At 63.2% G+C, this 57,435-nt stretch carries 54 protein-coding genes, 2 tRNA genes and 3 pseudogenes (2 of these 59 only partly in view); 42 read left to right on the forward strand and 17 right to left on the reverse strand.

All coding sequences use genetic code 11. From position 1 onward, the window contains the following. From EDD25_RS16420 to EDD25_RS16435, 4 genes are all read left to right on the forward strand, one after another. Nucleotides 1–1,526 carry the 3' portion of a dipeptide ABC transporter ATP-binding protein gene (locus EDD25_RS16420; RefSeq protein ID WP_241986376.1) on the forward strand. The gene continues 178 nt to the left of window position 1, outside the view, so the window shows 1,526 of its 1,704 coding nt (coding positions 179–1,704); its start codon lies off the left edge, out of view; its stop codon occupies nt 1,524–1,526. A gap of 5 nt (nt 1,527–1,531) precedes the next feature. Further along, entirely contained in the window at nt 1,532–2,398 is an 867-nt protein-coding gene (locus EDD25_RS16425; protein WP_134174865.1) for an ATP-binding cassette domain-containing protein, read from the forward strand. 187 nt (nt 2,399–2,585) lie between these two features. Then, a tRNA-Asn gene (locus EDD25_RS16430) sits at nt 2,586–2,658 on the forward strand. Nucleotides 2,659–2,711: 53 nt separating this feature from the next. Next, complete coding sequence (locus EDD25_RS16435; protein ID WP_166671330.1) at nt 2,712–3,329, forward strand: AzlC family ABC transporter permease; 618 nt, start codon at nt 2,712–2,714, stop codon at nt 3,327–3,329. Between the two features lie 117 nt (nt 3,330–3,446). Here EDD25_RS16435 and istB read toward each other — a convergent pair whose 3' ends face one another. Together istB and istA are read right to left on the reverse strand one after the other, a co-directional pair. Beyond that, a complete protein-coding gene (istB, locus tag EDD25_RS16440; RefSeq protein ID WP_175183030.1) occupies nt 3,447–4,178 on the reverse strand; it encodes an IS21-like element helper ATPase IstB in 732 nt (243 codons plus the stop codon). Continuing rightward, a complete protein-coding gene (gene istA / locus EDD25_RS16445; protein WP_134175076.1) occupies nt 4,175–5,656 on the reverse strand; it encodes an IS21 family transposase in 1,482 nt (493 codons plus the stop codon). The genes istB and istA overlap by 4 nt, the downstream gene beginning before the upstream one ends. 303 nt (nt 5,657–5,959) lie before the next feature. On the opposite strand from istA, the gene EDD25_RS16450 reads away from it, so the two are divergent. Beyond that, nucleotides 5,960–6,154: a hypothetical protein gene (locus EDD25_RS16450; RefSeq protein ID WP_422386811.1), complete on the forward strand. Its 195-nt coding sequence runs from the start codon at nt 5,960–5,962 to the stop codon at nt 6,152–6,154. Then, complete coding sequence (locus tag EDD25_RS16455) at nt 6,151–6,456, forward strand: AzlD domain-containing protein (RefSeq protein ID WP_134174869.1); 306 nt, start codon at nt 6,151–6,153, stop codon at nt 6,454–6,456. Before EDD25_RS16450 ends, EDD25_RS16455 begins: the two co-directional genes overlap by 4 nt. Before the next feature lie 8 nt (nt 6,457–6,464). On the opposite strand, the gene def is transcribed toward EDD25_RS16455, so the two are convergent. Continuing rightward, complete coding sequence (gene def, locus EDD25_RS16460; RefSeq protein ID WP_134174871.1) at nt 6,465–7,049, reverse strand: peptide deformylase; 585 nt, start codon at nt 7,047–7,049, stop codon at nt 6,465–6,467. 40 nt (nt 7,050–7,089) lie between these two features. Here def and EDD25_RS16465 point away from each other — a divergent pair, with 40 nt between their 5' ends. From EDD25_RS16465 to EDD25_RS16480, 4 genes are all read left to right on the forward strand, one after another. Next, complete coding sequence (locus EDD25_RS16465; RefSeq protein ID WP_134174873.1) at nt 7,090–8,004, forward strand: DMT family transporter; 915 nt, start codon at nt 7,090–7,092, stop codon at nt 8,002–8,004. A 153-nt stretch (nt 8,005–8,157) separates the two neighbouring features. Further along, entirely contained in the window at nt 8,158–9,420 is a 1,263-nt protein-coding gene (locus tag EDD25_RS16470; protein WP_241986622.1) for a glycosyltransferase, read from the forward strand. 24 nt (nt 9,421–9,444) lie between these two features. Beyond that, nucleotides 9,445–9,518, forward strand: a tRNA-Ile gene (locus EDD25_RS16475). 1,002 nt (nt 9,519–10,520) lie between these two features. Next, nucleotides 10,521–12,239, forward strand: a complete 1,719-nt coding sequence (locus EDD25_RS16480) for a CHASE2 domain-containing protein (protein WP_166671331.1) — start codon at nt 10,521–10,523, stop codon at nt 12,237–12,239. Nucleotides 12,240–12,577: 338 nt separating this feature from the next. Here EDD25_RS16480 and EDD25_RS16485 read toward each other — a convergent pair whose 3' ends face one another. After that, entirely contained in the window at nt 12,578–13,384 is an 807-nt protein-coding gene (locus EDD25_RS16485) for a S8 family serine peptidase (RefSeq protein ID WP_134174876.1), read from the reverse strand. Beyond that, complete coding sequence (locus EDD25_RS16490) at nt 13,381–14,121, reverse strand: GAF domain-containing protein (protein WP_134174878.1); 741 nt, start codon at nt 14,119–14,121, stop codon at nt 13,381–13,383. The genes EDD25_RS16485 and EDD25_RS16490 overlap by 4 nt, the downstream gene beginning before the upstream one ends. Nucleotides 14,122–14,365: 244 nt before the next feature. Between EDD25_RS16490 and EDD25_RS16495 the strand changes: the two genes are divergently transcribed. Next, nucleotides 14,366–16,135, forward strand: coding sequence for an MFS transporter (locus tag EDD25_RS16495; protein ID WP_134174880.1), 1,770 nt, complete (start codon nt 14,366–14,368; stop codon nt 16,133–16,135). On the opposite strand, the gene EDD25_RS16500 is transcribed toward EDD25_RS16495, so the two are convergent. Next, nucleotides 16,075–16,473 carry a hypothetical protein gene (locus EDD25_RS16500; protein WP_134174882.1) on the reverse strand — a complete coding sequence of 133 codons (399 nt, stop codon included), beginning with the start codon at nt 16,471–16,473 and terminating at the stop codon, nt 16,075–16,077. The genes EDD25_RS16495 and EDD25_RS16500 overlap by 61 nt on opposite strands. Nucleotides 16,474–16,481: 8 nt before the next feature. Between EDD25_RS16500 and EDD25_RS16505 the strand changes: the two genes are divergently transcribed. Beyond that, the gene (locus tag EDD25_RS16505) at nt 16,482–16,724 is read left to right on the forward strand and encodes a hypothetical protein (RefSeq protein WP_134174884.1); all 243 of its coding nucleotides are present in this window, start codon (nt 16,482–16,484) and stop codon (nt 16,722–16,724) included. Nucleotides 16,725–16,862: 138 nt separating this feature from the next. Beyond that, nucleotides 16,863–17,903, forward strand: coding sequence for a FecR family protein (locus EDD25_RS16510; protein WP_166671332.1), 1,041 nt, complete (start codon nt 16,863–16,865; stop codon nt 17,901–17,903). 358 nt (nt 17,904–18,261) lie between these two features. On the opposite strand, the gene EDD25_RS16515 is transcribed toward EDD25_RS16510, so the two are convergent. Further along, the gene (locus EDD25_RS16515; protein WP_134174888.1) at nt 18,262–18,909 is read right to left on the reverse strand and encodes a Crp/Fnr family transcriptional regulator; all 648 of its coding nucleotides are present in this window, start codon (nt 18,907–18,909) and stop codon (nt 18,262–18,264) included. A gap of 413 nt (nt 18,910–19,322) precedes the next feature. On the opposite strand from EDD25_RS16515, the gene EDD25_RS16520 reads away from it, so the two are divergent. From EDD25_RS16520 to EDD25_RS16545, 6 genes and pseudogenes are all read left to right on the forward strand, one after another. Next, nucleotides 19,323–19,760 (forward strand): hypothetical protein, encoded by a 438-nt coding sequence (locus EDD25_RS16520; protein WP_134174890.1) that lies wholly within the window; start codon nt 19,323–19,325, stop codon nt 19,758–19,760. A gap of 215 nt (nt 19,761–19,975) precedes the next feature. Beyond that, a complete protein-coding gene (locus EDD25_RS16525) occupies nt 19,976–20,215 on the forward strand; it encodes a hypothetical protein (protein WP_134174892.1) in 240 nt (79 codons plus the stop codon). Between the two features lie 86 nt (nt 20,216–20,301). Further along, a complete protein-coding gene (locus tag EDD25_RS16530; RefSeq protein WP_134174894.1) occupies nt 20,302–21,522 on the forward strand; it encodes a tyrosine-type recombinase/integrase in 1,221 nt (406 codons plus the stop codon). Beyond that, nucleotides 21,519–22,460 (forward strand): tyrosine-type recombinase/integrase, encoded by a 942-nt coding sequence (locus tag EDD25_RS16535; RefSeq protein ID WP_134174896.1) that lies wholly within the window; start codon nt 21,519–21,521, stop codon nt 22,458–22,460. Before EDD25_RS16530 ends, EDD25_RS16535 begins: the two co-directional genes overlap by 4 nt. After that, the gene (locus EDD25_RS16540) at nt 22,457–23,449 is read left to right on the forward strand and encodes a tyrosine-type recombinase/integrase (protein ID WP_134174898.1); all 993 of its coding nucleotides are present in this window, start codon (nt 22,457–22,459) and stop codon (nt 23,447–23,449) included. Before EDD25_RS16535 ends, EDD25_RS16540 begins: the two co-directional genes overlap by 4 nt. A 109-nt stretch (nt 23,450–23,558) precedes the next feature. After that, a pseudogene (locus EDD25_RS16545) lies at nt 23,559–23,864 on the forward strand (transposase); the annotation flags it as partial. A gap of 93 nt (nt 23,865–23,957) precedes the next feature. Here EDD25_RS16545 and EDD25_RS16550 read toward each other — a convergent pair. The 4 genes from EDD25_RS16550 to EDD25_RS16565 all read right to left on the reverse strand — a co-directional run bounded on the left by EDD25_RS16550 (nt 23,958) and on the right by EDD25_RS16565 (nt 27,587). Continuing rightward, nucleotides 23,958–24,947 (reverse strand): tyrosine-type recombinase/integrase, encoded by a 990-nt coding sequence (locus EDD25_RS16550; protein WP_134174900.1) that lies wholly within the window; start codon nt 24,945–24,947, stop codon nt 23,958–23,960. Next, nucleotides 24,944–25,867 carry a tyrosine-type recombinase/integrase gene (locus EDD25_RS16555; protein WP_166671333.1) on the reverse strand — a complete coding sequence of 308 codons (924 nt, stop codon included), beginning with the start codon at nt 25,865–25,867 and terminating at the stop codon, nt 24,944–24,946. The genes EDD25_RS16550 and EDD25_RS16555 overlap by 4 nt, the downstream gene beginning before the upstream one ends. Further along, on the reverse strand, nt 25,864–26,871 hold the full coding sequence (locus EDD25_RS16560; RefSeq protein ID WP_166671334.1) for a tyrosine-type recombinase/integrase: 1,008 nt from the start codon (nt 26,869–26,871) through the stop codon (nt 25,864–25,866). The genes EDD25_RS16555 and EDD25_RS16560 overlap by 4 nt, the downstream gene beginning before the upstream one ends. Before the next feature lie 353 nt (nt 26,872–27,224). Beyond that, nucleotides 27,225–27,587, reverse strand: a complete 363-nt coding sequence (locus EDD25_RS16565) for a hypothetical protein (protein WP_134174905.1) — start codon at nt 27,585–27,587, stop codon at nt 27,225–27,227. Between the two features lie 430 nt (nt 27,588–28,017). On the opposite strand from EDD25_RS16565, the pseudogene EDD25_RS18400 reads away from it, so the two are divergent. Continuing rightward, nucleotides 28,018–28,242, forward strand: a pseudogene (locus EDD25_RS18400) (DUF1016 N-terminal domain-containing protein); the annotation flags it as partial. Nucleotides 28,243–28,302: 60 nt separating this feature from the next. Here EDD25_RS18400 and EDD25_RS16580 read toward each other — a convergent pair. Beyond that, nucleotides 28,303–28,797, reverse strand: a complete 495-nt coding sequence (locus EDD25_RS16580) for a Dps family protein (protein ID WP_134174911.1) — start codon at nt 28,795–28,797, stop codon at nt 28,303–28,305. A 515-nt stretch (nt 28,798–29,312) separates the two neighbouring features. On the opposite strand from EDD25_RS16580, the gene EDD25_RS16585 reads away from it, so the two are divergent. From EDD25_RS16585 to EDD25_RS16635, 11 genes are all read left to right on the forward strand, one after another. After that, nucleotides 29,313–31,679 (forward strand): FdhF/YdeP family oxidoreductase, encoded by a 2,367-nt coding sequence (locus EDD25_RS16585; protein WP_134174913.1) that lies wholly within the window; start codon nt 29,313–29,315, stop codon nt 31,677–31,679. 447 nt (nt 31,680–32,126) lie between these two features. After that, entirely contained in the window at nt 32,127–32,369 is a 243-nt protein-coding gene (locus EDD25_RS16590; RefSeq protein WP_134174915.1) for a hypothetical protein, read from the forward strand. A gap of 673 nt (nt 32,370–33,042) precedes the next feature. Continuing rightward, entirely contained in the window at nt 33,043–33,873 is an 831-nt protein-coding gene (locus tag EDD25_RS16595; protein WP_134174917.1) for an IclR family transcriptional regulator, read from the forward strand. A gap of 93 nt (nt 33,874–33,966) precedes the next feature. Next, entirely contained in the window at nt 33,967–35,334 is a 1,368-nt protein-coding gene (locus EDD25_RS16600) for a cytochrome P450 (RefSeq protein ID WP_241986620.1), read from the forward strand. Continuing rightward, nucleotides 35,331–36,407 (forward strand): PEP/pyruvate-binding domain-containing protein, encoded by a 1,077-nt coding sequence (locus tag EDD25_RS16605; RefSeq protein ID WP_134174919.1) that lies wholly within the window; start codon nt 35,331–35,333, stop codon nt 36,405–36,407. Before EDD25_RS16600 ends, EDD25_RS16605 begins: the two co-directional genes overlap by 4 nt. 82 nt (nt 36,408–36,489) lie before the next feature. After that, nucleotides 36,490–38,391: a PEP-utilizing enzyme gene (locus EDD25_RS16610; RefSeq protein ID WP_134174921.1), complete on the forward strand. Its 1,902-nt coding sequence runs from the start codon at nt 36,490–36,492 to the stop codon at nt 38,389–38,391. Continuing rightward, the gene (locus EDD25_RS16615; RefSeq protein ID WP_134174923.1) at nt 38,384–39,196 is read left to right on the forward strand and encodes an SDR family NAD(P)-dependent oxidoreductase; all 813 of its coding nucleotides are present in this window, start codon (nt 38,384–38,386) and stop codon (nt 39,194–39,196) included. Before EDD25_RS16610 ends, EDD25_RS16615 begins: the two co-directional genes overlap by 8 nt. 54 nt (nt 39,197–39,250) lie before the next feature. Next, entirely contained in the window at nt 39,251–39,565 is a 315-nt protein-coding gene (locus tag EDD25_RS16620; protein ID WP_134174925.1) for a 2Fe-2S iron-sulfur cluster-binding protein, read from the forward strand. A gap of 2 nt (nt 39,566–39,567) precedes the next feature. After that, a complete protein-coding gene (locus EDD25_RS16625; RefSeq protein ID WP_134174927.1) occupies nt 39,568–40,908 on the forward strand; it encodes an NAD(P)/FAD-dependent oxidoreductase in 1,341 nt (446 codons plus the stop codon). A 90-nt stretch (nt 40,909–40,998) separates the two neighbouring features. Continuing rightward, nucleotides 40,999–41,646 carry an HD domain-containing protein gene (locus EDD25_RS16630; RefSeq protein WP_134174929.1) on the forward strand — a complete coding sequence of 216 codons (648 nt, stop codon included), beginning with the start codon at nt 40,999–41,001 and terminating at the stop codon, nt 41,644–41,646. Further along, nucleotides 41,643–43,118 carry an aldehyde dehydrogenase family protein gene (locus tag EDD25_RS16635; protein ID WP_198418915.1) on the forward strand — a complete coding sequence of 492 codons (1,476 nt, stop codon included), beginning with the start codon at nt 41,643–41,645 and terminating at the stop codon, nt 43,116–43,118. The genes EDD25_RS16630 and EDD25_RS16635 overlap by 4 nt, the downstream gene beginning before the upstream one ends. Before the next feature lie 95 nt (nt 43,119–43,213). On the opposite strand, the gene EDD25_RS16640 is transcribed toward EDD25_RS16635, so the two are convergent. After that, nucleotides 43,214–43,696 (reverse strand): IS110 family transposase, encoded by a 483-nt coding sequence (locus EDD25_RS16640; RefSeq protein ID WP_166671335.1) that lies wholly within the window; start codon nt 43,694–43,696, stop codon nt 43,214–43,216. Between the two features lie 262 nt (nt 43,697–43,958). Between EDD25_RS16640 and EDD25_RS16645 the strand changes: the two are divergent. Further along, nucleotides 43,959–44,804 (forward strand): annotated as a pseudogene (locus EDD25_RS16645) (Rieske 2Fe-2S domain-containing protein); the annotation flags it as partial. 22 nt (nt 44,805–44,826) lie between these two features. After that, nucleotides 44,827–45,576, forward strand: a complete 750-nt coding sequence (locus EDD25_RS16650) for a flavin reductase family protein (protein WP_338419605.1) — start codon at nt 44,827–44,829, stop codon at nt 45,574–45,576. Nucleotides 45,577–45,644: 68 nt separating this feature from the next. On the opposite strand, the gene EDD25_RS16655 is transcribed toward EDD25_RS16650, so the two are convergent. From EDD25_RS16655 to EDD25_RS16670, 4 genes are read right to left on the reverse strand one after another with little or no spacing between them, the layout of a single operon-like run. Continuing rightward, on the reverse strand, nt 45,645–46,505 hold the full coding sequence (locus tag EDD25_RS16655) for an ABC transporter ATP-binding protein (RefSeq protein WP_241986254.1): 861 nt from the start codon (nt 46,503–46,505) through the stop codon (nt 45,645–45,647). Beyond that, complete coding sequence (locus tag EDD25_RS16660) at nt 46,495–47,268, reverse strand: ABC transporter permease (RefSeq protein ID WP_134174935.1); 774 nt, start codon at nt 47,266–47,268, stop codon at nt 46,495–46,497. Before EDD25_RS16660 ends, EDD25_RS16655 begins: the two co-directional genes overlap by 11 nt. Further along, nucleotides 47,265–48,068, reverse strand: a complete 804-nt coding sequence (locus EDD25_RS16665; protein ID WP_134174937.1) for an ABC transporter permease — start codon at nt 48,066–48,068, stop codon at nt 47,265–47,267. Before EDD25_RS16665 ends, EDD25_RS16660 begins: the two co-directional genes overlap by 4 nt. Before the next feature lie 52 nt (nt 48,069–48,120). Then, complete coding sequence (locus tag EDD25_RS16670; RefSeq protein WP_134174938.1) at nt 48,121–49,083, reverse strand: ABC transporter substrate-binding protein; 963 nt, start codon at nt 49,081–49,083, stop codon at nt 48,121–48,123. Between the two features lie 197 nt (nt 49,084–49,280). On the opposite strand from EDD25_RS16670, the gene EDD25_RS16675 reads away from it, so the two are divergent. The 9 genes from EDD25_RS16675 to EDD25_RS16715 form a co-directional block, all read left to right on the forward strand. Then, entirely contained in the window at nt 49,281–50,111 is an 831-nt protein-coding gene (locus tag EDD25_RS16675; RefSeq protein ID WP_134174940.1) for an IclR family transcriptional regulator, read from the forward strand. A gap of 102 nt (nt 50,112–50,213) precedes the next feature. After that, the gene (locus EDD25_RS16680; RefSeq protein WP_134174942.1) at nt 50,214–51,395 is read left to right on the forward strand and encodes a 4-hydroxybenzoate 3-monooxygenase; all 1,182 of its coding nucleotides are present in this window, start codon (nt 50,214–50,216) and stop codon (nt 51,393–51,395) included. Between the two features lie 22 nt (nt 51,396–51,417). Next, a complete protein-coding gene (gene pcaH, locus EDD25_RS16685; protein WP_134174944.1) occupies nt 51,418–52,221 on the forward strand; it encodes a protocatechuate 3,4-dioxygenase subunit beta in 804 nt (267 codons plus the stop codon). Next, the gene (gene pcaG, locus EDD25_RS16690; RefSeq protein ID WP_134174946.1) at nt 52,214–52,792 is read left to right on the forward strand and encodes a protocatechuate 3,4-dioxygenase subunit alpha; all 579 of its coding nucleotides are present in this window, start codon (nt 52,214–52,216) and stop codon (nt 52,790–52,792) included. Before pcaH ends, pcaG begins: the two co-directional genes overlap by 8 nt. Further along, nucleotides 52,785–54,251: a lyase family protein gene (locus EDD25_RS16695; protein ID WP_134174948.1), complete on the forward strand. Its 1,467-nt coding sequence runs from the start codon at nt 52,785–52,787 to the stop codon at nt 54,249–54,251. Before pcaG ends, EDD25_RS16695 begins: the two co-directional genes overlap by 8 nt. A gap of 7 nt (nt 54,252–54,258) precedes the next feature. Then, the gene (gene pcaDC / locus EDD25_RS18270) at nt 54,259–55,530 is read left to right on the forward strand and encodes a bifunctional 3-oxoadipate enol-lactonase/4-carboxymuconolactone decarboxylase PcaDC (RefSeq protein ID WP_134174950.1); all 1,272 of its coding nucleotides are present in this window, start codon (nt 54,259–54,261) and stop codon (nt 55,528–55,530) included. A gap of 13 nt (nt 55,531–55,543) precedes the next feature. After that, complete coding sequence (locus EDD25_RS16705) at nt 55,544–56,347, forward strand: CoA transferase subunit A (protein ID WP_134174952.1); 804 nt, start codon at nt 55,544–55,546, stop codon at nt 56,345–56,347. Further along, nucleotides 56,347–57,027 carry a 3-oxoacid CoA-transferase subunit B gene (locus EDD25_RS16710; protein ID WP_134174954.1) on the forward strand — a complete coding sequence of 227 codons (681 nt, stop codon included), beginning with the start codon at nt 56,347–56,349 and terminating at the stop codon, nt 57,025–57,027. Before EDD25_RS16705 ends, EDD25_RS16710 begins: the two co-directional genes overlap by 1 nt. After that, nucleotides 57,024–57,435, forward strand: partial view of an acetyl-CoA C-acetyltransferase gene (locus EDD25_RS16715; protein WP_175182972.1) — the start only. Its footprint extends 806 nt past the window's final position; only the first 412 of its 1,218 coding nucleotides appear in the window; it begins with the start codon at nt 57,024–57,026; the stop codon falls past the right edge of the window. Before EDD25_RS16710 ends, EDD25_RS16715 begins: the two co-directional genes overlap by 4 nt.

Here is a 57,435-nt window from a genome sequence, read left to right on the forward strand (position 1 = left end):
TCGGTCTCCTTCCCGATACGGCAACGGCGCGCGGCGCCGTGATCCTTGGGAGCAAGGACGGCGGGCACTCGAACGACGTGCTGTCGGTCAGCAAGCAGGCGCTGCGCCAGATGCGCGGCACCGACGTGTCAATGGTGTTCCAGGAGCCGTCAACGGCACTCAACCCGGTCTACACCGTCGGGTGGCAGATCGCCGAGGGCATTCGCTCGCACGGCAAATTCACCAGGGCGGAGGCCAGGGTCAAGGCCATTGAGATCCTGGGTCGCGTCGGCATCCCTGAGCCGGAAACGCGTGTGAACTACTTTCCGCACCAGTTCTCCGGCGGGCAGAAGCAGCGCGTCGTCATCGCTATGGCCCTCGTGCTCGACCCGGGACTCATCGTGGCCGATGAGCCGACCACGGCTCTCGATGTGACGGTACAGGCCGAGATTCTCGACCTGCTGCGTCGATGCCGCGATGAATTCGGAACGGCCATTGTGCTCATCACCCACAACATGGGCGTTGTCGCCGACCTGGCCGACCGCGTGGTGGTGATGTTCGAGGGCAAGGTCGTGGAGGAGGCCGGAGCGCGCGAACTGTTCAGTAACCCCCAGCACGAATACACGAAAAAGCTGCTGGCGGCCGTACCCCACGTGGGCCAGGGCACGGTGCGAGCGCAGGAACGCGCGGTCGCACGTGCACCGGGGTGGGCCGAGTCGACGCCCGTCGTCGTGGCGGCGAACCTGAAGATCCAGTACCCCGGTCGGCTGGGCCGGCCGGGATTCACGGCCGTCGATGGTGTGAGTTTCCTGATTCGCCCCGGCGAGGTCCTCGGACTTGTCGGCGAGAGCGGGTCGGGCAAGACCACGATCGGTCGAGCGATTGCCGGACTCACCAGGGTGACGGATGGCTCCCTGCGCGTGCTCGGGCATGAGATGCTCGGCTTCAAGGAACGCCGATTCAAACCACTCCGCAGCGACATCGGCTTCGTGTTCCAGGACCCGGCGTCGAGCTTCAATCCGCTGCTGACCATCGCCGAATGCGTCGCCGAACCGCTGCTGGTTCACGGCCGCGCGGCGAATGCCAAGGCCGCGCGTCGACGCGTGGACGAACTGCTTGAGGCTGTGCAGCTGCCCAAGAACTACGGTGACCGGTACCCGCATGAGCTCAGTGGGGGACAGCGGCAGCGGGCGAGCCTCGCGCGGTCACTGGCGCTTGAGCCGACGCTGCTCATCGCCGACGAGCCGACCAGTGCGCTTGATGTCTCGGTGCAGGCGCGGGTGCTTGAACTCTTCGCGGAGCTGCAACGCGAATTCGGTTTCGCCGCCCTGTTCATCAGTCATGACCTCGCCGTCGTTGACATTCTCGCCGACCGGATCGCCGTGCTGTACAAGGGCAAACTTGTCGAGGAGGGCACCGGGGCTGAGGTGCTTGGTGCGCCGAAGGATCCCTACACACAGAGACTGCTCGCATCACTGCCCGTGCCGGATCCGATTGAGCAGGCCGAACGTCGGGAGGGGCTTCGCCGTTTGCGTGCGGCAGGATAGAAGGCATGAAACCTGGCGCGGCACCCTTGTTCCCGATCGTGACGAGTGACCTGACCATCGAGTACGCGCCCCATGGGGCCAGCCCCGCCTTCGTGGCGGTGCACGGTCTCAACATGCGCATTGAGGCGGGCGAGGTCATCGGGCTGTTGGGAGAAAGCGGCTCGGGAAAGAGCACGATTGCCCGGGTGCTCTCCGGCAGGACCGCGTCAAGCGACAGCAGCGGCGTGCGACCGCAGATCACCGGAGGGGAAGCGACCGTTCTCGGTTTTCCCCTGCGCCGGATCAGTCGGCGGCGGCAACGCCGACTGACCTTCGGGGTCGGGATGCTGGCGCAGGACGCGGCTGAGACCCTGCCGTCTACGCTGACCGTTGCCGAAATCGTTGCCGAACCTGTGCTCGAGCGCGACCGGCGCTACAACCACCGCGCCCTGGAAACCCGAGTGGCGACGATGGTGGATGCGGTGCGGCTTCCGCTCAATGTGCTCGGGAAGTACCCGTACGAGCTTCCCAGCGGCCAGCGGCAACGCGTCGCGCTCGCGCGCTCCCTCGTGTTCGGTCCGAGCCTGCTGATCGCCGATGAGCCCACTGCCGGTGTTGACGTTATCGTGCGAAACGCCGTTATCGACCTGATCGGGGAGTTGCAGCGTGAACGCGCCTTTTCGGCCCTCGTGATCAGTCACGACCTCGCTGTGCTGCGCCGTGTCGCGAATCGAATCGGCGTCATGCACCAGGGCGTACTCGTGGCACTCGGCACCATCGACGAGGTATTTGATGATCCGTGGCATCCGTACGTTGCGGGGTTGGCCGCGGCGTTCGCCGCAGACGATGCCGGCGTGGACCATGATCTCGCCCTGGATGACGATCCCGTCTAGGTTCAACAGCCAACCGGGGCGACACGCCCGAGTTGACGCTCGCGGATGGACCGAAAGAAGCCCGGAAAGCGCGTGTTTTCGGGCCACGGGGGTCTTTTTGGGGGGCAGTGGGCACTCAATTGGCTTTGGGGAGGTTCTGTGGCTTGGTAGAGTAGTACAGCTGCGCCGGTTGGTAAAGCACATGTATTCCCCGATAGCTCAATTGGCAGAGCAGCGCACTGTTAATGCGCAGGTTCTTGGTTCGAGTCCAAGTCGGGGAGCGAAAGGTCACTCAGGGCTCCACCCCGGGTGGCCTTTTTTGTTGAACGGTTTTGTGAGAGCGGACAGCGTGAATTCCTCCGGTGATTCCCCCGACGAGACCATTGAGCGTGGGAACCAACGTCTCGCGAGACGAAGCGGACTGGCCGTGGGGCTCGCAACCGCGGCCTACGGGATCTCGTTCGGCGCACTCTCGGTCGCCGCCGGTCTGTCCATCGCGCAAACGTGCTTCCTGAGCATCGTGATGTTCTCCGGTGGTTCCCAATTCGCACTCGTTGGCGTACTTGCCACGGGCGGCGCGGCGTCCGGGCCCGCCGCTATCGCCGGAGCCGCTCTTCTGGGAGTGCGGAATGGAATCTACGGAATCAGGACCTCACCGATGATCGGTCGCGGGTGGTGGAAACGAACGGCCGCGGCGTGGCTGACCATTGACGAGTCCACCGCCGTTGGACTGGCTCAGCCCACACCGCGCAGTCGCCGCACCGGCTTCTGGGTGACGGGCCTTGCCGTCTTCATCGGTTGGAACCTCACCACGCTCCTCGGTGCGCTGATTGGCGACGCCATGGGTGACACTCGCGCATACGGTCTCGACGCCGCTGTGTTTTGTCAACTTGAAGCCGGCCATTTCAGCGCTAAGAAACCTGCCAGTTCAGCACCGTTTCCGGCCAGTTGAGCACCGCGGCCTCATCGGCCGGTTTTCGGGGTTAACTCCGTCGCCACGAGCCTTGGAGCAGGGCGTTGCGGTGGCCCGGTCGGCGTCAGGTTCGAGGTCGGCCGGGCCGGTCCAGGGCTATTTCATGAGCGCGTGCTTCACGCGGTAGGACTCGCCGCGAAACTGGAGGAGGCGGCCGTGGTGGACGATGCGGTCGATGACGGCTGCGGCCATGTTGTCGTCGCCGAACACCGTTCCCCAGCGCGAAAATTCTAGATTTGTTGTGATGATCAGGCTTCTTTTTTCATAACCATCCGCGATGACTTGGAACAAGAGCCGAGCTCCCTCAGTATCAATCGGGAGGTAGCCAAATTCGTCAATTGCGATGAGCCGGTTCTTCGCTATGTTGGCTAGTTCCCGGTCGAGGCGGCCTTCGTCTTTGGCGCGGCGCAGCTGCATCACTAGCGACGAGGTCGTGTAGAAGCGGCCTGGGATTCCTTGCTGGCAGGCGGCGGCGATGAGCGCGCTGGCGAGGTGGGTTTTGCCGGTGCCAACGTCGCCGTAGAGGACCAGGTCTTCGGCCCGGTTGATGAAATCCAACGACGTCAGCTCCTCCCGGCCGTAGTCCTCGGGGAATTTCACGCTTGAGTAGTCGAAACCTGTGAGCGATTTCAGCGCCGGCAGCCGAGCGGCCGTCAACAGTCGTTGACGGCGTGATGCTTGTCGGGATTCGTGCTCGGCCAGGAGCACTCCGTGAAGGTATTCGCGTTGTTTCGGGGTGCCTTTCTCGGCCCATTCGACCAGCACGGCGTGGGTCAGCGATGCTTGCCGGCCGGTCGCGATGATGTCCTGCGCAGTGATCAGGGTCATGCGATTTCTCCCGTCAGCGTGTTGACGGTAGTGAAGGCGTCGGCGGTGAAGATGTCATAAACGCTCAAGTCCACGTTCTCCACTGCCGGGCTGGTCCCGCCGGCCAGGCGCCGGGCGAGCATGCCCAACGCAGCGATCTCCGGGGTGTCTCCGCGCTGGATCAGCATGTCAGCAGCAGTGATGGCAGCATCGAACCCGGCCGATCCTGATGCGGCATCAACGGCACTGAGAAGTCGGCGCCGGTTGGTTGCGGTGGCCTTGTCGAGCCAGTCGCGCACGGGCCCTGGGACCAACGGCCGCAGCTGGGAATGGCTCCAGGCGCCGGGCTTGGTCACTAGCAACGGCAGGAGCGCGGCCGGTCCGAAGATCGTCTCGGTCTGTCGTCCGAAGGCCCGCGGGAAGGAGCGGACGGGCGTCGACTGTTCGTCGAGGATCTCGATGACGTCGTGGCGTAATCCGACCGTGAGGGTGCGGCTGTGGAAGGAGGAACCGGCCGCGTAGGTGTTCCCGTCGATGAGGAGGTTGCCCTTCTTGTCGGCGGTGCGGGACTCGTAACGCACCGGGTCAAAGCCGACGCCGGGCAACGCCAGGCTGGCAGCGACGTCCTGGGCGAAGAGCTCGCTGATGGGCAGGCCTTTCCGGTAGTGCGTGGCCTCAGCCAGCGCCAGGCACCGCGTCATCAGCACCTCGTTCAGGCCCTGCAAGGTGGCTGCTTCGGGCTCGGGGACCATCAGGTTCCGGCGGAGGAACCCGACGGCGTTTTCCACGTTGCCTTTCTCGTTGCCGGAGTATGGATTGCAGTATCTGGATTCGGATCGGTAGTGCAGTTTGAACGCGCCAAACAGCTTGGTCTCGACGACCTTGGTGCCGACGCGTCGTCCGATGCCAGTGGCATTGTCAAAGACCAAGTGCCGCGGCGCAGCACCGATGTGATCAAACACAGTGCGCAGCCCGTGGCAGACGCACTCGGCGGTTTCGCCGCGGTAGGCCTGCACGAAGCGCATGTTCGAGAACGGAAACGTGACAACGAAGATATGCAGGACCTGCCGGAGCCCGCCGATGATGGCCTCGGCCTGGCCGAAGTCGACCTGCGCGGTGCCGGCCGGCCAGACCAATTCGGTGAAGCCCTCCCCGGCCTGGCGATGAAGGTCGTTCCACTTCTTCACGAAGCGTTGCACCGGAGAGTAACTGCCGGTGAAACCCCTCTCGGCGACCAACCGGTCAAAGACCCGCTTGGCCGTGTGGCGTTGCTTCCGGGGTCGGCGCTGGTCCTCGCTCAACCACTCTTCCACGGTCGTTTCAAACCCAGTCATCGCCGAGCCCGCGGGCCGGGCCATCGGCGCCGGAGGCTGGGGTGAGTAGTCACGTTGACCGGTGTATTTGACCACCGCGTCGCGGCTGACTCCCAACCGGCGGGCGATTTCACGGCCCGCAATTCCGTGGGAGTCGAGAGTTCTGATATTTTCTTGCACGGACATGGGTACCGTCATCTGCTTCCTGGTTCCTTCCGGCGCGACCGCTTGGCAGTAGACACGCCTTTAGGAACCTATCGGGGGGTGGCGGGCCCATGTCTCCATCGCTTGGGAGAGGGCCACGGCCACCGGTGATCTCAATCTCTACGCATCCCCGGATCCAAGGTTTTGGAGGGGAATCTGCTGGCCTGATTCTTAGCGCTTTTTTGGCAGGAAACCAGCCGCTAACTTGGCAGGAATCCAGCGCCGAAACGGCCTACAAAGAGTTGATCACACACAGCCGCGGCTGCCGCCGCGTTTGTTGGACTGTTGTGGCCGAGACTGAAGCGCCGTCAACCCCTCACTGTCGCAGCCCTGGCTGCCGTCGTCGCGGCATCCGTCACTCCCATACTCACGCCCGGTCTTCCGGTGCTTGTGGCTGCCCTCGTGGCCGTGCTCGTGGGCTGGTTCAACTGGTTCGACCGACCAGCTGATGGGGCACCCGTTCCGGAGCTGGGCTCGTGACGATCTGGCAGATCGTCATTGCTGGATCGATAGCCGTGCTCGCGATCAAATTTGCCGGCTATCTCGTTCCGATTTCCGTGCTGAGTCGGCAGGCGCCCGCCCGCATCGCAGATCTGCTCACGGTGGCGCTGCTCGCCGCGCTCATTGCGGTGCAGACCCTCGGCAACGGGCAGGCGATTGTGCTCGATGCGCGCGTGCCGGCCGTGCTCGTGGCCGCCGTTCTGTTCTGGCTCAAGGTGCCGTTCATCGTGGTCGTGATGGCCGCGGCCATCGTAGCCGCGGCCATCCGCGCGCTCTCGTAGCTACACGGTCACCCTTCGAGGTTGTCGATTCCGGGAACCCAGCTGCGCCCGGGCTGGCCCCATCCACGCTTCCGGCTGACCTTGCGAGCCATCTTCAAATAGATGTGTTCCAGGCGGTCCACGTACAGCGTTCCGTCCAGGTGGTCGAATTCATGCTGGAAAATTCGGGCCAACCATCCGTCCGCACGAATCTCAAACGGCTTGTTGTCGAGGTCGACGGCCCGCAGGATCGCACACTCGGCCCGGCGCAGCGGGAATCGTTCCCCGGGGAAGGACAAACAGCCCTCTTCATCATCGAGCTCCTCGTCGTCACCCTCAATCTCGGCGACGCCGGCGGGCACCGGGGTGATCCACAACTCCGGATTGATGGCCACGCCGCGCCAGGCGACGCCGTCATCATCCTGGAAACTGTATGTGAAGATGCGCTGGCCGACCCCCACTTGCGGGGCAGCGAGGCCGACACCGGGCGCCGCATCCATCGTTTCGAACATGTCGTGCACAAGCTGGCGCAGATCGTCGTCAAACTCGACAACGGGTGCGGCGGGGGAGTGCAGAACGGGGTCACCTGAAATACCTATTGCGCGTACGGCCATTCATCAAGAATATCCGCATGGATCTCGGTAAAGTCGTCAGGTGACCACTGACCTGACAGATCTGGCAGCGGAGATCACCATTGACCCGCGGCAGGCCATCGGAATTCCGTTGGCCCTGATTGGTGCGATCTTTCTCTCCCTCGGTGCGCAGTTCCAGCACCGCGGCGTTAACAAGGTCGAGGCCACGACTGCTGGCGTGACGAGCGGGCTGAATCTTCGGCAGCTGTTACTGCTGCTCAGTCGCCCCTCCTGGGTGTTCGGCACGCTCATGCTGGGACTGGCCATCGTATTTCAGCTGACCAGCCTGGGATTCGCGCCCATCATCGTCGTGCAGCCACTTGGTGCTGTCGCCCTCGTGATGACCGCAATCCTGAATGCTCGGGTGAGTCGGGTGCCACTCAACTATGGGTCGAAGGTGGCAATCGCCATGTGTGTGGGCGGAGTGGGACTCTTCGTCACGGTCGCCGCCTTCACCGCCGTTGACAAGCCGGTGACAGACGCTAACCTGATTACCATCCTCATTGTGCTCGCCCTGGTTCTGGCCCTGTTCGGACTTGCCTTTGGGTTCCTCCGCTCGAAGTTCCAGGCCATCTTCTACATCCTCGGCGCCGGAGTGCTCTACGGCTTCGTTGCCACCCTCGCCAAGGTCGTCATCACCCGCACGAAGTACGGAGACTTCGATTGGCTGACGCTTGTCTGTGTCGTTGGGCTCGTGGCCGCCGGCGTTCTCGGTGGCTATTTCGTGCAGAACGCGTATTCGTCAGGCCCCCCGGACCTGGTGATAGCCGGACTCACGGTCATCGACCCGCTGGTCGCGGTCGGAATCGGCATCGTTGTCCTGGGCGAGACGTCCCAGGCCCCCGCCTGGGCGGGAATTGCCTTCGTCATCGCCGGGGCCGTCGCGATCTGGGGGGTCTTCCTGCTGGCTCGGTATCACCCAGGGTTGGACCGCTGAGCCGTGCAAAACCGGGGCGCGCCTACGAACCGTGTGTTGAAACTCGAGGTCCGGTTTAGAATGAAGAGCTAAGACACCGCATCTCCACCCGACAGATACCAGTTTTCTAGCCGGACGAAGATCCCCGGCACACTAACGTAGGGACCTCGCCTCTTGTCAGATTCGCCTGACGTGCACAGCAACTCGGCACCGGAAGCCGCGCCCCAGTCGGCCAAGGAGCCGATTCGCGTGCTGATCGCAGCCGACACATTCGCGCCTGACGTGAACGGCGCGGCGAAATTCGCCGAACGCCTCGCGGCAGGGCTGGTGTCCCGCGGCCATGAGGTGCAGGTGGTGGCGCCGTCGACGTCTCGAAAGTTCGGCACGTGGACCGAAATGCACGAGGGCCAGCCGATGGTCGTGCATCGCCTGCACAGCTGGCGCTGGTATCCCCACGATTGGCTCCGGTTCGCACTTCCGTGGATCATTCGGCGTGAGAGTCGCCACATTCTCGACAGTTTTCGTCCGGATGTGGTGCATTTTCAGTCGCACATCAACATGGGCCGCGGCGTCACCATCGAGGCCGAGAAACGCGGATTGCGCATTATCGGCACCAATCACGTTATGCCAGAAAACATGGTCAAGTTTTCTCTCGTCCCGGTTGGACTTCAAGATCGGGTGATCAAGGCAGCCTGGCGCGCCGCCCGTCGAACGTTTGGCCGGGCGGAGGCCGTGACCACGCCGACGCGGAGCGCCGCAGAATTCCTCGAGAAATACACGGGACTGACCGGTGTGCATGCAATTTCCTGCGGCATCGACGCGGAGAACTACACTCCGAATTTTGAACCACGCAGCGAGAACAGAATCCTCTTCGTCGGCCGGGTGACGGGAGAAAAGCAGATCGATGTTCTGCTTCAGGCCGCGGCTCGCCTCGATCCGGCCCTCAAGGCTCAGATCGAGATTGTGGGTGGCGGAGACCAGAAGCGCAACCTTGAGCACCTCGCGGACACCCTCGGCATCAGGGCCAACGTAACCTTCACCGGTTACGTCACTGACGAGGAACTGCGGGCCGCCTATTCCCGTTCGACGCTCTTCGCCATGCCGTCGATCGCGGAGCTGCAGAGCATTGCGACGATGGAAGCGATGGCGTCCGGGCTCCCGATCGTCGCTGCGAATGCCATGGCTCTCCCGCATCTCGTTCACAATGACGAAAACGGCTACCTGTTCCGTCCCGGCGACGCCCAGGACCTGGCCGATAAGATCACCCGCGTGCTGAGTCTCCCGGCAGCCGACTTGGAGCGCTTCAAGCGCGAGTCTCTCAAGATGATTGAGGCACACGACATCCGGCGCACATTGAATACGTTCGAATGCCTGTATCGTGGAGAGCCGGTGACCGATACGGTCACCAACGGCGCTTCGACCCGATCCACAGACTGAACACTGCGGGCTCGTCGAACGTTCGGGGCGGTAGCTCAGCTGGTTAGAGCACCGGGCTCATAACCCGTCGGTCCTGGGTTCAAGTCCCAGTCGCCCTACTAGAAATATTGTGTTGATCAGGTATTTTCGTCCGCATTTGGTAACCGAAACTTGATGATTCTCGCTTTAGTTTTGGGTTCGAGTCCCGACCCGTCTCTCAAAAACCTGGCGTGATCAGATGTTCTAGTCCTCGCCATGCTGCAAGGCTTTGGTCTGCCATTGTTTATTGATTGTTTATTGCTAAAACCTCGTCGAAGTGTGAGCTGGGAGGCCCGGAAATCCGCGGTTCGTTCGTCGTCTGACCACTGTGGGGAGGGATCATAGGACGTCGGGTCCTGGGTTCAAGTTGCCGCCGTCCCGTTTGGAAATCGGATTGATCAGGTTTTTTTGTTTACCGTGAATAGCAAGACTTGATGCACTCCCGTTTATTCACCGTTTATTCGGTCCCCGCGACCGATCGGATCCCTGACGGCGAGTAGTGCACGGCTCGGCTCGATCCATCTAGCGTGCCCTCGATCAGGTCGGTGTTCACTTGGGAACGCCACGGTTCGACCTGTTGGTTCGGCACCTCTTGGAAACGTCGCTCCACCTGGCCTACGTGATCGTTGTCGCCACTCCATTTGCAGCAACTCGGTCAGCTACGTCCCGTCTCCGGCCATCCCACGTGTTAAAATTATTTTCCTGTACGCGTGTACGACGTACACGCGATGATCCCCTTCGAAACACGACGAACGCTCCCGAGCCGGCGGCGGGACCCATCGGACGGTCGCAGTCGAGCTCGACGAACGATGGGTAGACAAAGCCGGGCTTCGGGAACCATTCAAGCCAGTCGACGATCCCGACTCGTTCAGCGACCTGATCGCATATTGCTTCCCCGCGAATCACTTGCCGAACCGCTTCAGGGTGGATGATGACGTTGTGACTGTGCTCGAGTTTGGACCTGTGTCCTCGTGACGCCGTCTCATGACGTGACCCCATCGACGGGGACAACCGGAGGCCGAGCGCGAGTCACGCGTCTCGGAGCCAGGTGGGCGCCTCTAGTCGTTGGGTTTGCTGTTGCTTTGCTTGCCGCGCTGGCTGCACTCGGCGGAATCGGTGAATCGGCGGTACGTCATGCATCCGATCTGCTGTGGACCGATGGCTCCGCCGACGCACGTGTTGTGGTCGTTGCGGTGGACGAAGCATCCGTCGCCGCGCGCGGAGAGTGGCCGTGGAGTGACGACGTGCAAGCAAGCCTGCTCCGCATGATTTCTGCTGCTGGCCCGGCGGTCGTGGCGGTGGACATCGTCGCTTCTGCATCCGACGTTGCTGTTGCTGAAGCACTGTCCAGCGGCCCCTTCGTGGCGGCGCAGGATTTCAGCGCCGCATCCACCTTCCGATCGCGCTGGCTTCAGGTCAGCGGCGGGAGTACGCTGCCCCAGGCTGTCCTCGCCAACGCAACGGGAGTCGGGCACGCAGTCGTGCTTGCCGACAGCGACGGGGTGCTGCGCTCGCTCCCCGCGTTCGTCGAGACGTCAGACGGGGAGTTCGTGCCTGCGCTCGCTGTACGCACGGTCGACGCACTGGACGGGGTTATCGATCCGGTGATCGTGCGCCCATCGGCCGTTCAGGTGGGTGCGGAGACGATCCCTGTCGAGTCCGACTCTGCACTCCGGATCCATTGGACCGACGACACTGCCATCGTCTCGGCGGAGGATGTGCTCGCGGGTGCTGTGGACGATCAACTTCGCAATGCAATCGTGGTGTTGGGCGTGACCGAAGGGGGAGTTGGTGATCGGCACATCACGCCTCTTCAGCCAGGCGTGACCACCCCTGGGGTTATCGTGCAAGCTCAAGCCATAAGTACGATCCTTCAGAACGCCTGGGTGGTGCCGTATTGGCCATGGGTCACCGGGGTCGCGGTGCTCGTCTTCGGGCTTCCCGTCGCCTTCGCGGCACGTCGACTCCACCTGTGGTGGGCTGTGCTGGTGGCGTTCGGCAGCATCTTGATAGTCACCGCTGTCGGTCTCGTGCTGTTCCAATTATTCGGGTGGTTGCCTGACTTCGTTCGCATCCCGATAGGCATTCTTGCGGCGGGTGTGGTGAGCCTCGGCGTCAGGGCAATTGCGGAGCAGCGCGATCGACAGACTGCCGAGCGGTTATTTTCCCGATATGTGCCGCGGGACGTAGCTCTTGCGCTTCTCCGCGAAGGTCGCGGCGAGGGTGCGGGAGCGGGCGAACGGCTCACGGTTGGCATCCTCTTCTGTGACCTCCGGTCCTTTACCCCGATGGCAGCGAGTCTCGATCCCGGTGACGTTCAGCGTGTGCTCGACATCTTCTACGACTACGTCTGTGAGCGCGTGTTCGCCCACGAGGGCACCGTCATGCAGTTCGTTGGTGACGAAGTCTTTTCAGTGTTTGGCGCTCCACGCATTCTCGAGGACCCGATCCGGGATGCGCGGGAGGCGTCATCGAATCTGCTGGTGGACCTTCCTTCACTTGCCGCGAGCCTCGATGCGGCTGGCCTGCCGCGCATCGAGTTCGGCATGGGCCTGCATGCGGGGTTGGTAGTTGCGAGCCACGTTGGGCCTGCAGATCGGCGTCAGTACTCCGTCATCGGTGATCCGATCAATGTGGGCTCGCGGCTTTGCGGGCTTGCGCGCGGCGGGCAGGTCGTCGCTTCGGAAGAGGCCGCAGGTTCAGCGGAATGGCTCCACGGCAGTCGTGAAACCGTTTTGGTGAAGGGAATCGACCGCCCGCTTTCGGTCATTCGCGTGCAGGCGACCAACGTTTCGCCATAGTCACGATTACAAATCCTCTTTTTCAGTCCCGATTCAGGAATTTCTGGAACGGATTGGAGTTTTCGCGACCCGTCTCGATATGCCTCCTACATCTGGCGCAGGATGCCATGGTCCGGACGTCGAGGATTCGATACCAAGAATGCCTCGCCCCAACTTTTTGAGGGCTCTGGAGCTGGTATACACGGTGACGTGTCCGATAATCCTGTCGGTCAATGTGCCACGCGAGTACGACTCGAGAGTGGCCATCCCAGCCCCTGACCCGCCAGCACCAGTCTTGGTGCTGCCGACCGAGGCTTGAGCAACCCCGGGCTCAGATCGGTGATTGCCAGCGAGTCTTTCTATTGGGCGTTCGTAGACAGGGCGTGCAGGACTGATTTCACCTGAAACGGCGTCAGTTCTGGATGCTTTGACAGCAGCAGCGTAACCAACCCTGCGATGTGCGGTGCGGCGAAGCTATTGCCGGTCGCTGTGATGCTGCCCGTCGCCCATGCCACGTCGACGTCAATGCCCGGAGCGCCAAACTCGACCGGCGGGCGCGGGTTGTAGGCGATCGAGAACGGGTCATCTCCCTCGCGCGCGGCGACCGAAAACACCGACGCATACTGAGACGGATAAGTGGGGCCTGGGACATTGTTCGCCGCGCAGACCAGCATGAGGTTGTGGAAGTATGCCTCATCGGCGAGGGCGTGCAATGGGCCGAACCATTGCTCGCTGCGGCTACTCAAGCTAAGGTTGGCGACGTTCATGCCGTGATCGATCGACCAACGGATGGCCGCAGCGAACATCGCCCCACGGGTGCTCAGGTTTTTGCCGAGCACCCGGACGCTGTAGATGTCGGCCTCCGGGGCCATCATGCGGATGATTCCCGCGCAGGCAGTTCCGTGACCGTACAGGTCCTCGTGCGGTCCTTCGACTATCCGGCAACCGTCGACCGACCTGTCATCCGGTTCGATCGCGATGCTACCCGCCAGCCGGGCCACTCGAGGATGATCAGCTGAGACCCCGCTGTCGATGACGGCGACCTTTACGCCCTTTCCAGTCGCGGAACCCCATGCCCAGGTATGGGTCGGTGTAGGTAGCGGCAGGGGCGTGATGGGCCGCAGCACCGCGTCGCTGAAGGCGGACGACCACTCGGGAAGTGTCACGCGCGACCTCGCGAATAGTCGAGGGCGGCAGTTAGAACGGTGAGAGCGAACTTCTGACCGTTGGGTCCAGCGTCCGAGATCCGATGAATGGCGAGCGCGAGCTCGGCCAAATTCTTACCGGCATCATCCGCATCCGCGAGTGACGCAAGTGCGCGGGCGAAGTCCTCGTCGTTTTTCGCATCGGCGAGTGCGGTTAGCAGCACGGAGCCCAGGCGGTCAAATGTGGTGGAGAGTCGGACGGTGGCCGCGAGCTGTGACCCGATGAGCCCAAGTATGTCGAGATCACGGCCTGTGTTCTGGTTGATTGCGCGCGCATCGAGCACTTCAATCACGCCGAGCACCTCTCCATCTTCGCCGAGAAGCGGTGCAGCGAGGATGGATGTCGGAATGTAGCTGGTTTCCTCGGCCACATCGCGGGCGAATCGGGCATCGACACTGACGTTGGCGATGGCGATCGGCTGGCCGGTCATCGCCACCCAGCCTGCGATGCCTCGCTCGACCGGCATAGTCCTGCCGGTGATCATCGTCGCGCCGATGCCGTTGGCGGCGATGAATCGAATCTCATTACCTTCCGATTGGACGAGCGCGCAGGATGCGGCGGCGGCATCAAAGAGTGCACGAATGGCGGCAGTCGCACGGTTCAGCTCGCCCTCGAGCGCTGTCGGTCGGGTCGCTACGCCGAGCGCGTTTCCTAGGCGGGCGACCAGCGAAACAAGGTCGGCGGTGAATTCGGTCATGGCGCCAGTCTGGTCTGCTTAGCGTGCACGTGACAACCATCGCGAGCCCATTTCAGTTCAAGACGTTTGGGTCAGAACGTACTCCACCCGTTTAGGGGTTTCAGGGGTGCCAGAACCTGCGAATTTCTGCACCAGATCCCCTTCCCTGCGTGATCTCTGTGTGCGACAATCTCGACTGGAATGCGCTCAGCGCACTCCATCACTAGGGCCGGCTTCGGCCCCGGAGCGAGGAGGAAGGGGCGACGTGGCGACCACGGTGAACGCCTACGCTGCAGCCTTCGGCCAGCGCGACTTTCGGCTGCTGATTACGTCTTCCTTCATCAACTCAATAGGCAGCTGGATCGCGCAGATCGTGCTCGATGTCTACGTATACTCAGTCACCGGCTCCCTCGCCTGGCTCGCGGCTATGGCAGCGGCAAGCTGGATACCCGGGCTGCTCATTGCCCCGCTGGCCGGTGTGCTCGCCGACCGTGTCGACCGCCGCAGTCTCATGATTGTTTCGGCCCTGCTGTCGGGCGTTATTGGAATCGGTTTCGTCGTAATCGTGCTGACGGACGGACCGGTACTCCTGATGCTGATTCTTGGCATCGTTGCGTCGATCGTGCGCAGCCCGTACGGGCCGGCCGCAGGGGCACTCACGCCCGAAGTCGTCGACGCGGCGACTCTGCCGACGGCTAACGCCGTCTTTGCCAGCCTGGACAATATCGTCGTTGTGATCGGTCCGGCGCTCGGTGGCCTTCTGGTATTGCTTGGGGAGCCGGCGATCGGTGTCTCGATCAATGCGGCGAGCTACTTCATCGCGGCTTTTCTCGCCATGATGCTCAGAGTGCGCAGTCGCGGTGACGCTGCGCCGGGGGAGCGGATTATTCGGCAGGTCCTGGACGGAGTGGACGCCCTGCGTCGGACCCCCACCGCGGCGATACTCCTGCTGTTCGCCGCGCTTGACACCATGCTCGCGGGTGCATACACGGTCGTCTTCATCCCGATAAGTCAGCACCTCGGCATGGGAACTCAAGGCTACGGCTACCTCCTCGCTGGCTCGGCGATTGGCGGGATCATTGGCGCCACCGTTGCTGACCGGCTCAGTCGGGCGCGACGTCTCGCGCCGATCATCGTGGGAGGGCTGCTGATCCAGTCCATTCCCTATGCCCTTACCGCGTTCACCACCGCTAGCGCGGTAGGCATCGGGCTCCAGGTCGTCTCGGGCATCGGCATGGTGATCGTCGATGTGGTCGCCCTAACCGCCATTCAGCGTGAAGTTACTGCCGGTCAGCTCAGCCGGGTTCTCTCCCTCCAGGACACCGTGGCACTCCTGGCCAGTGTTCTCGGCACCTTCACGGCGGCCGCCCTTTTGTCGGCGCTCCCGATCGAAACCTCCCTCATAGTCATGGGGTCGGTGTTCACCGTCGTCGCGCTAGCCCTGTCACCGCTGCTCGTGCGCACGGACCGTGCATCTGCAGCGCAAGCCGCGCTGCTCGAGTCTCGGGTTGGCGTGCTCGACCAGATCCGGCTCTTCGCTCCGTCGTCCAACTCGGTCAAGCAACGACTCTCGGCCGCTATCGAGGTGCGGCACCTTGCTGCTGGCGACGTCCTTATCCGCGAGGGCGAGCACGCGGATGCGCTCTGGGTGCTCGCCGACGGGACGCTCGCCGTTACGTCGAGTTCGGTGCCGCGCGGCGCAATCCCGGATGTCGTCGCGCCAGACGTCGTCGGAGAGATCGGAGTGCTTACTGCGATACCGCGTACTGCCACCGTGGTAGCCACATCCGCGGCAACCGTATGGCGATTGGGCGCGGACGATTTCGTTGCTGCTGTCGAGCCTCATCGGCAGCCCCTGCTGCTGCTCGGCCCGTCGATGGTGCGGCTGAGTCGAACCGATCCCGACCTCGTCGTGAGTCGGCAACTGAACAGTTTGAGTGTTCGCCAGCCGACACTTCTCGATTCGACACCCGATCACACTGCTGTTATCGCACCAAGCGACACCCACCCACCGAATGAAGGAATGAAGAAATGACTGAGAACACCAACGACCTGTCCGACATCACCGAAGAGGACGTCCAAGGTCACGGTTTCCGCGGCAACCGACTCGTCGAGGATGACGATGTAGAAGGTCACGGCGGCCATCGCCCCGTCGTCGAGGATGATGACGTCGAGGGTCACGCCGCCAGGACCGGTCACGTCGTCGAGGATGATGATGATGACGTCGAGGGTCAGGGAGTCGGTTCCTGACCTCAGGCTGCTGATCCGATCACAGGACCAGGGTGAGCAGGTAAGCGGATTCTGCGTAACGATTACCGGGCGAAAGCGTCCCCTTGGACGCGCCTCCCCAAATCGGGCGCTGAGTCCGCTCATCTGTGGCGATGGTGCCCATGCTGTCGACCGGCGATCCCCTATCGGTGAGTCACGCGCCCGCATCACGCCCCGTCGACCGCAAAGTCTGGGTACCGCAAGCTCGTTGCTCATCGGCAACTTCCAGACTGAACAACCTGCTGGTAGAACCTGATGAGAATATCATCGTGGTGGGCGCGATGCTCGTCTTCGTCAAGACCACAAATTTTGTGCCGCAAGGCGGCGCCATGGCTATACTGGTGGCTCTTCTTTGATAAAAAAATTTCACTTCGTCAGTTGGCTCGTTTTCCGATCGGAGTCGTCACGTGAATTCTCGTAAAGCGCTGTCCGTACTGGCCATCGTTGTTGTGCTTGCGTTTCTAACCTCGTGTACGTCGGGCCCGGCGGCGCAGGTGAGCGCATCCGCCACGAAAGTAACGTTGGCGTCCGAGTCGGGGAATCCCTCGGAGGTGAAAGAGACAGGCACTGCCCACGCGGGCGATATCGTCCAAACCGACTCGGCAGGTAAAGCGCAGCTGGACTATCCCGACGGATCTCTCACACGCCTGGGCCCTGACAGTAAGTTCACCATCGACGAGCTCGATTCCGCTACAGCGCAGCGGACGGCGGTCACACTCGACGTCGGCCAGAGCTGGCATCGAGTCAAGAAGCTCGTCGCAGAGGGTGCGCAGTATGAGGTGACGACGCCGGTCGGTACTGCGTCCGTTCGCGGCACAGCATTCGCCGTCGTCTGCGAGGGCAATTCCAGTTGTGCGTTCACTGTCATCGAAGGGCTCGTACAGGTGAAAACCAAGGACGGGACGCTAATTGACGTGCACCCGTTCGAGAAGGTGACTGTGCCCGAGAACACCGCGGCCGTGCCGTACCCGATGGACGCTGTACAGGCCGACGAGTGGATAATGAATAACCTCGAACTCGACGGCATCGAGCTCGCCGACTCAGCGGCAGCCGCTGGCCCTGACGCGGAGTGGAAAGCCTCCCTCGACGGGGTATGGAGCATGGCCATAACCATCACCAGTGAGACCGCGGAAAACAGGCAAGGGAACGTCGGAACAACCGTCACGCGGGTTTGGACAGTGACCACTGGCCAGTGCACGGCCGACTCCTGTGCTGTCTCTATCTCTTCCGATAGCGGCAACACGCTTCCGGCAATGTTGAGCGCAGCCGGGCTGACCGTGAATCCGAGTAATGGATTCGCTCCATGCCTTGACAGTGTTACTGGGGAGACGCTGTCGGACAAAGGGTACACAACCGAGTTTGAGTACGTGTTAGCTCAGGACGGGACCGAACAAGTCGACGGTGTCCCGACAGTCACGTCCTACTCGGGGATATTCACGTCGGTGTGGACTTTGGCCGATCCGGTTGCATGCGCTGGAGCCCCAGAGTCGGCAACATCTGTAGGGTCAGTCGCGCTAGTGAGAGCCGACGGCTGACGTAGCTGGTCTTTAAGACGAGGGGGCTGCCGTAGTCGGTGCGGGAGCGCAGTATGCGGAGCACGCTGGCGATTTGTCGTGGCTGAACGGCGACGCTGATCCCGGCGTGGTGGTCATCGCGGGTGACGAGCCGTCAATCGGAGAGTCGGGTAAGTGGCCGTGGCCGCGCCGCTCAGGCGGAGCTGATGTCGGCCGTCGTTGACGCTGACGCCAGGCATCCCCTACGACGCCCTGCTGACTTCGGCGGAGAACAGGGATAGCGAACTGATTGAATTGATAGGCACGTGCCAACAGTTGTCGCACATGGGCGGGTGAGAGTCCTGAGTAGTCCAACTGCGCGAAGCGGGGTGCAGGGAGCTCAGCGGAGGTAGCGCCGGAGAGCAGAAACATCGGGTATGTCAAGATGCCCGCGTCCGACCGTGACTAAATGGGCTGTGACTAGGGTGCCGATCACCTGATTGACGGTGGGGCGGGTGGCGCCGACGATGCCGGCGAGGTCGTCTTGGGTGAGGGGTAGTGACGCTGATGTGCTTGACTCTGCGAAGGCGTCTGCCAGCTCGACCAGCCTCAAACCGACCCGTCGCTGAACGGTCTCGAACGTCGCCTCGGCCATTCGATCGCTGAGATTTTGTAGGCGACGGGCTAGCGACTGGGCGATAGCGGTGTCTACTGCGGGTACGCGGCGGCGGAGCTCATCGAACACTCGATGGGGGAGCACGCGCACGGCTAACGCGTCAAGTGCCACCACCGTGGAGGTTCGGATCTCATCCTCGGTCAGGGCGGCGATCTCGCCAAAGCTCGAGTTAGGACCAAGGACGGTCACGGTCAGCGATTCGCCGTGTGGAGTTGAGACCTTCACCGCCGCGTGGCCGGAGTCGACCACGTAAACATTGGCACTCGGCTCGCCTTGCAGGAGAACGGTCTCACCGCGCTTAAACGTACGGCGAAGGAACGATGGCTCGATGCGGGCGCGCTCGTTTTCGGGTAGGACTTCCAACCACAGCATCTGAGCTCCGTTCGTAGTATGTGCTCATTGTGGCGGAATGCGCTGAGTTCGGCGCAATCTCGTGTCGCGCCATCCGGTCAGCTATCCGACCTTCGCAGTGTTAGTAAGACGACATTCTGACAGTGCTGAACGGAGGAGATTGTCTTTATCCACTCCACCACCTCGCTGAAAGAAGCCCAAATGTCCTTCCTAGCCCTCACCCATCCCGCGTCTCCGACGACCACTGTCAAGTCGTTTTCCCCTCAGCCGCAGCTGACGCTGCGCCGGAAGCTCATCGCTGTTCTGGCGATTGTTCTGGCCTTGGTGACCGTGTCCACCGTTGCTGCAGGTCCCGCCCAGCCCTCTCTGTCAACCTTGGATAAGGCACCGGGATCGTCCCGAATAGTGTCGTAGAGGGCGGGGAAGGAGTTCCCTTGACGAACACCGTAATGACAGGGCTCAGCTCGATCGGGCAGGCTGTAGGGATGGAAGATGTTCCCGATCCTCAGGTTCCCGAGCGTGCTCGGCGGCGGACCTACACGGCCAAGTACAAACGCGACATTCTGACCGAGTACGACAGCCTCGATCGGCAGGGCCGCGGCGCTTTGCTCCGCCGAGAAAAGCTGTACACCTCGCTCGTTGGTAAGTGGCGTGATCAGCACGATAAAGGAGTGCTGGAGGCCTTGGCACGGCCAGCGGGAGCACCACCAGCCAGCACGGCAGAAAAGGACGCCGCCCGCCTGCGGAAGGAAAATCTGCGCCTGTCGGGCGAGTTGGATACGGCACGGCAGGTGATCGCTATCCAGGGAAAACTCTCGGCTCTGTTGGATCAACTCTCGACCAACAGCAGCGAGACGAACACCGAGAAATAATCGACGCCACCATCACCTGCCTCGTCCCGCTCGTCGGAACGCGGGACGCATGCCGGGCCGTGGGCCGGTCACGGGCGACGCACTACCGTCACCACCCGCGGTCGCCACGGCCGCCGTCATCGCCGCGGCCCCGGCCCCAGCCGGCGAAGCAGCCGCGGGCGCTGACCGAGCTGGAGTGCGCCGCCGTTCTGGAGGTGCTGCGGTCCAAGCGGTTCGTGGATAGGGCGCCGGCGGAGATCCAGGCGATCCTCCTCGACGAGGGCACCTACCTGTGCTCAGTGGCGACGATGTATCGTCTGCTCCGCGCCCACGGCGAGACCGGGGAACGTCGTGCTCAGGCCGAGCACCCGGCCCGCATCAAGCCCGAACTCATCGCGACGGGACCCAACATGACCTGGTCGTGTTATGCCGACATTGTGATTATGCCGATGTTGGTCTCGGATCCCAGATGGTAAGCGGGATCTGGGCGGAAAAGGTCGGCATAATCACTGTCGGGTGATCGGCTTGTCTTCTCAATGATTGAGCAGACGAGGAGAGCACAATGCCGGTTACAACTCAAGTGGCCCGAGTAAAAGTCCGAGGCCCATTGGTGGAGTACAGGGATGGATTCGAGGCTGAGCTGCAGAGGCTGAGCTACCTGCCAGCGTCGATGGTGAACCAGTTCCATTTGCTGGCACATTTCAGTTATTGGCTGGAAGCGGAAGGGCTCGCACTCGAGGATCTGACGGTCGAGCAGGTGGATGCGTTCCTTGACGAACGTCGCAGGACCCGCACGGCGCTTTTCAGCCACAAAGCTATGCGACCGTTGCTGGGGTGGTTGGCCGCGACCGGGGTGATTGCTGAGGCGGTGGCGATGGGCGCATTGCCGCCGGAGGACCCCGCGGTATTGGTGCGGTTCGAGCAGTATCTGCTGCGGGAGCGTCGCATTGGGGCGAGCACCACTATGGCTTATGTCGTGCGGGTCCGACGGTTTTTGGCCACGTATGTGCCGGCTGGCGGGTTCACAGCGCTCGGTGGTGCGGAGGTGACCCGGGCGTTGCTGGATGAGGGTGCGGGTCGGGCACCGGCCTCAGTGAAGAAATTCGGCTACGCACTGCGGTCCTTTTTACGGTTCTGTTTCATCACCGGCGAACTCGACCGTGATCTGACCGGCGCGACGCTAGTGATCCGGAACCCATTGCCCTCCTTGCTTCCCGTGGGCGCCAGCGCAGCGCACATCGAGACGTTGTTGACCAGCTGCGACCGGGGTACTGCGGCGGGGCGGCGCGAATACGCCGTCGTCATGCTGCTGACCCGGCTGGGCCTGCGCGCCGGGGAAGTCGCTGGGATGCAACTGGAGGACATTCGGTGGCATTCCGGGGAGGTCCTCATCCGCGGCAAGGGAGCCAAAGATGCCTACCTTCCCCTTCCCGCAGAGGTTGGGGAGGCCGTCGTGGACTACCTGCTGCACTCTCGCGCGGCGGATGATGAGGTGCGGGAGGTATTCTGCGCCCTCAGAGCACCGCGTCACCGGTTGGGATCCTCGGCGATCTGGCTGATTGTGACTCGCGCCTGCACCCGCGCCGGGTTGCAACCGTTCGGTCCTCACCAGTTGCGCCACGGCTTGGCTGAGGCGATGGTCGCCGCCGAAGTCCCATTGGCCGGCATTGGACAGGTGCTGCGCCATGAGGATCCGGCCACGACCGCGAACTACGCCCGCGTCGACGTGGTGCGATTGCGACAATTGGCACAGCCCTGGCCCGGTGGAGGTGAGCTCTCATGACCTGGACCGAGGACGTCGATGACTACATCCGCCTACGCCGCCAGCTTGGTGCCCGCCTGCACGGGCCCGAGCACCTGCTCCACCAGTTCGCCACCCACCTCACGAACGCCAGCATCACGGCGATCACGATCACCGACGCAATTGCCTGGTCCAGCGTTCTGCCTGCCGGAGTGACGACCCCGCCGGCGACGCGGGCTTCCAATCGAATGACGGCGGTCCGCGGTTTCGCTGATTACATGCACGCGCTGGATCCGATCCACCAGGTCCCACCGCGTGGGATCTTTTCCGATCCTCTCCATCGCACGAATCCTTACATCTACTGCCGTGCCGAAATCACCGCGGTGATCCAGGCCGCGACCGCGTTGAAAGGGGGCAGCCGAGCCCAGACCTACCCGGTGCTGTTCGCTCTGTTGGCTGCGACGGGAATGCGCGTCGGGGAGGCGATCGCACTCGATGGGTCTGCCGTGGATCTCGACGCCGGGGTGCTGCTGATCAGCCGCGGAAAGGGCGACCCGCGCCTGGTCCCGCTGCACCCGACCGTGACCGCAGCGCTGGAGGGTTATGCACCTTGGCGCGACGACCACCATGACACTGCCCGGGCGCGATCAGGTGCGTTCTTTAGCGACCGAGCAGGTGAGCGGCTGAAATACGCGGCTGTTCTCGATAATTGGATTCAGGCGTCCACGGCGTCAGGACTGCGCACAGCAACACAACAACCCCGGATGCATGACCTGAGGCATACGTTCGCGGTCAACGCTTTGCTGGGCTGGTATCGGGAGGGCGTCGATGTTGCCGCGAAGATGCCTGTCCTGTCCATCTATCTGGGCCACTCCAGACCCGCCGACACTTATTGGTATATCAGTGCCGTTCCGGAGCTGCTCGCTTACGCAGCGACACGGCTGGAGAGCTCGACTGCCCGACAGCTGGGCAAATCATGACGTCTCTCGCACCACTGTTGCAGGTGTTCTTCACTGACCGGCTGATCACTCAACGACACTCCAGCAGCAACACGATCGCCTCTTATCGCGACACCATCACCCTGCTGCTTGGTTACGTCTGCGCACAGACTGGCAAGAAGGCTTCCGATATCGACATCGGTGACCTCGATGCTGACACCATCACCGGGTTCTTGCACCATCTGGAAGAAGTCCGCGGCAACAGCGTCCGCACCCGCAACACCCGTCTGGCCGCTATTCACTCTCTGTTTGCCTATGCCGCTTTGCGCAACCACGAACACGCCGAGGCTATTCAACGAGTCCTGGCGATCCCGGCCGCACGACAACGGCGCACCATCGTGACCTGGCTGGAGTCGGCCGAAGCCGACGCATTACTGGCAGCCTGCGATCCTGGCACCCGCACGGGCCGGCGCGACCACGCTCTATTCACCCTGGCGATCCAGACGGGACTACGCATCAGCGAGCTCCTCAGCCTCACCATCGCAGATATCCACACCGGTGCTGGCGCCCACGTCCACTGTCTCGGGAAAGGCCGCAAGGAACGGCGAACGCCACTGCTTCCCGCTACCGTCACCGTTTTGAAACAGTGGATCACAGAACATGGTGGGCTTCCCGGCGCACCTCTGTTCACCAGTAGCACCGGGCGGGGCCTCAGCCGCGACGCGATCGAACACCGCATTAGCCACACCATCGCTATTGCGTCGGCATCCTGCCCATCATTGATCGGCAAACATGTCAGCATGCACACGCTGCGGCACACCGCCGCGATGCGGCTGCTCCACGCTGGCGTTGACACCACCGTCATCGCGCTTTGGCTCGGCCACGAACAGATCGTCACCACGAACATCTACCTCCACGCTGATATGACGCTAAAGGAAGCCGCGATCGCCAAAGTCACCCCGCTCAGCGTCCCCGCGGCCGGTCGATACCAACCCACCGATACCGTCCTGGCGTTCCTGGCTGCTCTGTGATTATGCCGACTTTTTCCGCCCAGATCGCGCTTACCATCTGGGATCCGAGACCAACATCGGCATAATCACAATGTCGGCATAACACGACTTATGCCGACGTCGGCATAAGTCGTGGGACATCTCGAAGCTCAAGGGTCCGGCCACATGGTCGTACTTCCACTTGTATACGATTATCGACATTTACTCGCGGTACGTCGTCGGGTGGATGGTCGCCACCCGGGAGTCCGCCGAGCTGGCTGAGCGGCTCCTGCTCGACACGATCGAGAAGCAGAACATTCGCCGTGATCAGCTGACGATCCACTCCGATAACGGGTCCTCGATGGCGTCGAAACCCGTCGCGTTTCTGCTTGCCGACCTGGGCGTGACCAAGTCGCACTCCCGCCCGCATACAAGTAACGACAATCCATTTTCCGATTATCTCGCGTCGGTGATTATGCCGAGTACGAACTTGCGCGGGCATGTTTGGGCTGGTCAGGAGGCTGCCGCAGCCTGACCTGCTCGGCATAATTCAGAGTGAGTCTAGGTAGGCGAGCAGCGAATCAGGCGGATGGTAGCGGTTTGGGGTGACGACTAGTGGCGTGGTCTTGTCCAGGGCGCGTTGTTTGACGGCGAGGTCGGCGTGCATGTAGATCTGCGTTGAGGTGATGCTTTCGTGGCCGAGCCAGAGGGCGATTACCGAGATGTCCACGCCCGCTTCGCGTAGGAACATGGCGGCGGTGTGTCGAAGGACGTGCGGGGTGACATGTTTGGTCGCCAACGATGGGCAGAGAGATACCGCAGCGGTGGCATATTTCCTCACCAGCCATTCAATGGCGTCGGTGCTCATCGGTGTGCCGTGCAGGCTGGGAAACAGTGGTGATCCGGGCTGGGCGTCATGCGCTTTTAACCACTCCCGCAGCGTGGCGACGGTGCCAGTGGTCAGCGGTGTGGATCGCTGCTTTCGGCCCTTTCCGAAACAACGAACGTGAGGCCCAACTGTCAGCACAACGTCTTCGCGGCGTAGACCGGTAAGTTCGGCGACACGCAAACCGGTTTGGACTGCGACGGTCAGTAGCGCGTGGTCGCGACGACCGAGCCAGGTGCCTCGGTCGGGAACGGTGAGGATCGCCTCGACCTCCTCTTTGGTGAGGAAGGCAACGATTCCCCGATCGAACCGTTTCTGAGGGATCGACAAGACCCGCGAAATCAGATCGGCATGTTCGGGATGCTGAAACGCGGCGAACTTAAACAGCGAATGAATCGCGGCCAGGCGGGCGTTTCGACTTCGAACGCTGTTGCCCCGCTCGGTTTCTAGATGCGTCAGAAACGCTCCGATGGTCGGGGCGTCGAGGTCTGCAAAATCAAGGCTTGCCGGAGCGAGCTTCTTGGTCTCCGCGATGAATCCGAGGAGCAGCCGGAAGGCGTCGCGGTAAGCGGCGATGGTGGCCGGGCTGACCTGTCGTTGGGTGAGAAGGCGGTCGGTGAAGAACTTTTGCAGGGTGGGGGCGAGGGCGCTCATGGAAGCTCTCCCAAGAATTCTTCCAGGCGCATTCCGACGATTGCGAAGAGTTCCGGTGCGGCTTGGAGATACCAGTAGGTGGAGGCGGGGTCGGTGTGTCCGAGGACGGCAGAGAGCAGCGGTATCCGGGCGTCGACATCGGCGTGCTGTTGATGCCAGTCGATCAGTTGGCGAATCGCATAGCTGTGTCGGAGGTCATGGGGTCGGGGCCGGGGTCGTTGACCTCGTCCTTTCAGGCTGGCCTTGTCGATCAGGTGGGGAAACGTGGCGTGGATGGAGTCCTTATTCATTCGGGTTCCCCGTATTGAGACGAACATCGACGGCGACACCGGTACCGGGAAGTGACGGTCGACACACTCGAAGTACTGCTGGAGCGCCCGGAGGGTCGTATCGTCCAACGGCACCTTTCGGCCGCCGCCCTTGGCCTGGCGGACGACGAGCTGTAAGTGCTTTTTGTCGACGTCGTCGCGGTTGAGAGCCAGAGCTTCTCCGAGTCGTAAGCCGGTGACCGAAAGCAACCCGACGATCGTCTCGTAGGTGGCGGCGCGCAGTGGCGGATTCAGCAGCCGGCAAGCGGCCATCAGCGCTTCGATGTCAGCGGCGGAGTAGAAATACGGCGCAATCCGCTGCTGTTGCGCCGGCAGTAAGTCACGTGGTGGCACCTCGGTGTCCGGGTCAATGTTGCGCAGGTATTCGGCGAAGCCGCGCACGATACTCAATCGTTGACGCCACCAGATCGGACCGGCGTTCACGGGCTGTATTGCCCAGGCGACGGCCAGTTCGGTGCTGACGTGCTCGGCCCCGTTCTCGTGCAGGTAGCCAACGAAGCCAGGCAACAACGATCCGGCATCGACGAGTTTGAAGCCCAAACCACGACGCATGGCGAGATAGGAATCAACCGCTGCGGGAATGTTCGTCATCGTGCACCCGGCCAGGGTCGTGCCAACTCGCGAGTCAGCGTGGGGTCGACGGTCGTATAGGACAAGGTGACGGCGACGCTTCGGTGCCGCATGATCTGCGCGATTTCCGGCCATGAAGCGCCGTTGCGCACCAGCTGCGTGGCGGTGCCGTGACGGAGCTGGTGCGCACCCATCGTCGGTAGTCCGACGCGACGGGACAAGCGCGCCACGACATCACCGACACCGCAGGGAGTCATCTTGCCTTCTGGCGCTCTCGTCTGAAGGAACAACGCTCGGCAACCCGGTGGGACTCGGCGATGACCATCGTGGAGGTAGCGCACGATTGCTTCACCGACGTCGATGGGGACGGGGAGAAGCTCGTGGTGGTTGCCTTTGCCCCGAATTGTGATTTCACCATGTCGCCAGTCGATGTCATCGACTCGCAACCCGGCCACCTCAGCGCGGCGTAGGCCCAGCCGCCACAGAAGCGTCAGGATCGCACTGTCGCGTAATCCGACGTCGCGGCTGCAGTCGCAGCCTCCCAGCAGGCGTGTGAAATCGCCTTCGTCGAGTTCGCACGGCACGGTGTGACGGTGCCCGGCGACCTTGGGCAGCGCCGCGGCGAGCGGCTGAGCGGTGACGCCTATGACGTGGAGGAACCGCAGAAACGATGCCAACGCGGTCACTGTCTTCTTCGACCATCCGATACTCGAGCGTGCGCAGAATGCTGCGACATAGGCGGTGATCTCAGCTGCCGACAGCTCCTCCAACGGGAGACCGCGCGTGCGGCAGAAACTCTCGGCGATACGCAGGTTGGTCAATATCGAACTTTCGACGAGGCCACGCTCGGTGGCCAGATAGCTGCGATACCGGTCAAGGATCTGTGAGACGGGATCGAACTGCGATGCGGCCTCAGGCGGCACCACACCGATCTCGCGCAGATACGCGATTGGAACCGAAAAGTTCGCGACCGACACCAAAGTCTTTCGCCCCTCGGCCCGTCGGGCCTCGACCAACTGTTTCACGCACGCGGCATTGAGATCCTCGGCGGCCAGGTGATGGTCGCGTAACCAACGGCCCAGCGTCGCGAGCTGTCGAAGCCTCCACCGAGTTGAGTCCGGCGCGTAACCGCGGCCTTGCAGATGCTCCCGAAACCCCTCCGCATATATCGAAAGTGGACCGAGGTCCACTGCCGACTTTCGTGTCTTCTTTTCTGCCTCCTCTGAACGAAAAATCTGTACAGAGTAAGCATCAAACGACGACGTGATTATGCCGAGCAGGTCAGGCTGCGGCAGCCTCCTAACCAGCCCAAACATGCCCGCGCAAGTTCGTACTCGGCATAATCACCGACGCGAGATAATCGGAAAATGGATTGTCGTTACTTGTATGCGGGCGGGAGTGCGACTTGGTCACGCCCAGGTCGGCATGCAGAAACGCGACGGGTTTCCTTTTCTGCCGTGCTGGCTGGTGGTGCTCCCGCTGGCCGTGCCAAGGCCTCCAGCACTCCTTTATCGTGCTGATCACGCCACTTACCAACGAGCGAGGTGTACAGCTTTTCTCGGCGGAGCAAAGCGCCGCGGCCCTGCCGATCGAGGCTGTCGTACTCGGTCAGAATGTCGCGTTTGTACTTGGCCGTGTAGGTCCGCCGCCGAGCACGCTCGGGAACCTGAGGATCGGGAACATCTTCCATCCCTACAGCCTGCCCGATCGAGCTGAGCCCTGTCATTACGGTGTTCGTCAAGGGGAACTCCTTCCCCGCCCTCTACGACACTATTCGGGACGATCCCGGTGCCTTATGCAAGGTTGACAGAGAGGGGTCGGGGCTGAACGCGATGACCGAGGTGCCGGACAGGATAAAGGAGTTGACCACCGATACTGCTCTTACCCTTCCGGATGGATATGACGAGTTTCTTGGCGGGTTGAAGACTCGTGCCCGATAGGCACGGTCCGGGCCCAGGGGGGTCGTCAATGCCCAATTGATCAAGTTGTACTGGCACGTTGGCCATGAGATGCTCAGCGCGCAAGAGAGTCGGGGGTGAGGAAGTGGAGTGATCGGTGCGTTGGCTTCGGATCTGCGACTTGAGTTCCCAAGAATGACTGGTTTCTTGCGTAGCAACTTGCAGTACATGCGGGCTTTTGCCGAAACTTGACCGCCATTTTCAAATGTTCCACAGGCCGTGGAACATTTGCCGTGGGGGCACGTCCGTCTCCTTCTCGACAAGCTAGATAGCCCCGAGCTACGCGACTGGTATGCCGCAGTCGGAGGGGAACACGGTTGGTCGCGTAACGTGCTGATGAATCAGGTTATGAACCGCATCCACGAACGAATCGGATCCGGACCCGCCAACTTCACGCGGCGGCTGTCTTTGCCGATTGGGAGCTTGGGCAGCAGATAGCAAATGACCCCTCCGTGTTCGACTTCCTCGAGCTCACTGGCCAGGTGCCTGGTCGTGTCGCTAGGCCTTACCCACCGGTCGGGTGGAGTCCTGGGCAGTGGGCTTGCGCGGTGTGCGGTTCTCGGCGCTCACCATCCAAACGTACTGCTCGAGTTTCTCGATGAAGCCGTGCAGGATGTCGGCGCTGGTCGGGTCTTCCTCATCGACCTCGTCGTGCACGGCACGGATGTTGTCGACAGTGGTATTCAGCCGCACCGTGATCAGGGCCACCGTCTCGGTCGTATCAATCTCTCCCTCGGGAAATGCGGGCAGGTGCGTGGTCGTGGTCACTGTGCCGGAGCGGCCGTCAGGCAAGGCGTCAAGGGCACGCATCCGTTCGGCCAGCTCGTCGGAGAACAGACGGGCGTCGTCGATGATCTCGTCGAGCTGCAGGTGCAGATCGCGGAAGTTTTTGCCCACCACGCTCCAGTGCGCCTGCTTGCCCTGAAGGTGAAGCTCGATCATGTCAACCAGGATCGACTGCAAGTTGCTGCCGAGTTGTGCGGATGCCTTCATGGAGTTCCTTTCATCACGAGCGGGAATCAGGTCGGCCAGATGATTAGCCAGTGCCCCGACTTTTGAACCGTCCCGGTTGTCATGCCGCCGTTTTGTTGGTGGCGTCGTTTTTTACTGGGCCGATTGTTTCAGCCTAATAGTTGCGGTCGTGCTCTTTGGGTGCGAGTTCCCGAGAGAGCTGGGCATCCACCTATTGTTGTCTCAGTCGAGCTACGACAGGTGAGGTGCAAGACAAATGAGAAGCTCCGGGTCTGCCAAGGCGAAGTTTCGGAGTTTTCAGTTCGTGGCTCTAGTCACATGAAACAGTGGTCGTCGAGGGCTTGAGCATGAATCTGAGCTCGGAGGCCGCCCTGTGGCACTACGTTCTTCCCGGCATGCCTGATTCTGGCCAGCCTGATTCAGGCCGCACGAGCGGACACTTCTCGTCCGATGCGGGTTGAGGCCTTGCAACAACTCGTTCAGCCTGTTATGTCTGGAGGAGACATCTCAAGGTGGGGTGTGGAAAGGGTCGGCCCATGACTCGTCAGCATCCCTCGGCGTCAGAACCGGACGAGACCGACCTTGAAGTCACAAAACCGAAGGACTGGGCCGCGGGCGTGCCCGGGGTGTACCACTCCATGAAGCCGGCGCTGGAGCAGCTGGGCGTGATCCGGACCGGTAAGACGATGCTCGCCCTCAATCAGAAAGATGGCTTTGACTGCCCCAGTTGCGCTTGGCCAGACCCTACTCACCGGAAGACCTTCGAATTCTGCGAGAACGGTGCGAAAGCCGTCACTTGGGAAGCGACACCGGTCACCATCGACTCGGACTTCTGGGCAGAGTATTCCCTTGATGATCTGTTGGAGAAGTCGGAGTATTGGCTTGGAATGCAGGGTCGTCTTACCGAGCCGGTCTATAAGCCCGCCGGCGAGAACCATTATCGACCGATCAGCTGGAACGATGCGTTTTCGGCGCTGGCTACGAAGCTGAATGCGCTCACGTCTCCAAACGAGGCTGCCTTCTATACGAGCGGCCGCGCCTCGAATGAGGCGGCTTTCGCATACCAGCTTTTTGTGCGCGCTTTCGGCACGAACAACCTGCCTGACTGTTCTAACATGTGCCATGAGTCAACCGGATGGGCCATGGGTCAGACGCTGGGGATCGGCAAGGCCACGATCAGTTACGACGACTTTGCCCAGGCCGATCTGATCATCATTATGGGCCAGAATCCGGGAACGAACCATCCACGGATGCTGACGGCCTTGGAAGAGGCGAAGGATGCCGGCGCCGAGATCGTCGCCGTCAATCCCCTGCCGGAGGCCGGGCTGCACCGGTACAAAAACCCGCAGACGGTCAAGGGAATCATCGGACGCGGCACCCCCATCGCCGACCAGCACGTGCAGATCCGGCTGGGCGGCGACATGGCTCTGCTGCAGGCGGTCTCCAAACGGGTACTGGCCGCCGAGGCGCAGCATCCCGGAACGGTGCTGGACCACGAGTTTTTGGCGACGCACTGCTCGGGCCTAGAAGACCTCACCAAGCATCTGAACCTGCTCGATGAGCAGACCGTGCTCGAGGCCACGGGACTTGAGGCGCACGAGATCGACGAATTGGCCGAACGTTATCTTAAGGCCGATCGCGTGATCGTGACCTGGGCCATGGGCCTGACTCAGCAGAAGAAGGCTGTCTCGACCATCAAAGAGATCATCAATTTGCTCTTGTTGCGGGGAAACATCGGCAAACCCGGTGCGGGTGCCTGCCCGATTCGCGGGCACAGCAATGTGCAGGGTGACCGCACCATGGGCATTTGGGAACAAATGCCGCCGGCATTCATGAACGCCCTCGAGCGGGAGTTCGGGTTTGATCCGCCCCGAGAACACGGTGCGGATGCCGTTGAGACCATCAACGGGCTGCGTGACGGTGAGATCAAGGTGTTTATGGCCCTCGGTGGCAACCTGGTCGCGGCAATCAGCGACACGAACGCGGCCGAAGCCGCCATGCGGGGCGCCGAGATGACCGTGCAGGTGTCTACGAAACTTAACCGGTCTCATGTGGTCACCGGCGCTGAGGCACTCATCCTGCCCACGATGGGCCGCACCGAGATCGATATGCAGGCGTCGGGGCCGCAGTTTGTGTCGGTCGAGGACACCGTCTGCGCCGTGCATCCGTCGTGGGGGAAGGTCGATCCGGTGGCACCCGACCTCCTTTCGGAGGTGGCGATCGTCTCCCGGCTGGCGCTGGCTGTTCTCGGTGACACCGTGAAGGTCAATTGGGCCGGTTTTGAGCAGAACTATGACCTCATTCGCGACCACATCTCTCACGTGGTCGACGGGTGCGAAAACTACAACCAGAAGATCCGTCAGGACGGCGGATTCATGCTTCCCAACGGCCCGCGGGATTCGCGCACCTTTCCCACGCCGATTGGCAAGGCGATACTCACCGTCAACGTTCTCGAGCGCGTCGATCGCCCACCGGGCACCCTCATTTTGCAGACACTGCGCTCACACGACCAGTTCAACACAACGATCTATGGGCACAACGACCGGTATCGGGGCATCAAAAATGGCCGCCATGTGGTTTTTGTGAACCCCGACGACCTCGCCGAGCTGGGCCTTGTCGATGGCCAGTTCGTGGATGTGCACGGGGTGTTCCGCGACAACATTCCGCGGGTCTTACGGAAATTCCGTTTGGTGTCCTACCCCACCGCTCGTGGCTGTGCGGCGGCCTACTATCCGGAGGCGAACGTGCTAGTTCCTCTTACGCACCTCGCCGAGGGCAGCAATACCCCCGTGTCGAAGGCGGTGATCGTGCGACTCGATCCGGTGGCCGCGGATGCCAACAGCGCGCCTGGCGCGAAGGTAGCCGCTGCTCATAACCATTCGGGGGCGGCCTTGCCGGGCTGACTGGCAGGGCCCTGCTCTCGGCCGCACGGCCGGGGCCACCCAGACCACGAGCGTTACTGCGCCGTGTCAGCCCAGCCCGTGCGGGCCGTGTCGGCCCTGTCGGTGCGGGCCGTCGACGTGGCGCAGATTTGACGGGCCACCGCGGCGGCTGATTCCACTGCCGCTGACGCGTTTTTCTCGCCCGTCGCCGCAGCGAGTCCGGCCGCGTAGCTGAGTATTTGATGCCTTAAGAGCCACCCGTTCGTGCGGTTCAGCGCCAGGGGTCGTGCGAGAGGGCGCCAGCGGCCGCATGGCATGGTGCCGCTGACGCCCCATCGCTGGGATTAGGCGCTGGTTCCCGGTGTCACCGGTCAGACCGTGGCATGCCGTGAGCTTCAAAGTGGTATCGGGCCGGTAGAAGTTGTAGTTCTCGATAGTGAGGGTGCACTGACGCTGGTGGAATGCAAAATGGCGGGCAACCCCCAGGTGCGACGAGAAGTCGTTGGGCAGATCCTGGACTACGCATCTCGATTATGGCGCATGCCGGTCGAGGCCTTCGAACAGGCCCGGATGCGAGCCGAACCGAACAGCCTGTCCCCGCTCGACGCTCTCGGCGACGAGGAAGGCCGCATCCGGGCCGCTCTCCAAGACAACCTGAATGCCGGGCGGCTCAACCTCGTCCTTCCCGTCGATCAATTGAACGATGACTGAAGAGAATCGTTGAATTCCTGAACACGATCATCGCGCCCAGCGCCAGCGTAATTGTTGTCGAATACGCCCACGCACGTGAGGGCGAATTCGAGATTCACATCCCTACGGCCTACGGCACTGAACTGTTGGAAGCCAAGAGTCAAGCCCCACCCGTTAAGCGACCGGACTGGACGATTGACGAGTACCAACACTGGTGCGCCGAACACGACCGGCACGGTAAGCCAGTGGTCGGCGCATTCATCGCGGCGCTGCAAACCAATGGCTTCGACGTTCTCCGGGGGCGTGCATCCACCCCGTCTCTGAACTGCGGATTGGACGCACCGCTGCTCGGGCACAAGTACCCGATCGCGTTGTGCACTGACGCCTCGCGGGGCGCGCGATCGAGGTGCGTTTCCCGGACTTCAAGAACACGCCGAAAATCGTGGCGCGTCTGGTCGATGCAGTAGAGGGTATTCCCGCCGCTACTTCCTCAGCCCGATCGGTGCATCGTGGTTCAGAGGCTATCGCGCCGGATGCGCGTTTGACGGGCTTGGCAGTGCCTCGATTCGCGTCGATCTTTACGAGCGAGTGGTCACCCCTGGTCGCTGGTTTTCTCGGAGATACGGTCGAGCTCGACTGCCGGTGGGTTAGGAGTCCGGCTGTTAGAGTTGGCCTGATCGCGGACAATCCGCCGATGCCAGTGCGATTCGAGGAGTTCGTGGCAGGTCACACAACAGCCCCGGGCCAGTCGGTCACGAGTCGCGTCCTCAGTATCCTCGCGGCCTTCGAACACAGCGCATCCGCGTTGACACTCTCGCAGATCAGCACCGAGAGCGGACTGCCGCAGAGCACCGCTCACCGCCTCCTCGGTGAGCTTGAAATCTGGGGAGCCGTACAACGGGACGCGCAGGGCCGGTACCAGATCGGCATTCGTCTGTGGGAGCTTGGCCAACACGGCGGTCGCAAACTGCGCGATCTTGTCCGCCCCTTTCTTCAGGATCTCTTCGGCCTGACCCAGGAGACCGTGCACCTTGCCATTCGTGACGGTGCCGAAGTGCTCTATATGGACCGCATCTATGGCAGCCGCCGGGTGCCCCAGGCCTCGCAGGTCGGCGGGCGTCTACCGTTGCACGCGACCGCCGCAGGCCGGGCCATTCTCGCCTTCGAAGACGAGTGGGTTCAGGAGGCAGTGCTGAGCGGGAAGCTCGCTCAGCGCACCGTGCACACCAAAACGGACCCCGACCAGCTACGCAGGGAACTCACCCGCATCCGTGACCAGGGGTTCTCGTTCGCGTCGGAGGAGGTGCGGCTCGGATCTTGCTCCCTCGCCGTGCCGGTTTTCGCCGCGGATGGCAGCATCTACGCCGGCCTCGGAATCGTATTCCCGATTTCGCACATGCAACAGGTTGAACGTAATCTACCGATTCTGCGCGGCACGGCGGGCCTCATCCAGGCTCAAATCGCGCACCTCCCGACGACAGCACGGCCCGGCAGCGTGCGCCCTCAAAAAGGGTCGAACAGCTAAGCCGATTCCATCCAGTGGGAGAGGACGGCGGGCGGGGCGACCGGCTCCCGTTAGATAGTGGTAATTCCCCGCAGTCGTGGAAAAGGAGCAATCGTGACCAGTAACACCCAAGCAATACGCACGGAATCAAACGCACCGCATGTCGCAACGTGTCCGGTGAACCACAGTGCCGCAACCGTGCCGGCCGAGGCCCGTCCCGCCGAGCGATACGGCTACGAGCCCTTCAACATGAATGACCCGTTCCCGTCATACGCCGCCCTGCGCGAGAATGCACCGGTCATGTACGACGAGTCCATCGGCTACTTCGTGGTGTCCCGGTATGACGACACCAAGGCCGTCTTCGACAACTGGAAGATCTTCAGCAGCGAGAACGCCCAGATGCCCGTGCGGCCCCGCGGCCCAGAGGCGACACAGATCATGAACGACGGCGGTTTCACCGCTTACTCCGGGCTGAGCGCCCGCATTCCCCCGGAGCACACCCGCATGCGCGCCATCGTGCAGAAGGAATTCACGCCGCGACGCTACAAGTCACTCGAACCCACGATTCGCGAGAACACCCAGCGGTTGCTGCAGCAGATGTTGGCCCACGCGGATGCCCGCGGCGATTTTCTGAAAGACGTCGCCGTCGACATTCCCACGATCACCATCCTCGGCCTGCTCGGCGTGGGACCGGAGATGGTGTCGACCTACAAGAAGTGGTCGGATTCCCGTGCCGCCATGACCTGGGGTGACCTGAGTGATGACGAGCAGGTCCCGCACGCGCACAACCTGGTCGACTACTGGACCGAGTGCCTGCGCCTGGTCGCCAACGCGCATGAGCAGCTGGCGGCCGGTACCAACGGCGACAACCTCGTCTTCGACCTCGTGCAGGCGCAGTCCACCGGCTCCGAGATCAGCGACCATGAGATCGCCTCGGTCTGTTACAGCCTGCTCTTCGCCGGTCACGAGACCACAACCACCCTCATCTCAAACACCATTCGCGAGCTGCTCACGCACCCGGCCGAGTGGAAGAAACTTCAGGAAGACCCGAGCCTGATCCCCTCCGCGATCGACGAGACGCTGCGCTTCTCGCCGAGCATCGTCGGTTGGCGCCGTAAGGCCCTCGAAGATACCGAGATCGGAGGCGTCGCGATTCCGAAGGGTTCCAACATTCTTCTGCTGATGGGCTCGGCGAACCGTGACCCCGGCACCTTTGAGGATCCCGAAACCTTCGACATCACCCGTATCAACGCCCGCAACCACCTCTCCTTCGGCTTTGGTATTCATTACTGCCTCGGCAACATGCTCGCCAAGATGCAAGACAAGATCGTGGTCGAGGAGACCCTCAAGGCTGCGCCCGACCTGCGCATCCTCCACCCCGAAGCCATCATCTTCGGAGACAACCTGTCGTTTCGCGCCCCCACATCGGTGCCCGTCACATGGGGGCCTCTCGCGAACGCATCCGAAGGAGCAGTGAAATGACCCACGCCCCGTTCATTCAATTCTTTGACAGTGTGGATGCGCCGCTGCACGACCTGCTTGGCGGCAAGTGCGCCTCGCTCGTGGCGCTGACCCAGGCCGGCATGCCGGTCCCTCCCGGGTTCGCCATCACGACCGCCGCGTACGACGCCTTCATTGATGCGGCCGGCATTCGGGCTGATATTCACCAACTGCTCGACGGCCTCGATGCCGACGACATCGCTGAGGTCGATCGTGTGTCGGCGCAGCTGCGCTTCGAGATTGAAAGCCGACCCGTGCCGGCCGAGCTTCACGCCCTCTTCGTCGACGCGTACCATGCGTTGCAGGCCCGTTTCCGTGAGCCGGTGCCGGTCGCTGTGCGGTCGTCCGCCACTGCCGAGGACCTCCCTGATGCCAGCTTCGCTGGCCAGCAGGACACCTACCTCTGGTTGACGGGCATCGACGACGTCGCCGCGCACATTCATCGCTGCTGGGCCTCGCTTTACACCTCGCGGGCCATCACGTATCGCCTGAAGAACAACATTCCCAACGAGGGACTGTCGATGGCCGTCGCCGTACAAAAGATGGTCAACGCACGCGCTGCCGGTGTGGCCATCACCATGGACCCGACCACCGGTGACCGTTCCAAGATCGTGATTGAGGCCGCCTATGGGCTCGGTGAACTCGTTGTTTCCGGACTCGTCACACCCGATAACATCACCGTGGACAAGATCATGCTCATGGTTGTCAAGCGGGTTCTCGGCGACAAGCACGCCGAACTCGTACCCGATCCGAGTACCAAGGCTCTGGCCGAACTTGAGGTGTCGGCCGAGCGCCGAGCACAGCTCTCCATCAGCGAGACGGAGATCACGGCGATCGCGACGATCGCGAAGAAGGCCGAGAAGCACTTCAAGTGCCCGCAGGACATCGAGTGGGCCCTTGACCGCGATCTGCCCGACGGCGAAAACCTGCTGCTGCTTCAGTCCCGGCCCGAGACGGTGTTCTCGTCGAAGGCGCAGACGCCGGTCACGCCGGCCGGCGGGTTCGGCATCGAGAGCATAACCCGTTCCCTCATGGTGCAGGCCGGCAAGGCTTGACCCCTGATTTTCCGAGCACCTACACCAGCACCACCCGAACACGTCCGTTATCCCTCGCACTACCCTCGAGAACGGTTTTCTTATGACAGAGAAGTCATTTCCCAGCCCCTACGACCAGGCTCCGGCTGCCGGCGCTGAAGGTTGGAAGAACTTGTACGCCTACAATCTGGTTTTCCAGGACAATCGCCGTGAGGTGGAAGAAGGCAAGTTCTGGTTTTGCGACAGCCAGCACTGGCCGACCGTCGTCAAGCCTTTTGAGACCATCGGCCTTGAATTCTCCGTCTCCTGCCTCGGCCAGTACAACACCCGACACCTGCTGATTCCCCCGGCGAACGGCATCGAGTTCCGCCTTCACAATGGCTACCTGTTCATGTCGCCGGTCGGCGTTCCCGAAGCTGAAGTTGCGCCGCGCGTGCCCGAGTTCATGGCCCGTGCCGGTCACTACTTCCAGAACTGGGACACCCTGCTCGAGCAATGGCAGGGCAAGATCCGCGGCACGATTGATGAGCTGGGCGCGCTCTCGTTCGACGCGCTGCCCGACAAGGTTGACATCAACGACGTCACGAGCGGAAAAGGCACCGGGCCGAACAATGAACTGCTCGCCCAGTACGACCAGCTGATTGCGCTCACCTACCGGGCTTGGCAGTACCACTTCGAGTTCCTCAACCTCGGCTACGTGGCCTACCTCGACTTTTTCAGCTACTGCAAAGAGGTCTTCCCCGGCATCCCCGACCAGGCCGTCGCCAAGATGGTGCAGGGCGTTGACATGGAGCTGTTCCGGCCGGACGACGAGCTCAAGAAGCTCGCCAAGCTTGCCGTGGAACTGGACCTGACCGGCCTCTTCGGTCAGACCCACAACCCCGAGGCCACGCTCGATGCCATCGCGAACGCCCCGCACGGCGCCGAGTGGATCGCCGCCTGGACCGAAGCGAAAGACCCGTGGTTCAACTTCACTGTGGGCAACGGCTTCTACGCCCACGACAAGTACTGGATGGACCACCTCGAACTGCCCCTCGGCTACATCAGCGATTACATCGGTCGCCTGCAGACCGGCCAGACCATCGATCGCCCGGTGGCCGAACTCGTCGCCGAGCGCGACCGCATCAGCGAGGAGTATTGTGAACTTCTCAGCCCCGAGCAGCTCGCCGCTTTCGAGGGCAAGCTCGGCCTCGCCCGCCAGGTATATCCCTACGTGGAGAACCACAACTTCTACATTGAGCACTGGACCATGGGTGTGTTCTGGCGCAAGGCACGCCAGCTCTCGGAAATGCTCCAGGCACAGGGCTTCTGGCCTGAGGCCGACGGCATGTTCTTCCTGCGCCGCGATGAGGTGCGTGAGGCACTGTTCGACTATGTCACCGGCTGGGCCGTTGGCGCTCCGGCGATCGGACCGGACTACTGGCCCGACGAGGTTGCGCGTCGCCGCGTGATCGTCGACGCCCTGCAGAGCGAGCGCCCGCAGCCCGCGCTGAACACTCCGCCCGCCGTCATCACCGAGCCCTTCACCCTCATGCTCTGGGGCATCACGAGTGACCAGATCAAGAACTGGCTTGGCGACTCCGATGCGCCGGAAGGTGAGTTCCGCGGAATGGCGGCATCCAGCGGTGTGGCAGAGGGCCCGGCCCGGGTGATCAGCAGCTCCGACCAGCTCTCCGAGGTTCGGGAGGGCGACATTCTGGTGGCCCCCGTCACGGCGCCTTCATGGGGACCGATCTTCGGCAAGATTCGAGCCACCGTCACGGACATCGGCGGCATGATGAGCCACGCGGCCATCGTCTGCCGGGAATACGGCATGCCCGCCGTCACGGGAACCGGAACCGCGTCGTCGCAGATCGTCACCGGTCAGTGGTTGCGCGTCGATGGCAACAACGGAACCGTCACCGTCGTCGAAGGTCACGTGCACGACGTTACCCTGGCCAATGACGCAGCCATTCAGCTGGAACAGGCGATCGATGGCACCGTTCTCGAAGGCAGCCATGCCTGAACCGCGCACGGCCTCGTCCACCTCCGCGTCCACCGCGAGAACGGTGCTGATCACCGGCGCCGCCGGCGGGCTGGGCCGTGCCTTCGCTCTGGGCTTCGCGGCCCAGGGCGACCGGGTGGTGGCCGCCGACACCAACCTCGAAGGAGCGCAGCAGACCGCTGCGCTCATTGAGGAGGCCGGCGGCACCGCCCTCGCCCTACATGCCAACGTCACATCGCTCGACTCGGTGACTCAGATGGCAGCGGATGCCGCGGCCTTCGACGCCGAGTTCACCGGCGGCACCGGCTCGACGAACACCGGACACATCGACGTGATCATCAACAACGCCGCGATCTACGCGACCATCACCCGTTCAGCGTTCGAGGAGATCGACGTGGACGAGTGGGACCTCGTGATGGCCGTGAACCTCAAGGGCCCGTGGCTCGTGACGCGGGCCTGCTCGCCCTACCTGCAGAGCGGTTCGCACGTGGTCAATCTGTCGTCGGCCACCGTGATGAGCGGCTCGGCTCACTGGGCTCACTATGTGGCCAGTAAGGGCGGCGTCATTGCGCTCACTCGAGTGCTCGCCAAGGAACTCGGTGACCGAAACGTGACCGTGAACGCGATTGCACCCGGCTTCACCCTCACCGAGGCCAGCTACGGACTCATCGAAGGCGCCGCCGACTATGGCGTCGACCGCGGCAGCATCAAACGGGCCAGCGAACCCGACGACATCGTGGGGGCGGCACTGTTCCTCGCCGGCCCCGGCTCGAGCTACATCACCGGTCAGACCCTCGTGGTCGACGGTGGTCGCCAGTTCCTGTGATTGCCGTAATCGTGCAGTTCCACACACAGCGAAACTTGAGAAAGGAAACCTGACATGCCTTCCGTAACCTACACAGCCTTTGACGGCAGCGAAACGGCCGTCGAGGGGTTCGCGGGCGACTCCGTCATGGAGACCGCGGTGCGCAATGGCGTGGCGGGCATCGTCGCTGAATGCGGCGGCAGTCTCTCCTGCGCCACCTGTCACGTTTTCGTGTGCGCTGACACCGTGTTTCCCGCCATGGAAGACCTCGAAGATGACATGCTCGACGGCACCGCCGTTGACCGGGAAGACAATTCCCGACTCTCCTGCCAGCTCAAGCTCGTTGGCGATGCCGACGTGCGGGTCCTGACCCCCGAAACGCAGGTGTGACCATGACCCGTCCCGCGTCGACCAGTGCAACATCGACCAGTACAACGTCGTCAAATGACACAGGGGTGCCGCGCCGTGGCACCCTCATCATTGGCAACTGCCAGGCCGGCGTGCAACTCGCGTCGAGCCTGCGTGACCTCGGTGACACCGAGCCGATTGTGCTGGTCGGCGAGGAGTCGCACGCCCCGTACCAGCGGCCGCCGCTATCGAAGGCGTTTCTCAAGGGCGAGGTCACGGCCGATTCCCTCACCTTTCGCACGCACGAGTTCTATGCCGATCACCAGATCGAACTTGTCACCCGTGAACGTATCGTCGAGATCGAGCGTGACGCCCACGGTGGCGTCGCCGTCGCCGAATCCGGTCGTCGTTTCGGCTTCGCTCGGCTCGCTCTCACCACGGGTGCGGTGCCGCGCCAGATACCGTTCGAGGGGAGTGAGCTCGAAGGGGTCAGCTACCTGCGCACGGCAACGGATGCCGCCCTTCTCGAACAGGGACTGCTCACCGCCACCGACGTGGTCGTCGTGGGCGGCGGTTTCATCGGACTCGAAGTCGCCGCCGGTGCCCGCGCGGCCGGCAAGACCGTCACGGTGTTGGAGGCGGCCCCCCGTCTCGTGGGCCGGGCCGTGTCGGAGGAGACCAGCGCGTTCTACCTGGCCGCCCACACCCGACGTGGCACTCGCGTTGTGCTGAACGCCCAGGTGGCGCGCTTCACCGGCGAGCACGACCGCGTCACCGGAGTGGAATTGGCTGATGGCAGCATTATCCCGGCCGACGTTGTGCTCATCGGAGTTGGCGTCATCCCACGCACCGAACTGGCCGCCCAGCTGGGGCTCGACCTCGACAACGGTATTACCGTGAACTCCGGCGCCCTCACGAGTGATGGCCTCACGGTCGCCGCTGGTGACTGCGCCAACCTGCCCAACCCCTCCATCACCGCCGGCGGCATCGAGCGGTTGCGACTCGAAAGCGTGCAGAACGCGGTCGAGCAGGCCAAGATCGCCGCGGCCACGCTGCTCGGCCTGCCCGCCGAGTACTCCACGGTGCCGTGGTTCTGGAGCGACCAGGCCGACCTCAAGCTGCAGATCGCCGGACTCTCGGGTGGCCACGACCGCATTGTGCTGCGCGGCGACCCCGACAGCGAGAAGTTCTCGGTGCTGTATTACCGGGGCGGCCAGATCATTGCCGCCGACTGCGTGAACCGTCCGCTCGACTTCATCGCCGTGAGGAGTGCCCTGCACAAGGGGCAGCAGATCGATCCCGACGCCGCAGTAGATGAAACGATGCCGCTCAAAAAGCTCGTGACGGATGCCCCGACCCCCGTGCTCGCAGCGCCGGCGGCGTGACAGACGCACCGTGGCATCCGCTCAGCCACGCCATCACACAGCCCCCACTCATTCAGCTCACACAGCCCGACGTCATTTAGAGAGACGATCATGACCCTGTTGCAGACCGACCAACTCATTGAGACTTCCCCGATCGACGTGCACGAGGCATCCGCTACCGACCTCGACCCGCTGTGGGCCGCCGTCTCCACCGAGATGCGCACCCGCGCCAACAACATTCACGTACCGATCAGCTTCGCCTATGCCGAGCGCCTGTGCCTGGCATACCCGGAGGCCGACGCCCTCGTTGTGCGGGTGACGATTCTGCTGCACGACACCGGATGGGCGCGAGTCGACGAGACCAAGATCATCACTGAGGGCTTCGGCGGGGACTGGCGCAAGGCCGATATTCGCTATCAACACGAGGCATATGGCTGCGACATCGCCCGCGAGGTTCTGCCGGGCCTCGGCTACGACGAGGCATTCATCACCCGGGTGACCGACATCATTGACGGGCACGACACTCGCGCCGAGTCGCATTCGATCGAGGATTCCCTCGTGCGCGATGCAGACCGGCTCTGGCGCTTCACCCCGGCGGGCATTGCCCTGGCCTCCGGCTGGTTCACCATGACGCCCAGCGTCTATTGCAATCGCTTGCGACAGGAGATTCTGCCCGAACTGATCACCTCGGCCGCCCTCGCGATGGCCACCGCCGAGATGGATCGCTCCGAGGCCCTGCTCAAGATTGACGTGCTGTGAGCGCCCTGATCACGGCGACCCTGCCGTATACCCACACCGACGACGTCTTCATCGACGGCGCCTGGCACGCGGCGACGGGCACCGGCCGCACCCTGGTCACCAACCCGGCGACCGAGGAGGTCTGGGGGAGCGTGCCACAGGCCTCCGTCGCCGACCTCGACCGGGCCGTGGCGGCCGCGAACCGTGCCTTCACGGGCAGTGGATGGCGCGACCTCGCGCCCTCCGTTCGCGCCGGCTACCTGCTCCGTCTGGCCGATGAGATTGAGAAGCGCGCCGAGCCGCTCTCGCACACCAATACCTTCGAGAACGGCTCGCCGGTTGCGGAGACGTCGAAAGCTGCCGCCAATGCCGCGTCGATTTTTCGGTACTTCGCCTCACTCGCGCCGACACTGGAGAAGGCCGATATTCGGCCGTTCCCCGATGGGTCCGGCGAAACCGTGGTGCGGCAGGACCCGATCGGCGTCTGCGCTCTCATCGCCCCGTGGAACTTTCCGATCAACCTCGTCGTGGCCAAGCTCGCCCCGGCGCTCATGGCGGGCTGCACCGTCGTGATCAAACCTGCATCGCCGACCCCACTGTCGATCCGCCTCATCGTGGATGCTGCCGTGGCGGCCGGAATCCCGGCCGGCGTCGTGAACGTGGTGACCGGTCCCGGATCGTTCGGCGATGCCCTCGTCAAACACCCCGGGGTAGCCAAGGTCGCTTTCACCGGCTCGACCCCGGTCGGACGTTCGATCGCCGCGGCCTGCGGAACGCTGCTGCGACCGGTCACGCTTGAGCTCGGAGGCAAATCGTCAGCGCTCGTTCTGCCCGACGCCGACCTCGACGCCCTCTCACGTGTGCTCATTCGCACCTGCATGCGCAACACCGGTCAGACCTGTTACATCTCCACCCGAATTCTGGCACCGGCCGAGCGCTACGACGAACTCGTCGACATGGTCACGGCGACGATTGCCGAAGCCAGGCAGGGTGATCCGATGGACCCGCGCACCGTGTTCGGCCCCGCAGCGACCAAGGCCCAGGAGCAGACCGTGCGCGGCTACATTCGGACGGGCCTGGCCGAGGGCGCCAGAGCGACGACCGGGGGCGATGTGGACGCCGGATTCGACCGGGGGTTCTTCGTCAAGCCCACCGTCTTTGCCGATGTGACTCCCGGAATGCGCATTGCCCAGGAGGAGATCTTCGGGCCGGTACTGTCGATCCTGCGCTATTCGGGGCTCGATGAAGCGGTGTCGATCGCGAACAACACCACATTCGGACTCGGCGGCACGATTTTCTCGGACGATGAGGACGCGGCGCTGGCCCTGGCGCCCCGGCTGGGTACAGGATCGCTCGGGCTGAACTTTTTCGCCTCCAACCATGCGGCGCCGTTTGCGGGCCGCCACGATTCGGGTCTCGGCGCGGAGTTCGGACCGGAGGGTCTGCGAGCCTATCTCAGCCCGCAGTCGGTGCATCGCCGCATCCGCTCCTGAGTCTCTCTGCACCGACCCGCTGGGGCGTTGGGCGCCGGCGTGCTCCGTTAGGCGCATCCCCCGGCCTACCAGTCGAACGGGCGTCATGGATGCGGTCAGCGACCCGGTTGCCGTCCCTGGCGCAGGTCAGCTTGCTGGCGGAGCCGCGGCATCCGTGCACTCATCAAATCCTGCCGGGTATCTTCCCTTGACCGCACCAAGTCCCGTGCGGCTTCTTCCTCGACCGTGGGGACATGCACGACGGTGATGTCGCCCACGTGCAGCAGCCGAGCCAACTGGAACGCGTCCCGAGCATCAGTTTTGACCCGGTCACCCGTGGGCCGCTGCAACTTCGACGGCGCCGCGACCAGACAGTCAATCCCCGCAACGACGAACAAACGAGCCAATCCGAAACCCGTCGGACCGGCCTCATACGCGACCGTCTGCGGACCCGGCAACGATCTCACCCAGCCCAGAACCTCGACCAGGTCAGCACTGAACTTTCGATGGATGATCTCGCCGGCGCGGCCGTCAATGGCGCAACCAACGATTGTTCGGGCGTGCACATCCAGCCCAACGAAACTACGATATGTAATCAACTGGGGCCTCCAAATTCAACTGTGGATAGGTCACCCCGTGGACAGGGTCACCTGTGCTTAGGTCCACTTTCCACCGGTTGGCAACCCACGTCTATTTGAATCGAGGCCCCAGCCCAAAAAACGAGCGGACACTCATATCGTCTATCAGGGCATATCGAAGGCTCACGGTGTTTTCTCCTCGGTCCTGTAAGTGACTACCAGCATAGATAGTCTGATCCTGCGCAAACTATCTATAGAAATAGTTAGCTTGACGGAGGATTCAATGACGATTATCCAGACCAAGAGTTCCACCACGAACAAAGTACTCAACTGCCCCCTGAATACCTGGTACGTCGCCGCGTGGGACCACGAGGTCACCCGCAAGCTGATCTCCCGCACGGTCGCCGACCAGCCGCTCGCCATCTATCGCACCGAAGACGGCCGTCCCGTCGCGCTCGCTGATGCCTGTTGGCACCGCCTTGCGCCGTTGTCGATGGGCAAGGTGCTCACCAAAGACGAGATCCAGTGCCCGTACCACGGCATCGTCTACAACTCGGCTGGACGCTGCGTGTCGATGCCGGCCCAGGAGACCATCAACCCGAGCGCGACCGTGCCCTCTTACCCGGTCGTCGAGCGCTACCGGTACCTCTGGGTCTGGCTCGGCGACGCGACGCTCGCTGACCCTGACACCATTCCGGATATGCATCAGTTGGATGACCCCGAGTGGGCCGGCGACGGCCTGAGCATTCCGGGCACCTGCAACTATCAGCTGGTTCTCGACAACCTTATGGACCTCACCCACGAGGAATTCGTTCACGGTTCGAGCATCGGTCAGGCGGAGCTGAGCGAATCCGACTTCGAGGTCACTCACGACGACAAGACCGTCACGGTCTCGCGTTGGATGCACAACATCGATGCCCCGCCTTTCTGGCTGAAGAACATGCGCGATAAATTTCCGGGGTTCACCGGCAAGGTCTACCGGTGGCAAATCATCCACTTTGAAGCGCCCTCGACCATCAACATCGACGTGGGCGTGGCCAAGGCCGGCACCGGCGCGCCGGAGGGTGACCGCAGCCAGGGCGTCAACGGCTACGTGATGAACACCATCGCTCCCGAAACGAGCCGAGCTGGGGTCGCACCTTGACCTGTTCGTGACCATCGACGGGGAGCGGCATAAACGTTCGTACTCCGTTGTCGAATCCAGCGACGATGGCTCGCGCATCGCGATCAGCGTGCTGCTGACCGGCGGCATTGGCGTGACGGCGATTGTCAACATGGCCAGGGTGCTCAAGAATCTGGGGGCGAAATATACGCTCGTCTACGCGGCGCGTAGCCGCAAGCGCATGGCTTACCTCCCTGAACTGCTCACGCTGCACGGCGGCAACCTCCAGGTGCACATTAACGACGAGGGTACCGCGTTGTCGGTGGCTGACCTCGTCGGCAGCATCGATCCGAACGCCGAACTGTACATGTGCGGGCCGATCCGCCTGATGGACGCCGTGCGCCGCGCCTGGCGCGACCGGGAACTCAACAGCCCCAATCTTCGGTTTGAAACCTTCGGCAACAGCGGCTGGTGCGACCCGGAGGAGTTCATCGTGCGGGTGCCGCGCCTCGGCGTCGAAGCGCGCGTACCCGCGGGCCGTTCCATGCTCGAAGCCCTCGAAGACGCTAGTGTCAAGATGATGTTCGACTGCCGCAAGGGAGAATACGGGCTGTGCGAGGTGAAGGTGCTCGCGCTTGAGGGCGCCATCGACCACCGCGACGTGTTCTACAGCGAACGCCAGCAGTACGCGACGGAGAAAATGTGCTGTTGTGTCTCCCGCGCGGTCACTTCACCCACCGGACTCGAAGTGGATGCCGCGCATGATGGCCCCGCGATCGTCACGATCGCCGTCTCCTAGACCCAGACGAGAAAAGCGGATGCCCCGGCGAAGTCGCCGGGGCAGCCGCTTCTTGCAATTATGTTCAGTTATTTGCGGGTGGTTTCGCGCTGCGCGGTGATCTGCTCGGTGACCGGGCCGGCCTTGGCGCGCTGGATTTCGGCGTAGACGTGCGAGCGCAGTTCCATGAAGCGCGGCAGCGCGCGGGTGTTGAGCTGGTCGCGTTCCTCGGGAAGGTCGATCTTGAGGTCTTCCTGAACGACGGTCGGTGAGCTCGACAGCACGATGACGCGCTCACCGAGGTAGACCGATTCGTCGATGTCGTGGGTGACGAACAGGATCGTCACGCCGAGCTGCTTCCAGATCGTGCGGATGAGGTCTTCGAGGTCGGCGCGGGTCTGCGCGTCGACGGCCGCGAAGGGTTCATCCATGAGCAGCACCTGTGGGCGATAGGCCACGGCGCGGGCGATGGCGACGCGCTGCTGCATGCCGCCGGACAGCTGCCAGGGGTAGCTCTTGGGCACGTGGTCGAGTCCGACCGATTTAAGGGCGGCGTCGACGAGCGCGGTGCGTTCGGCCTTGGGAACCTTCTGGTTCTTCAGTGGGAGCTCAACGTTGGCCCGCACGGTCATCCAAGGAAACAAGCTGCGACCGTATTCCTGGAAAACGACAGCCATCGATTTGGGCGGGCCGGTGACTTTGGCGCCGGCCAGTTCGACGGTGCCGCTGGTCTGTTCCATCAGGCCGGAGATGCACTTGAGCAGGGTGGTTTTGCCCGACCCCGAGGGACCGACGAGGCAGACGAGTTCGCCCTCGGCGAGGTCGAAGGTGAGGTCGCGTACGGCCTCGACGTCTCCGGCGGGCACTTTATAGATCTTCTGCAGTCCGCGCACTGAGAGCATTGGCACGCTTTTGACGGGCTCGTTCATGGTGGTCTCGCTAACTGTCATGAGTGATCTCCTTCAGACCGTGGTACCAGTGCAGTACCCGTCGTTCGACGAATTGGAAGATGAGGGCCAGGCCCAGGCCGATCAGGCCGAGTACGACGATGCCGCTCCACATCTCGGGTATGGCGAAGTTGCGTTGGAACTGCACGATGGTGAACCCGAGGCCCGAGGACGAGGCGAACATTTCGCTGATGACCATGAGGATCAGGCCGATGGACAGTGACTGGCGCACGCCGGCCATGATCTGTGGTGTGACGGCGGGGAGCACGAAGTAGCGGATGCGCGCAAGGCCACGAATGCCGTAGCTGCGGCAGCTGTCGTTGAGGACCGAGTCAACGGCGCGCACGCCTTCGACGGTGTTGAGCAGTACGGGCCAGATGGCGCCGGAGATGATGACGGCGACCTTCATGCTGTCGTTGACGCCGATGAGCAGCATGAGCAGCGGAACGAGCACGGGCGGCGGGATGGCGCGGAAGAATTCGAGCAGCGGTTCGAGCAGGTTGCGTAGCCAGCGGGTGGAACCGATGAGCAGGCCGAATACGATACCGAGGCCGATGGCGAAGACCAGGCCGACGGCGAGGCGGCCGAGGCTCGGCAGAACGTCCTCGACGAAGCGGTCACCGATCCAGGTGGTCCAGAGGGTCTGGGCGAGTTCAATGGGCTTGGGCACGAAGAAGTTTGTGGAACCGAAGGAGAGGGCCCACCAGAGAACGATGAGCAGTATGGGCAGGCCGAAGAAATAAGCGACACGTTTGAGGGAACTCATAGGACGACCTCTCCTCTCACGGAGGGATGCCAGGACAGCACGCGCTTTTCAACGATGCGGGCGGCAAGGTTGATGAGCACACCGATCATGCCGGTCGCCAGCACGAGGGCGTACATCGAGGAGATGGCACCGCCGGACTGGGTCAGGGCGATCTGCTTGCCGAGCCCCGGCGTGCCGATGATGAGTTCGGCGGTGATGGCCAAGATCAGGGCGACGGCCGCAGCCAATCGCAGGCCGGTCATCAGGTAGGGCAGGGCGGTCGGCCAGATCACGTATCGCACCCGGGCCAGCCGGCCGAGACCGTAACTTTTGGCGGTGTCGTTGGCGACAGCATCCACATCGGCGATGCCGTAGAGCAGTTGCAGCAGCACCTGCCAGAACGAGGCATAGACCACGAGCAACAGGGTGGACTCGATGCTGGTGCCGAAGATGAGCACGGCGAGTGGAATCAGCGCGACCGAGGGAATCGGCCGCAGGAACTCGATCGTGGTGTGCGTGGCGCGGCGCAGGAACCGGCTGGAGCCGATGATGAGTCCCGCGACGATCGCGGCGACGGTGGCGATGAACAGCCCGAGCGCCCAGCTCGTCATGGTGTCGGCGACATCGTTCCAGAACGCCACCTCGGTGACGTATTGGCCCAGGCGCAACAGTACTTCGCTCGCCGGTGGCAGGTAGCGGTCGCTGACCAGGCCGAGGCGGGGAGTCGCTTCCCAGATCAGGAAGAACAGGATAATTCCGCTGATGCCCAGGCCCAAGGCTTTCGCCTTAGGTCCGGCAGCAGCGTTGCGTTGCTTTCTCATACTGGCAAGCCACTTCCTCGTGGTCGGTGCGGTTACGACAGGGTGTTGTGATTTACGGCAGGAAGGTGCTCATGTCGGGCGCGGTCTCGACCACGCCGTACTTGAGCGCCGCTTCGCCGAGGGCGGTGACGGCATCCACGTTGAACTCGGTCGGGAACTTTGGAAGCACAATCTTCGCGAGTACGTCCGCCGGGGTCTTCGTGTAGGTAGCGATGATGTCCCGCACGGCGTCGGGATTGGCCTGCGCGTATTCCAGCGACTTGGTCATTGCGGTCTGAAACTTGGTTACGAGCTCGGGATCGTTGGCCACGGTGTCAGCCGAGGAGAAATACGCGGCAACGTCGAGGTTCACGTTGAAGTCGGCGTAACCGTACGAGATGACGCGCTGGCCGCTCTCGATTGCGGCGGTGACGAAGGGCTCAACGACGAATGCTGCATCGACCTGACCGTTTTCGACGGCCGCACTGGCGTCCGGGAATGGAACCTCGACGAAGGAGATCGAGGACGAGTCGCCACCAAGTCGATCGATCGAGCTGCGCATGACCGTGTCGACGATGTTGTTCAGGCTGTTGCCCGAGACCGTCTTGCCGTCGAGGTCAGCGAGGGTCTGGGCCGGCGAGTCGCCCTTGACGATGACAGCGCCGAAGTCCTTTGTCACATCACCGGTGGAGGCGACGGCCGCGTTGACGACCTTAAGCGGCAAGCCTTTATCGTTGGCGACCATAAGCGAAATCAGGTTGCTGAACCCAAACTGATAGTCGCCACTGACGACAGCGGGCACGATGGCGGCGCCGCCGGTGGCGGTTTCGATGGAGAGGTCGAGCCCCTCGTCTTCGAAGAAGCCCTGCTCGAGACCCAGGTAGAGGGGAGCGGTGTCAGCGATCGGAATAACACCGACCGTGACCGGAGTGAGGCCGTCGCTGCCGGCCGGGGCCGCGGTGTCGGAGCCGGCGGAGCAGGCGCTGAGGGCGATGACGGATGCCGCGGCAAATCCGATCATGAGCATTTTCTTCATTTCACTCCATTGTGTTTTCGGTGCGGATAGTGCTGCTGTGGTTGAGCCGTGAGCGCTTCGAACCGGAGTTGTTAACAACATCAATAGTTGAAAAGGACTCATCGGATCTGTTTGCAGACTAGTTAGCAGACTCCCGGGATAAGAAGGTGCTTCCGTTCAGTGGAAGTTTGACTGGGTTGGCGGTAACCTGTCGAGTAATGAGTGGAAAACCAGCACAAAAGACGGCGGCGGCCGGGCAACCAGCCCCAAGCGTTGACGATCGTTCCGTCGCGGCACGCCTCTTCGCCATTCTCGACGCCTTCGCTGCGCCCGCCGGGGCGACCTCCCTCACCCTGACCCTGACGGCGATTGCCCAACGGGCCGGCTTGCCGCTTTCGACCACGCACAGACTGGTCGGGGAGTGGGTGAGCTGGGGCGGTCTGACTAAGCATGACAACGGCCAGTACTCCCTCGGCATGAAACTGTGGGAGCTCGGCGTGCAAACGCCGACCGCCCGCAATCTGCGCACCATCGCGCTGCCCTATCTTGAAGACCTCTATGAGACCACGCGCGAGCACGTGCACCTCGCGATTCTCGACGGGCGTGACGCCCTGTACCTGGAGAAACTCTCGGGTCACCATGCCGTGCGGCTGATCTCGCGAGTCGGCGCGCGCCTGCCGCTGCACTCCACCGGGGTCGGCCTCGTGCTGTTGGCCTACGCCCCCTCCGACGTCGTGCAGGAGTATCTCGCGACAAACCTGCAACGATTTCTACCGCGAACGGTTACCGAGCCGGAAGCCGTGCGCAAGCGGCTCGCCGAGATTCGTCTCCTCGGCGTGGCCCGCATGTCGGAGGAGATGACGACCGGCTCGAGCTCGATTGCCGCGCCGATTCGCGACCGCACCGGCCAAGTCGTTGCCGCCGTGTCAATCGTGACCCGTACCACCGACACCGTCGACACCGAGCAGGAGCAGGCCGTCCGCGTGGCGGCCCAAGGAATCAGCCGGGCGCTCGGCTACCGGCGTGCCCAGCAGCCAGCCAAGACATGACAAAGTATCAAGAATTTCACTGAATGGAATTCTTGTCCTGCGCACCCGACCGTCCCCCCACACTGATCACATCGCCCCCTGTCATCGTCGCTAGGAGAACTTGTGCCCCACGAAACCACCCGCGTCGCCATTATTGGTGCCGGTCCCGCCGGTCTCCTCCTGAGCTGGGCCCTGCGTGACGCCGGCATCGACTCAATCGTCGTCGAAAACCGCTCGCAGGAGTACGTGCTGGGTCGTATCCGCGCCGGCGTTCTCGAACAGGGCTCGGTTGAGACCCTGACCCGCCTCGGGCTGGGTGATCGCCTTGCATCCGAGGGGCTGCAGCACGACGGAATCTTTTTGCAGTACGGGGGCGAGCGCCACAACGTGAACTTCAACGAGTTGATCGGCCGCACGGTCACCGTGTACGGGCAACAGGAAGTCGTGAAAGACCTCGTTTCCGCGCATGCAGAGGCCGGCTCGACCATCTACTACGAAGCGTCCGCCGTCGCCGTCGACGGCCTCACCAGCAAGAACCCGAGCGTGACCTTCGTGCATGGCGGCGAAAAACACACCATCGACGCCGACTTCGTCGTGGGTGCCGACGGCTTTCACGGCATCTGCCGCTCCTCGATCCCTACTGAAGAGATCACCTTGTTCGACCGCAGTTACCCCTACGCCTGGCTGGGAATCCTCGCCGACGTGGCACCGTCCTCTGACGAGCTTGTCTATGCCTTGCACCAAGACGGCTTCGCGATGCTCTCGATGCGCTCGCCCGTGGTCTCCCGCCTCTACCTGCAGGTCGATCCGGCCGACGACGTTGAGAACTGGTCGGATTCCCGTATCTGGGAGGCGCTGCAGACTCGGCTCGGCACGCCGGGCTGGACCCTGAACGAAGGCCCGATCACCGACAAATCGATCACCCCGATGCGCAGCTTCGTCGCCTCTCGCCTCGCCTACGGCAACCTGTTTCTGGTCGGCGACGCCGGACACATCGTGCCGCCCACCGGCGCTAAAGGCCTCAACTCAGCCATCTCCGACGTCACCCAGCTTGCAGAGGCACTGACCGCGTTCTACGCGAACGATGAGACGTTGCTCGGTCGCTACAGCGAGACCGCGCTGGCCCGGCAGTGGCGGGTGCAGCAATTCTCCCGCTGGATGACCGAGATGCTGCACACGAGCTCCGGCGACCTGCAGTCCGGCGCCTTCGACTACCGCAGTCAGCTCGGCCAGCTCGACTACGTCACCCACTCGCCGCTCGCCCAGCGCATGCTGGCCGAGCAGTACACCGGCCTCCTGCTCTAGACCCCGACAGACACGAGAAATCATGAGCCAGACACCCAGCCTTCGCCCCGGCACCGGCGCGGCGAGCCAGAACGAGATCACCGCTGAGATCGAAGAGATCGCGGCGGATGCCGCGGCGCGCGTCCGCGCCGGCGGCTCACCCGAGCTGCAACCTCGCCGCGACTACGCCCCGTACCGCAGTTCTCTGCTGCGCCATCCCACCCACGAGCTCGTGCGCGTCGACCCGGAAGAAGTCGAACGGGTCTCGCCCGCCTTCGGCCACACCGACGTCAATGTTCTCGAGAGCGATCTCACCATCCAGCACGCTGGCGAGCCGATCGGCGAACGCATGACCGTGAGCGGTCGCGTACTCGATGGCGAGGGCCGCCCGGTGCGGCACCAGTTGATCGAACTGTGGCAGGCCAACGCCGGTGGTCGCTACGTGCACAAACGCGACCAGCACCCGGCACCGCTCGACCCCAACTTCACGGGAGTCGGCCGCGTCATCACCGGTGACAACGGTGAGTACTCCTTCACCACGATCAAGCCAGGGCCCTATCCGTGGAAGAACCACGTGAATGCGTGGCGACCCGCGCACATCCACTTTTCGTTGTTCGGTACCGCGTTCACCCAGCGGCTGATCACCCAGATGTACTTTCCCGGCGACCCGCTGTTCGCGCTCGACCCGATTTACCAGTCCATTGCCGATGCGGATGCCCGCGCCCGGCTTGTCGGGCAGTACGACCACAGTCTGAGCGTGCCCGAGTTCTCGCTCGGCTATCGCTGGGATATCGTGCTCACGGGCCCCAAGTCAACCTGGATGGAAAGCGAAGATGCTGATGAGTGACCACACCGCCCCGGCCCTGCAGACACCGTCGCAGACGGTTGGTCCGTTTTACGGCTTCGCTCTGCCCTATGCGGGCGGGCCGGAACTGGTTCCCGGGCACCATCCCCGCGCCATCCGTTTTCACGGCACCGTCACCGACGGTGCCGGGGAGCCAATTCTCGACGCTTTGCTGGAGGTCTGGCAGGCCGACGAGAGTGGAGCGCTTAGCCGTGAGCTCGGCAGCCTCGATCGTGACGGTTTCACCTTTACCGGCTTCGGCCGTTGCGCCACCACGATCGCCGGCCACTACACCTTCACGACCCTCAAGCCCGGGGCCGCCGGCACAGCGGCGCCGTACATTCTGGTGACCGTGTTCGCCCGCGGAGTCACTCACCACCTGTTCACTCGCGCCTACTTCGCGGAGGATTCCGAGCTGCACGCGACCGACGCCGTGCTTAGCGCGGTACCCGCCGACCGCCGGAACACGCTCATCGCCGTCTCTGAGGGGTTCGTCGGGGGAGCCGAGTCCTACCGCTTCGACATTCGCGTGCAGGGCGAGAACGAGACCGTCTTCTTGGACTTCGATGCCTGACCGGCCTGAAGCGGACGGGCACACCTTTGATGCGGGGCTGCTCAACCCGCTCAGCCACGGCACCCGCGAATCCGTTCTCACGAGCGACCAGGCATGGCTGCAGGCGATGGTCGATGCCGAGCTCGCCCTCACGCGTGCGCTCGTCGATGCGGGCCTCGCCCCGGAGTGGATGAGCGCGGTCTGTGACCGCCTCGCCGACGCGAGCCAGTTCGACCTCGGCGCCATCGCGCTCGAGGCGCGGGGCGGCGGCAACCCGGTAATTCCGTTCGTGAAACACCTCGGCCGCGCGGCCGAGAAGGTGCGCGCCGGGGCGTCCGACCATATTCACGTCGGTGCGACCAGCCAGGATATTCTCGACACGGCAGCGATGATCGTGGCGCACCGGGTGACCTGCGAACTCATCCGCCAGCTCGACTCCCTCGGCGCGACCCTCGCCGACCTCGCCGACGAACACCGCGGCACGGTGATGAGCGGCCGCACCCTCGGCCAGCAGGCGTCGCCGACGAGCTTCGGGTTCGTGGCGGCCGGCTGGCTCGACGCCGTGCTGCTGATCGTCACCCGACTCGACGTCATTCGGGACACCCTGCCGGTGCAACTCGGAGGAGCGGTCGGCACCCTCGCCGTTCTCACCGAAATCGCCCGGGCCAGGCGCAGCGACGCGGTCGCCGCCGACGTGCTCGATACGGTCGTCACCCGCTTCGCCCACCACGTCGGCCTCGTCGTGCCGCGCCTGAGCTGGCACACCAACCGCGTCGTCATCTCCGAGCTTGCCTCCGTGCTCGCCGCCGCGACCGGAGTCGCGGGCACCTTCGCCCTCGACGTATCGGTGCTCTCCCGCACCGAAATCGCCGAGGTCAGCGAACGCCTCGCTCCCGGCCAAGGTGGATCCTCAGCGATGCCGCACAAACGCAACCCGGTATCGGCCGTGCTGATCACCGCAGCGGCACTGCAGACGCCGGGTCTTGCATCCACCCTCTATGGCAGCATGCTGGCCGAAGACCAGCGTCCCAGCGGGGCATGGCATGCCGAATGGCAGTCGCTGCGGGTGCTCGAACGACTCACGATTTCGGCCGTTACCGGCGCCGCGTCGCTCGCCGCCCGCCTCGTGGTCGACTCGGATCGGATGCTCGCCAACCTCGACCTCACCGCCGGACTCGTGTTCAGCGAGCGGGTGACCACGATCCTGGCCGAGACCGTCGGCAAGACCACCGCGTTCGCACTGGTGGAACGCGCCTCGCATGAGGCGTTCGTGACCAATCGGCCGCTTCAGGTCGTGCTCGCGAGCATTCTCATCGCCGAGGGCTGTTCCGACGCCCTGCGCGCCCAGATCTGGGCGGCATTCAACTATGAGGACCAGCCTGGCCAGTCGGCAGTCGGCATCGACCGCGTCGTGCACAGCTTTCGGCAACGAGCCCGTGCCGGCACACTCTCCGCCACTGCGTACGCGAACACCCTGTGAGGACCTCATGAGCCAGCCCGTCATCCTCTGCACCATCGAGCCAGCCACGAACGGCGACGCCAACGCGCCGCTCATCGTGCTGGGACCCTCCCTCGGGACCACGATTGACGTGTGGGCCGGGGTAGTACCCGCGCTCGCAGCGAACCACCGGGTGCTCCGCTTCAACCTTCCCGGGCACGGCTTCAGCCCGCGCGCCGCCGAGTCCTTCACGCTCGAGGAGATCACCGACGCCGTCATCGAACTGGTCGACTCCATTCAGGTCGACACCTTTCACTACGCCGGAACCTCGTTCGGCGGTGCCGTCGGCCTCGCCCTCGCCGTGGCCCACCCCGGGCGACTGGAGAGCCTGGCAGTGCTCTGCTCCGGCGCAAAAATCGGCACCGCTCAGGCTTGGACCGACCGCGCGGCCGCAGTGCGCGCGAGCGGCACCCCCTCGCTCATTGCCGGCAGCGCCGCCCGCTGGTTCGCACCAGACTTTCTTGGCCGCGACCCGAAAGCCGGCTCGCACGCGCTCGACCAGCTGCTGGACATCGACGACGAATCCTACGCGCTCGCCTGCGAGGCGCTCGCGGTCTTCGACCAAACGGATGCCGTCAGCGAAATCCGCACGCCCGTTTTGTGCGTCTCGGGCGAGTTCGACACCGTGACGCCAACCGCGCAGATGCAGGATCTAGCCGCGGCCATCCCCGGCGCGCGGGCCACCGTGGTGGCGGGCGCGGCGCATCAGCCCTCGCTCGAGCGCCCGGCTGAGGTCAGCACGTTGCTGGGGGAGTGGTTGGCGGAGGTCGCTACTCGCGGCATGGCTGAGCCGCTGTGGGCGGGCCGTACCGCGGCATCCGCATATGACGACGGCATGCTCGTGCGCCGCGCGGTACTCGGCGACAAGCATGTTGATGCGGCCACCGCCGCGATCACCCCAGAGACCGCGGTGTTTCAGGATTTCATCACCCGCTACGCGTGGGGCGAGATCTGGACCCGGCCGGGCCTTGACCGGCGCACCCGCAGCTTTCTGACCATTGCGGCGCTCGTCACAGGCGGGCACGAGGGCGAACTGGCCATGCACGTGCGGGCTGCCCTGACCAACGGGCTGACCCGCGCCGAGATCAGCGAGGCGATTCTGCACACCGCGATCTACGCGGGCGTGCCGGCCGCCAACACCGCGTTCGCCGTGGCCCGCGCGACCTTCGCCGGGCTCGACGCGGCGGCTGCTGCCGACGTTGATGCTACCGACGACACCTCCGACGATTCATCCGCCGACACCGCCATTCGGCCCAGCTAAAGGATCAAGCACCATGGACAAGACCTACCCCTCCGCCGCGGCCGCCGTTGCCGACATTCCCGACGGCGCCTCGCTTGCCGTGGGCGGCTTCGGCCTGGTCGGCGTTCCGATCGTGCTCATTCGCGCGCTGCTCGCACTCGGTAGCACCGACCTGCACGTCGCCTCGAACAACTGCGGCGTCGACGGCTGGGGCCTCGGCGAGCTGCTGCGCGAGGGCCGCATCAGCCGGGTGATCGCTTCGTACATCGGCGAGAACAAGGACTTCGCACGCCGCTACCTGGGCGGCGAGCTCGAGGTCGAGCTGACCCCGCAGGGCACCCTCGCCGAACGTTTGCGTGCCGGAGGAACCGGTATTCCAGCGTTTTTCACAGCGAGCGGTGTCGGCACGATGGTTGCCGAGGGTGGGTTGCCCTGGCGATATGGGCCGAACGGTGAGGTGACGGTGTCATCGCCACCCAAGCAGACACGGTTGTTCTCCTCGCTCGGCAGCGAGAAGGAGTACGTGCTTGAAGAAGCGATCGTCACCGACTATGCCCTGGTGCGCGCGGCCAAGGGTGACTGGCACGGCAACCTTGTGTTTGAGAAGTCGGCCCGCAACTTCAACCCGGTTGCCGGCATGGCTGGCCGCATCACCATCGCCGAGGTGGACGAACTGGTGGAGCCGGGGCAGATCGATCCCGATGAGGTGCACCTCGCTGGTATTTATGTGAATCGCATAGTGCAGTTGGGGGCAGCGGATGCCGCCGACCTGCCTATCGAGAAGATGACGACGCGGCCGCGTTCGGCGGCATCCGCTAGCGAAACCGGAGCGAACTAATGGCACTCACCCGCAACGAGATGGCGGCCCGCGCCGCTCAGGAGCTCGCCCCCGATTCGTATGTCAATCTGGGAATAGGCCTGCCTACGCTCATCCCCAACTTTTTACCGGTGGGAGTGCACGTCGTGTTGCACTCCGAGAATGGCGTGCTCGGTGTCGGGCCCTACCCGTGGGAGGGTGAGGAAGATCCCAAGCTCATCAATGCGGGTAAGGAGACCGTCACCGTGAATCCGGGGGCGGCGTACTTCGACTCGGCGCAAAGCTTCGGCATGATTCGGGGCGGGCTCATTGATGTGGCCGTGCTCGGAGCGATGCAGGTTTCGGTCGCCGGCGACATCGCGAACTGGGCTGTGCCCGGCAAGATGATCAAGGGCATGGGCGGAGCGATGGACCTCGTGCACGGCGCCGACACCGTGATCGTGGTCATGGAGCACGTGACAAAAACCGGCGACTTCAAGATCAAGACAGTCTGCGACCTGCCGCTGACCGGTAAAAGCGTCGTCACCCGGATCATCACCGACCTCGCCGTCATCGATGTCACCGTAGAGGGTCTCGTGTTGCGCGAGCTGGCTCCGGGCGTCACCGTCGGGGAGGTTCAGGGCGCGACCGAAGCTGTTCTGCTGGTACCGGAACCCCCGACAACCATTCGAACCCTGATCCGTGACGGAGACGCCGCATGACCGCGCTGCGCGAAGTGGTGATCTGCGAACCGTTGCGCACTCCGATCGGCCGGTTTGGCGGCGCATTCAAGACGGTCGCCCCCGCGGATCTGGCGGCCGCGGTCATCGCCGCGCTGATCGAACGCACCGGCCTCGATGGCGCCCTCGTCGATGACGTTATTTTCGGACAGGCCTATCCGACCGCCGAGGCGGCCCCGGTTGCTCGGGTCGCCGCCCTCAACGCCGGCCTGCCAGTGACCGTGGGCGGGGTGCAGGTTGATCGTCGGTGCGGTAGCGGGCTGCAGGCGGTGCTCGACGCCGCCATGCAGGTGCAGACTGGCGTGAGTGATGTGGCCATCGCGGGCGGGGTCGATGTGATGAGCCAGGCACCGTTCTATACCGTTGACTCCCGCTGGGGTATCGCCGGAA

This window comes from Cryobacterium psychrophilum, assembly GCF_004365915.1.
Classification (GTDB): domain Bacteria; phylum Actinomycetota; class Actinomycetes; order Actinomycetales; family Microbacteriaceae; genus Cryobacterium; species Cryobacterium psychrophilum.

Bases quoted from the DNA above. Each gene is read 5' to 3' on its own strand.
- istB (WP_175183030.1), bottom strand. From the start codon at position 4,178: ATGACCCTGATCACTGCGCAGGACATCATCGCGACCGGCCGGCAAGCA.
- EDD25_RS16515 (WP_134174888.1), bottom strand. From the start codon at position 18,909: ATGCTGTGGTTGGAAGTCCTACCCGAAAACGAGCGCGCCCGCATCGAG.
- EDD25_RS16610 (WP_134174921.1), top strand. From the start codon at position 36,490: ATGACAGAGAAGTCATTTCCCAGCCCCTACGACCAGGCTCCGGCTGCC.
- pcaDC (WP_134174950.1), top strand. From the start codon at position 54,259: ATGAGCCAGCCCGTCATCCTCTGCACCATCGAGCCAGCCACGAACGGC.
- EDD25_RS16550 (WP_134174900.1), bottom strand. From the start codon at position 24,947: ATGAGCGCCCTCGCCCCCACCCTGCAAAAGTTCTTCACCGACCGCCTT.
- EDD25_RS16705 (WP_134174952.1), top strand. From the start codon at position 55,544: ATGGACAAGACCTACCCCTCCGCCGCGGCCGCCGTTGCCGACATTCCC.
- EDD25_RS16595 (WP_134174917.1), top strand. From the start codon at position 33,043: ATGCCAGTGCGATTCGAGGAGTTCGTGGCAGGTCACACAACAGCCCCG.
- EDD25_RS16535 (WP_134174896.1), top strand. From the start codon at position 21,519: ATGACCTGGACCGAGGACGTCGATGACTACATCCGCCTACGCCGCCAG.
- EDD25_RS16665 (WP_134174937.1), bottom strand. From the start codon at position 48,068: ATGAGAAAGCAACGCAACGCTGCTGCCGGACCTAAGGCGAAAGCCTTG.
- EDD25_RS16530 (WP_134174894.1), top strand. From the start codon at position 20,302: ATGCCGGTTACAACTCAAGTGGCCCGAGTAAAAGTCCGAGGCCCATTG.
- EDD25_RS16425 (WP_134174865.1), top strand. From the start codon at position 1,532: ATGAAACCTGGCGCGGCACCCTTGTTCCCGATCGTGACGAGTGACCTG.
- EDD25_RS16540 (WP_134174898.1), top strand. From the start codon at position 22,457: ATGACGTCTCTCGCACCACTGTTGCAGGTGTTCTTCACTGACCGGCTG.
- EDD25_RS16605 (WP_134174919.1), top strand. From the start codon at position 35,331: ATGACCCACGCCCCGTTCATTCAATTCTTTGACAGTGTGGATGCGCCG.
- EDD25_RS16675 (WP_134174940.1), top strand. From the start codon at position 49,281: ATGAGTGGAAAACCAGCACAAAAGACGGCGGCGGCCGGGCAACCAGCC.
- EDD25_RS16615 (WP_134174923.1), top strand. From the start codon at position 38,384: ATGCCTGAACCGCGCACGGCCTCGTCCACCTCCGCGTCCACCGCGAGA.
- EDD25_RS16660 (WP_134174935.1), bottom strand. From the start codon at position 47,268: ATGAGTTCCCTCAAACGTGTCGCTTATTTCTTCGGCCTGCCCATACTG.
- EDD25_RS16555 (WP_166671333.1), bottom strand. From the start codon at position 25,867: ATGACGAACATTCCCGCAGCGGTTGATTCCTATCTCGCCATGCGTCGT.
- EDD25_RS16590 (WP_134174915.1), top strand. From the start codon at position 32,127: ATGGCGGGCAACCCCCAGGTGCGACGAGAAGTCGTTGGGCAGATCCTG.
- EDD25_RS16490 (WP_134174878.1), bottom strand. From the start codon at position 14,121: ATGACCGAATTCACCGCCGACCTTGTTTCGCTGGTCGCCCGCCTAGGA.
- EDD25_RS16655 (WP_241986254.1), bottom strand. From the start codon at position 46,505: ATGACAGTTAGCGAGACCACCATGAACGAGCCCGTCAAAAGCGTGCCA.
- EDD25_RS16710 (WP_134174954.1), top strand. From the start codon at position 56,347: ATGGCACTCACCCGCAACGAGATGGCGGCCCGCGCCGCTCAGGAGCTC.
- istA (WP_134175076.1), bottom strand. From the start codon at position 5,656: ATGTCCGTGCAAGAAAATATCAGAACTCTCGACTCCCACGGAATTGCG.
- EDD25_RS16670 (WP_134174938.1), bottom strand. From the start codon at position 49,083: ATGAAGAAAATGCTCATGATCGGATTTGCCGCGGCATCCGTCATCGCC.
- EDD25_RS16580 (WP_134174911.1), bottom strand. From the start codon at position 28,797: ATGAAGGCATCCGCACAACTCGGCAGCAACTTGCAGTCGATCCTGGTT.
- EDD25_RS16695 (WP_134174948.1), top strand. From the start codon at position 52,785: ATGCCTGACCGGCCTGAAGCGGACGGGCACACCTTTGATGCGGGGCTG.
- def (WP_134174871.1), bottom strand. From the start codon at position 7,049: ATGGCCGTACGCGCAATAGGTATTTCAGGTGACCCCGTTCTGCACTCC.
- EDD25_RS16620 (WP_134174925.1), top strand. From the start codon at position 39,251: ATGCCTTCCGTAACCTACACAGCCTTTGACGGCAGCGAAACGGCCGTC.
- EDD25_RS16630 (WP_134174929.1), top strand. From the start codon at position 40,999: ATGACCCTGTTGCAGACCGACCAACTCATTGAGACTTCCCCGATCGAC.
- EDD25_RS16500 (WP_134174882.1), bottom strand. From the start codon at position 16,473: ATGAGCGGACTCAGCGCCCGATTTGGGGAGGCGCGTCCAAGGGGACGC.
- EDD25_RS16585 (WP_134174913.1), top strand. From the start codon at position 29,313: ATGACTCGTCAGCATCCCTCGGCGTCAGAACCGGACGAGACCGACCTT.
- pcaG (WP_134174946.1), top strand. From the start codon at position 52,214: ATGAGTGACCACACCGCCCCGGCCCTGCAGACACCGTCGCAGACGGTT.
- EDD25_RS16625 (WP_134174927.1), top strand. From the start codon at position 39,568: ATGACCCGTCCCGCGTCGACCAGTGCAACATCGACCAGTACAACGTCG.
- EDD25_RS16505 (WP_134174884.1), top strand. From the start codon at position 16,482: ATGGTGCCCATGCTGTCGACCGGCGATCCCCTATCGGTGAGTCACGCG.
- pcaH (WP_134174944.1), top strand. From the start codon at position 51,418: ATGAGCCAGACACCCAGCCTTCGCCCCGGCACCGGCGCGGCGAGCCAG.